We start from the raw sequence: 57,671 nt of genomic DNA on the forward strand, positions 1-57,671 counted from the left end.
AAACCCATGAAGGGGATTCACAAATGGACTGGATGGAAGAAGAAAAAGAACGTGGAATTACTATTACTTCAGCTGCTACCACTGCTGAATGGAAGGGTTACCGTGTTAACATCATTGATACCCCAGGACACGTTGATTTTACTGCCGAAGTTGAACGTTCATTACGTGTGCTAGATGGTGGTATTGTTGTTTTGGATGGTCAAGCCGGTGTTGAACCACAGACTGAAACCGTATGGCGTCAGTCATCAGACTTTGCTGTTCCACGAATTGTCTTCATTAATAAGATGGATAAAGTTGGTGCTGACTTTGATATGTCAGTTAAAAGTTTGCATGACCGTTTAGGTGCTAACGCCCAGGCCGTTCAGATGCCAATTGGTGCTGAAGCTGACTTTGCTGGTGTAATTGATTTAATTACCATGCAAGCCTATGTTTATGATGAAGATAAAGAAGGTTCAGAATGGGATGTTGATGAGATTCCAGCTGACATGCAAGAGGAAGCTCAAAAGCGTCATGATGCTTTGATTGAAGCCGTTGCAGACGTTGATGACGCCGTAATGGAGAAGTTCCTTGATGGTAAAGAAATTTCACAAGAAGATCTTAAAGCTGGAATTCGTCGTGCCACTTTAAATCTTGATTTCTACCCAGTCTTTGCTGGTTCAGCTTTCAAGAACAAGGGTGTTCAGATGTTGATGGATGGAGTGGTTGACTACTTACCATCACCACTTGATGTTCGTCCTTACACTGCTACTGACCCAGATGATGACGACAAACAAGTTGACATCCGTGCTAACGATAAGGAACCATTTGCTTCATTAGCATTTAAGATTGCTACCGATCCATACGTTGGTCGTTTAACTTATATCCGTGTCTATCGTGGTACCTTAAAGGCTGGTTCATACGTTTTGAATGCTACGAATGGCAAACGTGAACGTGTTGGTCGTTTACTACAAATGCACTCCAATAATCGTCAAGAAATCCCAGAAGTATTCTCAGGTGATATTGCAGCTGCAATTGGTTTGAAGAATACCACTACTGGTGATTCTTTAACCGATCCAGACCATCCATTACGTCTTGAATCAATGGAATTCCCAGAACCAGTTATCCAAGTTGCCGTTGAACCTAAGACTAAGGCTGATCAGGATAAGATGAATGATGCTTTGCAAAAGTTATCTGAAGAAGATCCAACTTTTAGAGCTGAAACTAATCCAGAAACTGGCCAAACTTTGATTGCCGGAATGGGTGAACTTCAGTTAAACATTTTGATTGAACGGATGAGACGTGAATTTAATGTTGAAGCTAACATTGGTGCTCCCCAAGTTGCCTACCGTGAAGCATTTACTAAACCAGTTAAGGCCGAAGGTAAGTTTATTCGTCAGTCTGGTGGTAAAGGTCAATATGGTGATGTTTGGATTGAATTTACACCAAATGACGAAGGAAAAGGATTCGAATTTGAAGACGCCATCGTTGGTGGAGTTGTTCCAAGAGAATTCATTCCTTCAGTTGAACAAGGTCTAAAAGAAGCCATGGAAAATGGTGTATTAGCCGGATATCCATTGATTGATTTGAAAGCTAAATTATATGATGGTAGTTATCATGAAGTCGATTCAAGTGAAGCTGCCTTTAAGATCGCTGCTTCCATTGCTTTGAGGGAAGCTGCTAAGAAGGCTGATCCAGTTATTCTTGAACCAATCATGAAAGTTGATATTCGTGTTCCAGAAGAATACATGGGTGACGTCATGGGACAAGTTACCGCACGACGTGGAAACGTTGAAGGTATGGAAGCTCAAGACAAGGCACAAAACATTCATGCAATGGTTCCACTATCAGAAATGTTTGGTTATGCTACCGATTTACGTTCTGCTTCTCAGGGACGTGGAACATTTGTTATGAGTTTTGATCATTACAGTGCTGTTCCTAAGAGCATCCAAGAAGACATCATTAAGAAAAATGGTGGAAATAGTAAAGAAGAAAAGTAATTTTTTGTAAAAGTTCTAGAAATTGAAAAAGTTTCTGGAACTTTTTTTATACTTAATGTGATGAGAAGCCTTGAAAAATAAGAGAATATCGGGTATGATAGTTAAGTACTCGGTTTTGGGGGATAGACTGTCCAAAATTTGTACAACATTTAGCTTTGATGTGGGAGGTTGCGACACACCCGGCCGCTTTGCCATGCGAGGATGTGCCGGTAATTTCCACGGAGCTAGTCTTATTTTGAAAATAGACGAAGGAGGGAAAAACATGGCAAAAGAGAAGATTCGTATTCGTTTGAAAGCTTATGAACACCGTATTTTAGATCAAGCTGCTGACAAGATTGTGGCAACCGCACAACGTACTGGTGCTACTATTTCTGGTCCAATTCCATTACCAACAGACAGAACTCTATATACCGTATTGGCATCACCATTTAAGTACAGTAAAGCTCAAGAACAATTTGAAATGTTAACTCACAAGCGTTTGATTGATATTTTGAATCCAACACCTAAAACTGTTGATTCATTAATGAAATTAGACTTGCCAAGCGGTGTTGACATCGAGATCAAACTATAATAATTACAGAATATCGGAGGTGTACTCATGGCTAAAAAAGGAATCTTAGGTAAAAAGGTCGGAATGACCCAAGTTTTTACTGATAACGGGGAACTCGTTCCAGTTACGGTTGTTGATGTAACTCCTAATGTTGTCTTACAGGTTAAGAACAGCAAGTCGGATGGTTACGATGCAATTCAACTTGGATTCGATGACAAACGTCCAGTATTAAGCAATAAACCTGAACAAGGTCATGTTAAAAAAGCAAAAACTACTCCTAAGCGCTTCATTCGTGAAATCAGAGATGTTGACTTGGGAGATTACAAAGTTGGAGACGAAGTTAAAGCTGACGTATTTAAACCAGGTGACGTCGTTGATGTAACGGGTACTACTAAAGGTCATGGTTACCAAGGTAACATCCACAAAAATGGACAACGTCGTGGTCCTGAAACCCACGGATCAAGATATCACCGTCGTCCCGGTTCATTAGGTGTCATCATTAACCGAGTTGTTAAAGGGATGAAATTACCAGGACGAATGGGTAACAACCGTGTTACCATTCAAGATCTTGAAATCGTTAATGCTGATGTTGATAACAACGTATTATTGATCAAAGGTAACGTTCCTGGTGCAAATAAATCATTAGTAACAGTTAAGACTTCTGTTATCGAATCAAGAAAATAAGAAAGGAGGAACCGTAGATGGCAAGCGTAACATTATACAAACAAGATGGTAGTAAACAAGGAACAGTTGATTTAAACGATGCTGTTTTTGCCGTTGAACCAAATGAAAACGTTGTTTACGATACTGTCGTAATGCAAAGAGCATCACAACGCCAAGGTACTAATGGTGTTAAATCTAGAGGTAAAGTGCGTGGTGGTGGTAAGAAACCATGGCGTCAAAAAGGTACTGGTCGTGCTCGTCAAGGTTCTATCCGTGCCCCACAATGGGTTGGCGGTGGAGTTGTCTTCGGCCCAACTACTCGTTCATATGCATATCACCTTCCAAAGAAGGTTACTAGATTAGCTGTTAAGTCAGTTCTTTCTGAAAAAGTTGCAAATGATGATTTAGTAGTAATAGATTCATTAGACTACAAGGCTCCAAAAACTAAAGATTTATCAGATCTTTTGAAGAAACTTGACGCATCAACTAAAACATTAGTAGTTTTGGAAGATAACAATGAAAATGCTGCACGTTCTGCAAGAAATATCGAAAATGTGCAAGTTATTAATGCTAAAGGTGTTAACACACTTGATGTATTAAACAACAACAAGGTTGTTATTACAAAGGCTGCTCTTTCTCAAGTAGAGGAGGTGCTCGCATAATGGAAGCACGAGATATCATTTTACGTCCGGTAGTTACTGAAGCTTCAACTGATGTAATGGACGACAAAAAATATACTTTTGATGTTGATGTACGAGCAACTAAGACTCAAGTTAAAAATGCTGTTGAAGAGATTTTTAACGTTAAAGTTGTTAAAGTTAATATTATGAATGTAAAAGGTAAGAAAAAGCGACAAGGTCAATATGTTGGACGTACTAAGAAACGTCGTAAGGCTATTGTTACTTTGTCCAACGATTCTGACGAAATTAAAATTTTCTCAGAAGAATAATCTTTGAATAGGAGGGAAATAACGTGGCTCTAAAAAAGTACAAACCAACTACTAATGGCCGTCGTAATATGACTAGTATTGACTATAGTGAAATTACTACTAACGTGCCAGAAAAAAGTTTAGTTGAGTCAAATGCTCACAGCGGTGGTCGTAATAGTCAAGGTAAGATGACTGTTAGACATCGTGGTGGCGGAAACAAGCATCGATACCGTCTTATCGATTTCAAACGTGATCATGATGGTGTTCCTGCAACCGTTAAAACCATCGAATATGATCCAAATAGAACTGCAAATATTGCTTTAATCGTTTATGAAGACGGAATTAAATCATACATCATTGCACCTAAAGGATTAAAAGTCGGAGACGTTGTTGAATCTGGTAAGGATGCTGATATTAAGGCTGGTAACACCCTTCAATTAGCTGATATTCCTGTCGGTTCAACCATCTTTAACATTGAATTGAAACCTGGCAAAGGTGGACAACTTGTTCGTTCTGCTGGAGCTTCAGCACAGTTACTTGGGAACGAAGGAAAGTATGCATTAGTTAAATTACCATCTGGTGAAGTTAGAATGGTACTTTCAGTTTGCCGAGCTACTATTGGTAGTGTTGGTAATGATGAACATGGATTAGTTGTATGGGGTAAAGCTGGTAGAACTCGTTACCGTGGTCAAAGACCTCACGTACGTGGATCTGTTATGAACCCTAACGATCACCCACATGGTGGTGGTGAAGGGAAAGCTCCAGTTGGTTACCCAAGTCCATTGTCTCCATGGCATAAGAAGACAACTGGTAAGAAGACTAGATCAAAGAAAGCACGTTCAAACAAGTTTATTGTTAGACACCGTAAAGGTTCAAAGATGTAGTCTGAATTATTTATTTATTGAGTAATCGCAGAGGAGGTTTCATAATGAGTCGAAGTTTAAAAAAGGGACCTTTTGCCGATCAATCATTATTAAAAAAGATCGATGCACAAAAAGATCAAGATAAAAAATCGGTAATTAAAACATGGTCACGTCGTTCAACCATTTTCCCAAGTTTCATTGGATACACCATTGCTGTTTACAATGGTAGAAAACATGTCCCAGTTTACATTCAAGAAGACATGGTGGGCCACAAGCTCGGAGAATTCGTACCTACTCGTACTTTCCATGGACATGGAAATGGCGACGCAGATAAAAAGACAGTTTAAGCAAGGAGGATAACCAATGGCTGAACAACAAGTTACATCAGCAAAAGCTACTGCAAAGACTGTTCGTATCGCCGCTCGTAAGGTTCGCCTTGTTGTAGATCTTATTAGAGGTAAAAGCGTATCAGAAGCTACTGCAATTTTGAAATTCACCCCTAGAGGTGCTTCACCAGTTGTAGAAAAGGTTTTGATGTCAGCTGTAGCAAATGCAGAAAATAATTTTGATTTAGATCGTCAAGATCTAGTTGTTAGTGAAGCATACGTTAACGAAGGACCAACTTTAAAACGTTTCCGTCCCCGTGCTAAGGGTTCTGCTTCACCAATCAACAAAAGAACTAGTCACATTACAATTGTAGTGTCAGAAAAGTAGGAGGGATAAACGTGGGTCAAAAAATTAATCCAAATGGTTTACGAATTGGCGTTAACCGTGGTTGGCAAGCTAAATGGTATGCTAACGACGATAAATTCGCTTCATACTTAAACGAAGATTTAAAAATTCGTAACTATCTAGCAAAGAGACTCGCTGATGCTTCTGTATCAAGCGTTGACATTGAGCGTGCTGCAAAACGTGTCAATGTTTCTATCCATACTGCCAAACCAGGAATGGTTATCGGTAAAGGTGGAGCAGAAGTTGAAAGTCTTCGTAAAGAATTAAACAAATTGACGGGACGTCGGGTTCATGTCAATATTGTTGAAGTTAAAAAACCTGATTTAGAAGCTGATCTTGTTGGTGAAAACGTTGCAAGTCAGCTTGAAGGTCGGGTAGCATTCCGTCGTGCAATGCGTCAGGCAATGCAAAGAGTGATGCGTTCTGGAGCTAAGGGTGTTAAAGTTCAATCTTCAGGTCGTTTAAATGGTGCTGATATGACACGAATTGAAAGATATTCAGACGGAAGTGTTCCACTTCATACACTTAGAGCTGATATTGACTATTCATGGAATGAAGCAGATACTACTTACGGTAAAATCGGTGTTAAGACTTGGATCAACCGTGGTGAAGTTTTACCCGATAAACCGGAGGAAAAAACTGAAAAAGGAGGGAAATAAGCATGCTAGTACCTAAACGTGTTAAGTTCAGAAGACAGCACAGAGGTAAGTTGCGTGGTCACTCAAAGGGTGGAAACACTGTTACTTTTGGTGATTATGGTTTGCAAGCACTTGATTCACATTGGATCAGTAATCGACAAATCGAAGCTTGCCGTGTTGCCATGACTCGTTATATGAAACGTGGTGGAAAAGTTTGGATCAAAATTTTCCCTCAAAAATCATATACTGAAAAAGGTATCGGTGTTCGAATGGGTAAAGGTAAAGGTACCCCAGCTGGTTGGGTTTCAACTGTCAAGCGCGGAAAGGTTCTTTTCGAAGTTGGTGGTGTTTCCAAAGAAACTGCTGAAGAAGCTTTACGTTTAGCTTCAATGAAGTTGCCTGTTAGAACCCGAGTTATTAAACGTGAGGAAGTAGGTGGCGAATCAAATGAAGGCTAAAGAAATTAATGAATTAACCACTGATGAAATGCGGGCTAAGGAACAAGATTACAAGAAAGAATTGTTTAATCTTCGTTTTCAATTAGCCACTGGTCAATTGGAAAATACTGCTAGATTGAAGACTGTCAGAAAGACAATCGCTAGAATCAAGACAGCACTTAGACAACAAGAACTGAAGAAATAGAATATGATAGAAAGGAAGGTTAATACTTTATGAGCGAAGAACGTAACGAACGTAAAAGTTACAGAGGTCGTGTGGTTTCAGATAAGATGGACAAAACCATTACTGTTGTCGTTGAAACTTACAAGACTCATCCAACTTACGGGAAACGTATTAAATATTCTAAGAAATATAAAGTTCAAGATGAAAATAACGAAGCAAAAGTTAACGATATTGTTGACATCATGGAAACTCGTCCATTGTCTAAGACTAAGCGCTTCCGTCTAGTAGACGTTGTTGAAAAGGCAGTTATTATCTAGCTTTTTTATCTATCGTATTCTGATTTTAAGTTGAAGGGAGGACACTAACCATGATCCAACAAGAGAGTCGTTTAAAGGTTGCTGACAACTCTGGAGCACGTGAACTTTTGACTATCAAAGTTTTAGGTGGTTCAAGAGTTAGATATGCAGGTATCGGTGATGTGATTGTTGCTACTGTTAAACAAGCAACACCAGGTGGCGTTGTCAAAAAAGGAGACGTCGTTAAAGCCGTTGTAGTCAGAACTAAGTCTGCTGCACATAGAACTGACGGTTCATATATTCGTTTCGACGAAAATGCCGCTGTTTTGATTAACGATGATAAGAGTCCTAAAGGTACCCGTATTTTCGGTCCGGTAGCTCGTGAATTACGTAGTAATAATTTTATGAAGATCGTTTCATTAGCGCCTGAAGTACTTTAATACTATTGGAAAACAAGGAGGTGCCAGGATTATGTTCTTGAAAACTGGTGACAAAGTTCGTGTTATTAGTGGTAAAGACAAGGGTAAAGACGGCAAAGTCGTTAAAACCATTGCTGCTAAGAACCGTGTAGTTGTTGAAGGAATCAACAAGATCAAGAAACATCAAAAAGCTTCACAAGACAATCCCCAAGGTGGAATTGCTGACGTTGATGCTCCAATTGATGCTTCAAATGTAATGTTAATTGATCCATCTACTAACGAACCTACAAAAGTAAGCTTCGTGGTTAAAGATGGTAAAAAAGTTCGTATTTCAAAAAAATCACAAAAACCAATCGATTAGATTGGAACTGAAAGGAGGAAATTAATCGCATGGCAGCTCGCTTAGAAGAAAGATACAAAGAAGATATTCTCCCAACGCTCGTTAAGAAATTTGATTACTCATCAGTTATGGAAGCCCCAAAACTTGACAAGATCGTTTTAAACATGGGTGTTGGTGATGCTGTAACAAATTCTAAAAACCTTGATGAGGCGGTTCATGAATTAAGTTTAATTTCTGGACAAAAGCCTATCGTAACTAAGGCTAAAAAATCAATTGCCGGTTTCCGTCTTAGAGAAGGAATGCCAATTGGTGCCAAAGTTACATTAAGAGGAGAAAGAATGTATGACTTCTTGGATAAGTTAGTTAATGTTTCATTGCCACGTGTTCGAGATTTCCACGGTGTAAGCAACAAATCATTTGATGGTCGTGGAAATTACACATTGGGTATCAAAGAACAACTAATTTTCCCAGAAATTAATTACGATGATGTTAACCGTGTTAGAGGTTTAGATATCGTACTTGTAACAACCGCTAATACGGATGAAGAATCACATGAATTGTTAGCTCAATTCGGAATGCCATTCGCTAAATAGGAGGTTTAATATTGGCTAAAAAATCATTAATTAAAAAAAGTGAACGTCCAGCTAAGTTCTCAACACAGAATTACACTCGTTGTGAACGTTGTGGTCGACCTCGTGCGGTTTACCAAAAGTTTCACTTATGCCGAATTTGTTTAAGACAACTTGCCCATAAGGGTCAAATTCCTGGCATGAAAAAAGCTAGTTGGTAAAATAATAAAACTGAAAAGGAGGTTTCACGTTTATGTCCATGACAGATCCAATTGCAGACTTTTTAACTCGAATTCGTAATGCCAATATGGCAAGACACGATTCAGTTGACGTTCCTGCATCAAAAATCAAAAGAAACATTGCCGAAATTTTGAAGCGTGAAGGCTTTGTACGCGATGTGGAATACATCGATGACGATAAACAAGGTGTTATCCGTGTATACCTTAAGTATGGAAAAGATAATCAACGTGTAATCACTGGTTTGAAGCGAATTTCAAAGCCAGGATTACGTTCATATGTTAAATCAGATGATGTTCCTAAAGTTTTAAACGGTTTAGGAATTGCTATCATTTCAACTTCAGATGGTGTTATTACTGATAAAGAAGCTAGAGACAAAAAAGTCGGTGGCGAAGTATTAGCATACGTTTGGTAAAAATTAAAAAAGAATTGGAGGTGTTAATATGAGTAGAATTGGTTATAAAACTGTTGATCTTCCAGACGGTGTTGAAGTAAATCATAGAGGTACTAACGTAACTGTTAAAGGACCAAAGGGTACTTTAAATGCTACAATTTCACCAGAAATTAAAATGCAAGTTAAAGGTAACGAAGTGAACTTCACTCCAACTGGTAAGTATGACAACAAAGAACGTGCCCTACACGGTACAACACGTGCGAACTTCAATAACATGGTTGAAGGTGTTACAAATGGATTCCACAAGACACTTAAGCTAGTTGGAGTTGGATATCGTGCTCAATTAAAAGGTAGTACTTTGACTCTAAACGTTGGTTACTCAAACCCCGTTGAAGTTCAAGTTCCAGAAGATCTTACCGTAGCTGTTCCAGATAACACTACTATTAACATTAGTGGGATCAACAAGCAACATGTTGGTGATTTTGCTGCCGAAGTTCGTTCATACCGTTCACCAGAACCTTACAAGGGTAAAGGAATTAGATATGAAAATGAACATATTACCCTCAAGGAAGGTAAGACTGGTAAGTAATTTAACAATATAAAAAATAAGAGGTGACTATTTTGATTTCCAAACCAGACAAGAATAAAACACGTAAAGTTCGTCATAATCGTGTTAGAAGTAAAATTTCTGGTACTGCTGAGTGCCCACGTTTGAACGTTTTCCGTTCTAATAAAAACATTTACGCTCAAGTTATTGATGACGTAAAGGGTGTAACGCTAGCTAGTGCCTCAACTGTTGACAAGGAAGTTTCCGGAGACAACAAATCAGAACAAGCCGCAAGCGTTGGTGCTTTAGTTGCTAAGCGTGCAGTTGAAAAGAATGTTAAGAATGTTGTTTTTGATCGTGGTGGATACTTATATCACGGACGTGTACAAGCCCTTGCAGATGCAGCACGTGAAAATGGACTTGAATTTTAAAAAAGGAGGAATATAACGCACATGGCAAAGTTTATTAATCCAGACAAACTGGACTTAGAAGATAACGTTGTTGCTATCAACCGAATTACTAAGGTTGTTAAGGGTGGTCGTCGACTACGTTTTGCTGCATTAGTTGTTGTTGGTGACAAGAATGGCCACGTTGGCTTTGGTACTGGTAAAGCTCAAGAAGTTCCTGAAGCGATCAGAAAAGCCGTTGATAGTGCCCAAAAGAACTTAATTGAAGTTCCAATCGTTGGAACTACTATCCCTCACGAAGTTATCGGTCGTTTCGGCGGTGGAAAGATTATGTTGAAGCCTGCTGAAGAAGGTTCCGGAGTTGCTGCCGGTGGTGCCGTTCGCTCGGTTATGGAATTAGCTGGTGTAAACGATGTTACTAGTAAGCGTTTAGGCTCTGATACACCTGTAAACGTAATTCGTGCAACTTTTGAAGGTCTTAAGGAACTTAAGAATGCTGAAGAAATTTCATCATTACGTGGTGTCTCATCAGATCACTTAACCGAATAATAAGGAGGGGTTAGAAGATGGCTCAATTAAAGATTACTTTAGTTCATAGTGCTGCTCACCGTCTCCCTAAACAACGTAAGATTGTTAAGGCCCTTGGATTGGGACGAGTAAATAGTAGTGTTATTAAACCTGATAATGAAGCAACTCGTGGAGCTCTATTCAAGATTGCTCATTTAATTAAGGTTGAACAAGTTGATTAATATTCTTTAAAAGATAGGGAGGTGCAATTTAATGAAGTTAAATGAATTAAAAGCTGCTGACGGTTCACGTTCATCAAGAACTCGTTTAGGTCGTGGTCTTGGTAGTAAAGGTAAGACTTCAGGTCGTGGCCAAAAAGGTCAAAAGGCTCGTGGCAAAACTCGTGTTGGTTTTGAAGGTGGCCAAATGCCTTTATACCGTCAAATTCCAAAACGTGGATTTACCAACTTCAACAGAAAAGTTTTAGCGATCGTTAACTTAGCTGATTTAGATAATTTTGATGATGGCTCAGAAGTAACTCCAGATGTATTGATTCAAGCTGGAATGATTAAGGGCTCAAATGATGGCGTTAAAGTTCTTGCAGATGGCAAGTTAACTAAGAAGCTCACTGTTAAAGCTAACAAATTCTCAAAGAGTGCTGAAAAAGCAATTGAAGATGCCGGCGGTAAAGCTGAGGTGATTTAATGTTCACTACCTTAAAGAATGCCTTTGAAGAAAAAGATATTAGAAAAAGGATTTTATTTACCCTTTTTATATTGGCAGTTTTCCGTTTAGGTGCTTACATTACTGTGCCTGGAATCAATGCGGAAGCTTTGCAAAGTGTTGCATCCTCAGGTTTAGTTAATGTATTGAATATGTTTAGTGGTGGTGGATTAACTAATTACTCATTATTTGCAATGGGAGTTTCACCATACATTACTGCACAAATTGTTGTTCAGTTACTTCAGATGGATATCGTTCCTCGATTCGTTGAATGGGGAAAACAAGGTGAAGTCGGAAGGCAAAAACTGGATCAGGTAACAAGATGGTTAACGATTGTTTTGGCATTTGTCCAATCAATTGGTATTACTGCTGGATTTAATGCTTTGAGTAGTCTTCATTTAGTTAAGAACCCTGGAATGGGAACGTACATTAGTATTGGTTTAATTTTGACTGCTGGTACAATGCTCACTACGTGGATGGGCGACATGATTACTGACAAAGGAATTGGTCAGGGAGTTTCAATGATCATCTTTGCTGGAATTGTTGCTGAAATGCCAAGTGGAATTATGAGTGTTTATCGTCAATACGTTGAAGGTACACCAATGAATGAAATTTGGAAGCCAGCTCTTTTCATTATTGCCTTGATTATTGTAATTTTGATTATTGTTACCTTTGTTACTTGGGTACAACAAGCTGAACGTAGAATTCCAATTCAATATACTAGAAGAACATCAGGTTCACCAGACAGCAGTTACCTTCCCTTGAAGGTTAACGTCGCTGGAGTTATTCCAGTTATTTTCGCAAGTGCATTTATTTCCACTCCTCAAACGATTTTGATGTTTTTCACCAAAAACTTTCAAGGATCCGGATGGTATGAATTTTTAAGTAAGTTGTTTAACATGCAGACCCCACTTGGAGCTGCGTTTTACACCTTCTTAATTGTTGTATTTACTTTCTTCTATGCGTTTGTTCAAGTTAATCCACAGAAATTGTCGGAAAATTTACAAAAACAAGGTAGCTACATTCCGGGAGTATGGCCTGGTCGTGAAACTCAGTTATATATTTCTCGATTGTTGATGAGACTTAGTACCGTTGGTGCTTTGTTCTTGGGTGTTGTTTCTCTAATCCCGTTGATTGCACAAAATGTTTGGAACTTAAACGAATCAATTGGACTAGGTGGTACTAACCTCTTGATTATTGTTGGAGTTGCTATTGAAACCATTCAACAAATTAGAGGATTAATGATGAGAAAAGAGTACGTTGGATTTATTCAAAGTACTCCGGATGATAACAAGTAGTGGAGGAATTTAAATGTCAATGAATTTATTACTAATGGGTCTTCCAGGAGCTGGAAAAGGTACTCAAGCTGAATTCATTGTTGAAAAATATGGGATTCCACATATTTCAACTGGAGACATATTTAGGGCAGCAATGAAAAACAAAACTCCCATGGGAATTAAGGCTCAACAATACATCGATAAGGGTGAATTAGTTCCTAATGATGTTACCTGTGGGATTGTTGAGGATCGTCTTAAACAACCTGATACTGACAAAGGTTATTTGTTAGATGGTTTTCCTAGAAACATTGATCAGGCTAAAAGTCTTGAGGAAATGACTAGGAAAATGAGCAAAGAGTTGAATGCAGTTATTAATATTGAAGTCGATCCAAGTGTTTTAATCAAACGTTTGTCTGGTCGTTTCATCTGCAAAAACTGTGGCGCAACTTATCATAAATTATATAAAAAACCTATAGTTGATGGTACTTGTGATGTTTGCGGTGCTCACGTCTTCTATCAAAGAAGTGATGATAAACCTGAAACTGTCAAGAATCGTCTGAAAATCAATGAAAAGAGTAATGCTCCTTTAATTGACTTTTACAAGGATCGCGGCATTTTGCATTCAGTTAAGGGTGATCGAGATATTGCAGACGTTAGTAACGACATTGAGAAAATTCTAAGCAATTTAAATTAGTAAATTGTCGTTTGATTGCTGGAATGTCAGTGATGTGGTATATTATAGTTTGTATGTCTATTTGTAAGTGATACTTACGAGTTTAGTAATTTTGGAGGATTATTCGTGTCTAAAAATAATGTAATTGAAGTTGAGGGTAAGGTTTCAGAGACTTTACCTAATGCAATGTTTAAGGTCGAGCTTGAAAATGGTCATGAAATTTTGGCACACGTTTCTGGCAAGATCAGAATGCATTACATTCGGATCCTACCAGGAGATCGTGTAACCGTTGAAATGTCACCGTATGATTTAACAAAGGGTCGAATTACTTATCGATTTAAGTAAACCCTTCATATAGGAGGTTATAAAAAATGAAAGTACGTCCATCAGTAAAAAAAATGTGTGAACATTGTAAGATTATTAAGAGAAAAGGCCGTGTGATGGTGGTTTGCCCTGTAAACCCTAAGCACAAGCAAAGACAAGGAAAATAAATAAATTAAAATTATAGGAGGTGGACTTTAATGGCTCGTATTGCCGGAGTTGATTTACCACGTGATAAGCGAATTGTTATTGCGTTAACATACATTTATGGTGTTGGAAACACAACTGCTCAGCAAGTTTTGAAAAAAGCTGGGGTATCAGAAGACGTTCGTGTACGTGATTTAACACCTGATCAAGAAGATAAGATCAGAGAAGCTCTTGATGGTTACACAATCGAAGGTGACTTACGTAGAGAAGTTACTATGAGTATCAAGACTCTTCAAGAAATCGGTTCATATCGTGGGATGCGTCATCGTCGCGGTTTACCTGTTAGAGGTCAACACACGAAAAATAACGCACGTACAAGAAAAGGTAAGAAAACCACAATCGCTGGTAAAAAATAATAAAGAAGGAGGCTATCAGTTTCTATGGCTAAAACTAAAAATACTCGTAAGCGTAAAGCAAGAAAAAACGTTGAGTCTGGTGTAGCACACATTCACTCAACCTTTAATAACACTTTGGTTATGATTACCGATGTTCAAGGGAATGCTATTGCTTGGTCATCAGCTGGTGCATTGGGATTCCGTGGAAGTCGTAAGTCTACCCCATTTGCTGCTCAAATGGCTGCTGAAGCAGCTGCTAAGACTGCAATGGAACATGGAATGAAATCAGTAGAAGTTGCTGTTAAGGGTCCTGGATCTGGTCGTGAGTCAGCTATTCGTGCTTTACAAAGTACTGGTTTGGAAGTTGCTGCAATTCGTGATGTAACTCCAGTTCCACACAATGGTTCTCGTCCTCCAAAACGTCGTAGAGTTTAATATTTAATGAACGTTAAAGTTTTAAATTACTCAATGCGTTTTTGAAAGGGGTAGAGACTACAATGATTGAATTTGAAAAGCCAAACATTCACAAAATTGAAGAAACAGACAACTATGGTGAAATAGTTGTAGAACCACTCGAAAGAGGATATGGTACCACTTTAGGCAATTCACTTAGACGTGTCTTGTTGGCTTCATTACCAGGAGCTGCGGTTACTAGCATCCAAATTGATGGTGTTCTACACGAATTTTCAACTGTAAAGGGTGTAGTTGAAGATGTTACTCAAATTATCTTAAACGTTAAAAAGATTAATTTGAAAATTAACTCAGATGACAATGAAACAAAGTCAATGAGTATTAATGTAACTGGACCAGCCGATGTAACCGCAGGTGATATCGTAACTGATAGTGATGTTGAAATTTTAAATCCGGATTTGCACATTGCAACGGTTGCTGACGGAACTACATTCCACATGAACATGACTGCCAACAAAGGTCGCGGCTACGTTTCTGCTGAAGAAAACAAAGCCAAAAACGATGGTATGCCAATTGGTGTTCTACCAGTTGATTCTATTTATACCCCAATCGAACGTGTTAATTATCAAGTAGAAGATGCACGTGTTGGTCAACGTGATGATTACGACAAATTGACGTTAGACGTTTGGACTAATGGTTCAATTACACCTTCTGATGCAATTAGTTTGGCAGCTAAGATCTTAAATCAACATTTCCAATTATTTATTGATTTAACTGACAGAGCAAAGAATGCCAATGTTATGGTTGAGAAGGAAGAAAGCCATAAAGAAAAAATGCTTGAAATGTCAATTGAAGAATTGGATCTTTCAGTTCGTTCTTACAATTGTTTGAAACGTGCTGGAATTAATACTGTTCAAGAATTAACTGATAAGTCTGAAGCTGACATGATGAAGGTTAGAAATCTTGGCCGTAAGTCACTCGATGAAGTTAAAGAAAAATTAGCAGCATTAGGACTATCTTTACGTAAAGAAGACTAAAAAGGAGGATATCCGGTTATGAGTTATCGCAAATTACAACGTACGAGTGCTCAACGTCGTGCTTTGCTTCGTAATTTGACTACTGACTTAATTGTTAACGGTCAAATCAAAACAACAGAAGCTCGCGCTAAGGATGTTAGATCATTAGCCGACAAGATGGTTACCTTGGGCAAGAAGGGTGACTTGAATGCTCGTCGTCAAGCTGCAGCTTACTTGCAAAACACCATTGCTGATGTAAAAGAAGACGGAGATAGTATCAAAGTAACTAGTGCATTACAAAAGTTATTTGACGAAGTAGCACCAAAGTATACGGACCGAAACGGTGGTTACACACGTATTCTTAAAACAATGCCTCGTCGTGGTGACGGTGCACCAATGGTAATCTTGCAATTTGTCGAATAATTTCGATATTTGTTAAGAATAATAAATATTTCACTATAGGAATCACTAAGGTTAAAGGTATAAAGTGTTACGATGATGGATTTTCCAAGTCTAGCTTGAATGTGGTTAACTCCATGCGCCTTAATCTTTTAGTGATTTTTTTATACATAATTTTAATAATAGGAGAGCTGATTCCATGAATCCAATCATTAATGTTTCCAATCTTTCTTTTAGGTATAATAATGAAGATGATCATAAGGTATTAGATGATGTCTCTTTTCAGTGCGAAAGGGGTGAATATATTTCATTAATCGGTCGGAACGGGAGTGGTAAAAGTACCATTGCCAAAATGGTTGATGGTCTTCTAACTCCTAGTGAGGGAGAAATTGTGGTAGATGGGATCAGGTTGGACTCTCATGGTAATGACCGCGAAACAAGAAAAGCAATTGGCTTAGTTTTTCAAAATCCAGATGATCAATTTGTTGGTGCCACGGTAGCAAGTGACGTTGCGTTTGGACTTGAAAATCGGGCGGTTCCAAGAGAAGCGATGAAGCCAAAAGTTAAATCGGCGTTAGAAAAGGTAGGAATGTGGGAATATCGAGACGAGATTCCTAGTAGTCTTTCTGGTGGACAGAAGCAACGGGTCGCAATTGCAGGAGCAATTGTGCTTGATCCTAAAATTTTAATTCTAGATGAAGCGACAAGTATGCTAGATCCTTTAGCTACTAGACAAATTCATCAAGTTGTCAACAAATTAAATCAAAAACAAAATATGACAATTCTCTCCATTACGCATGATATCAATGTGACGGCTAAATCCGATCGGATATTAGCACTTAATAATAATAAAATTGTATTTGACGGAAAACCAAGTGCTTTCTTTCAGAAGCATCAATTAATTGCTGATATGGATCTAGATCTTCCTTTTAGTGAGAAGTTAAGGCAGAAATTCCTTGATGCAGGATATGACATTACTGACAAGTACATGGATGATGAGGGGATGAGCCAATGGATAAGCACATTATTTTAAGTAACGTTGATTTTGTCTATCAACCCGGTCTGCCATCAGAAAGACAGGCTTTAAGTAATGTCAGTTTAAAGATTAATAAGGGTGAATTTTTGGGTGTTGTTGGAAAAACTGGTAGCGGAAAGTCAACGTTAGTTCAGATGATTAACGGATTATTGAAACCGACTTCAGGGAGTGTTACCGTTGGCAAAATCAAAATTAACAGTGAAACTAACAACCATAACCTAAGTGAGCTCAGAAAAAAAGTCGGAATGATTTTCCAGTTTCCGGAAAAACAACTGTTTGAAGATAATGTTCTAAAAGATGTATCTTTTGGTCCACTTAATTTTGGCGAAAATGAAGCAGTTGCAAAAAAGAGAGCCATTCAGGCGCTTTCAATTGTTGGCATTAGTAAAGAACTATATTCTCGTTCACCCTTTGAGTTGTCTGGCGGTCAAATGCGTCGGGTCGCAATTGCTGGAACGATTGCATGTGATCCAACCGTTCTCATTTTAGATGAGCCAACGGTTGGATTGGATCCTAGTGGCAAGACTGAGATATTAAAGATCATCAAGCAACTAAACAAAAATGGAGTAACCATCATCATGGTTACTCACGATATGGATGTGGTGGCACAAAATGCTACCCGTGTTGTGGTTATGAATGGTGGAAAAGTGTGTTCTGATTCAACTCCCAGGGAATTATTCAGCAATTACAAGTTAATCGATCAAAATTCATTAGCGCTTCCTGATTCTGTCCAGATATACTATGATTTAATTAATCGAGGCATCAGATTAAAAAAGATTCCGTTAACAGCGGATGAAGTTGTTGACGAAATTACGCAAAAACGAAGTGGAGTGAAGTAGAATCGATCAATTTGTGTTTGGAAAATACTTTCCTGGAAATTCATTCATTCATCGTTTAAATCCAGCGTTTAAGATTTTAGGCTCCGTTATCATTATTACGCTTATTTTGATGTGCAATAATTGGGTCAGTTACGGATGTATGACGTTTTTTACGTTGGTACTGATATATTTATCCCATTCTCGAATTAAGATGCTTCTAAAGGGGATCAAACCCATTCTGTGGCTAATTATTTTTACGGTCTTGATTCAAGTGTTTTTTGGCCATGGCGGAACGGTTTATTTTCATTTATGGTTTATCTCCATCACTTCATCGGGAATTATTAATGCGGTCATGATATTTGTTCGATTGGTCCTTATTATCACGATTGCTACTATTTTGACCATCACGACCAGTCCATCGATGATTGCACTTGGTGTTGAGACGATTCTGAGACCGCTTAAGTGGGTTAAAGTTCCCACTGAAACGATTGGGATGATGGTTTCAATTGCACTGCAATTTATTCCGACTCTAATCGATGAGTTAAATGACATTATGAATGCTCAAAGGGCACGGGGTGTTGATTTTGGTAAAGGCAAATTAATGAAACGAGCTAAAAGCCTAGTGTCGCTGATTATTCCCTTGTTTGTTTCTTCTTTTCGTCATGCTGAACACCTTGCAGATGCCATGGAAGCTCGTGGATATTCTGATGAGGTCAAGCGAACTCATTATCAGCTCGTCTCTTGGACGGTCCTTGATTGGGTTGCTTTAGGGGTCATGATGGTTTTAACGGTTGTAATTATTTTAGTGAGGAATTAGATGAAAACTCGGTATAAAATTACATTTGCATATGATGGGACTAAATTTGCTGGCTTTCAAATGCAGCCAAAGCAGCGAACGGTGGAAGGAACTTTAACTAATATTATTAACAAAATGGCCCAAAAAAGTGGCAAGCATGTTTTACTTTATGGATCTGGCAGAACTGACGCAGGTGTTCATGCCCTAGGTCAGGTTGCCCATTTTGATTTTCCCTATGATTTAGGTGAGGAAAGTATGTTAAAGGGGTTAAACAGTATGTGTCCCCTGGATATTGAAATAATAAGTGTGCAAAAGGTTAATGCTGACTTTCATGCTCGTTATGATGTAACGGGGAAAAAGTACTTGTATCGGTTGGATTTGGGGCGCTTTACCAATCCATTTAAAAGAAATTATACTGCTCATTGGCGTTTTCCCGTTAATTTCAATTGGATCGAAGAGGCTATTCATGATTACGTTGGCAAACACGACTTTTCGTCTTTTGTTGCTTCTGGTGCAAAGGAAGGAAGTCGGGTTCGTACAATTTTCTCGGTTGATGCTAACTTAGATAAAGTTACTAATGAGATGCAGTTCGAGTTTTATGGTGATGGTTTTATGTATAATCAAATTCGGATTATGGTTGGGGTGCTGATGGAGATTGGACGGGGAAAGCGGCCAGTGCATGATATCCAACGATTGTTCAAAGTGAAGGATCGAAACGAAGCACGTTTAACAATGCCAGCTAATGGATTGTACTTAAAAAAGGTTTATTATCCAGGAGATGATCCAAAACATTCAAAACGAAAACATCATCCAGATGATTAAAATGAATTTGACTTTCAGAAGAAATGTTAGTACTATTGTAATTGGTATTGTTTGCCCCACGATAAGCCCCGGAAACTTATTAGGTGTCGAACAAACACGGAAACATGGAGGAATTAAAAGTGCATACAACATATATGGCTAAACCCGGCGAAGTAGATCGCAAGTGGTACGTTATTGACGCAGATGGCGTTGAATTAGGTCGTCTCTCAAGTGTCGTTGCTTCTATTTTACGCGGAAAAAACAAACCTACATTTACGCCAAACGTAGATACAGGTGACAATGTTATTGTAATCAATGCATCTAAAGTTGCATTGTCTGGTAAGAAAGCTAGTGGCAAGATTTATTATCACCACACATCTTACATTGGTGGACTTAAGTCAATTACTGCTGGTCAAATGAGAGCAGAGAAGCCTGATCGACTTATCGAAACTTCAGTTAAAGGTATGCTTCCTCACGGTACATTAGGTCGTCAAATCGCTAAGAAACTTCACGTTTATGCAGGTGAAGATCACACTCATGAAGCTCAAAAACCAGAAGTTCTTGATATTAAGAACCTAATTTAAGGAGGAAACACAATTGGCTAAAGTACAATATACCGGCACAGGTCGCCGTAAAGATTCAGTTGCTCGTGTACGCTTAGTACCAGGTACTGGAAAAGTTGTAATCAATGACAAAGATGTTGAAGATTACATTCCATTTCCTAATTTAAGAGAAATCATTTTACAACCATACAATGTTACTGAGACACTTGGTAACTATGACACATTAGCTAACGTTAATGGTGGTGGATATTCAGGACAAGCTGGTGCTGTTCGTTTAGGAATTGCACGTGCTTTACTTGAAGTTGATCCAGACTTTAGAGAAGCCCTCAAGAAGGCTGGTTTATTAACACGTGACCCTCGTATGAAGGAACGTAAGAAACCCGGCCTTAAGAAAGCTCGTAAGGCTGGTCAATTCTCAAAACGTTAATCAGAAGATTATATTTTGTCGCTCATGTCCGCATGAGCGCTTTTTTATTAAATGGGTGAATTTAAAATGAAAAAGACACGAAATTATCATATTGCAATTTTGTCAGTTTTTATTGCCATTATTTTGATTCAAAACTTTGTTCCTATTTTAGGATATATTCCGGTTGGTCCACTAAGCATTACGTTAATTCCCATTACCGTGATTGTGGCAACCTTAGTGCTTGGTTTAAAGGATGGCTTTATTCTTGGAACGCTCTGGGGTGTAATTGTGTTTGTCAGGGCCTTTACGTGGCCTACTAGTCCAATTGCTCCACTTGTCTTTGAGAATCCGATTACGGCCATTTTACCGCGGGCCCTAATCCCGGTAGTTGCTTACTTTTCCTACAAATGGTTAAAAAAATTACTTAATAATAAGCTTTCACTTGTGATTGCATGCGCTTTGGGTTCCATGACCAATACAATTTTAGTGCTGTTATTTATTTATATTTTTAATCGAAAGCAAGCCCCAATCCTATACCATGTGAGTGTTGACAAAATTATCTATGCCTTATTAGGGGTAGTTGGAACCAATGGTCTGATAGAAATGATTATTACAGCAATTGTTTGTCCAATTATCATTATTTCGTTAGATAAAGTAATCCAAAAATAAAAAGCAGATCATTACGATCTGCTTTTTGTTACTTTGATGCGTCCGATGATTTTTTGTCACCATCTTGTTTTGAATCGTCATCTGGTCCCTCATCAGGGTCTTTTTGAATTCGTGGAGCTTGCTTAATCATTTTAAGATCTTTATGATTAATAACGGTCTTGTTATGATACTTATCAATTATTTCTGGATCATCAGATTCAAATGTAATCAAAAAGGCATTATTGTAAGCTTTATCGATATAACCGGTAAAATCATTCTTTTCAAGTTTAAACGATACTTCATCGCCAACTTCAAAGGGTGATTTTTCGGTCTCCGTTTGTTCATCGTGTTTCTTTGCCAAACTGACCACCTCCAATTGTATTCAACTAATGAAATATAAACGAATAATTAACATTTGTCAATTTTTAACATTTTTGTAGTACAATTTAAACAGTAAATTTATTTGTAAGGAGGGCTAGTGTGGCTAGGAAAAAGAAGCAAAAGCAAAATAAGTTAGTTGCTTATGTCCTGACCGTGCTAATCCTGTTAGTCATGTTCGTTGGTGCTGTGATGATTTTAGGCAATTCTCATTTTAATCCGCGGTATGAACAAAATAATGTTAGTGTTCAACATAAGGAATTTATCAACAAGATTTTACCGAAGTCAGTTGAGATGCAACGGAAGTATAAAATTTTGACTAGCATTACCCTTGCTCAGGCTATTTTAGAATCAGATTGGGGCCAAAGTACTCTGGCCTCAAAATATAATAATCTTTTTGGTGTCAAAGCCGGTGCTGGACAAAAGAGTGTCACTTTGGACACCACTGAATATACGAGTGGATCACCCGCAATGGTTCACGGAAGTTTTCGCGTTTACAGTAATTGGGATGAGTCAATTGAAGATCATGCTGTATTACTAGCTCATGGCACAGACTGGAACCCCATGCAATATAAAGAAGTTGTGTCGGCGGACAATTACGTCGATTCTGCCAAGGCGCTCAGTACCGATGGATATGCAACAGACCCGGCTTATGCAGACAAAATAATTAAAATCATTAAAAAGTATCATCTTAATCAATACGATAAACAATGATGTAGCAAAAGATTTATTGGAGGTTAAACTATGGATTCAGTATTACTCTACCCAGGAAGCACAATTGGAATTATTGGTGACTATTTTAGTAGTACGCAACTAGTTAACGTGGCCCGCGACGCGGGATTGAAAATTGCCACCTATAGTTCTAATTCAGATAGCGAGATCGCTAGACAATCTGATTACGCATTTACAGGTGACGTTAATGATGTTGATACTTTAAGGGAATTTTCTGAGAAGTGTGATTTAGTTACATACGTTTCAAATGACATTGATCCTCAGGTTATTAATGAAATCGAAAAGTATACTTATGTTCCTCAAGGCGAATCCCTTTTAGAGATTAGTCAGGACCGTGTGATGGAAAGGGCCTTTTTTGATCAAATTAACGTCAATACGTCACCATACGTCACTATTATTAACTTGGAAGATATCTATCAAGCAATTGATTCAATTGGATATCCTGCAATTTTAAAGCCAATTCAGCGACACATGACTAATAACCAACAACTGGTTATTAACGAATCAAATGATATTGCACTTGCTTCTGATATGTTAAAAAGGGGTCCATATATACTGGAATCTTACGTTCCTTACCGTTTCGAATACGCAATTATTGCTACTAAATCAGTAAAAGAAGATTTACAACAATTTCCCGCCGTTAAAACCAGTTATTTAGGGAACATGCTCCAAACGGTAAGTACTGATACTTCCAAAACAGATTCTAACGTTATTAACGAAATGATTAGAATTGTTAATCAAATCGGCAAAAATGTTAAATACGTTGGTTCATTTGAGGTATCGTTCGGTGTAACGGCTGATCAAAACATTTACGTTACAAACATTGATCCAACCGTTAATAATGCCGGTTTTTTGTTTAATTTAGCTACTGATATCAGCGAGTATGATCAACATCTTCGGGCCATTTCAGGGTTGCCATTAGCTAAGATTAATAAGATTAGTGATGTGGTTGCTCGTTTGTTTACGAAAAAGCAATATGAACAGGTTCTTAGACAACGAATCCTTCAACCAAACTGGCAATTTTATTTTAATTATCACAGTAATGCACGTGATGATGATGTGGTTGGAGTGATTTTAATTCCAACCAATTCGGTCGAAGAGACGTTTAATCGAATTGTGAATACAGGAATTTGGACCAAAAATTAAATGTTATTAAAATTGAAGAGTCGGCAATTTGTCGGCTCTATTTTGCTATAATTAATGATGGATTTACAAAGCGAGAGGATTGGTTAACGTGTCAAAGACAGACCTACTAAAGACAATGAACGATAAGCAACAAGAGGCGGTAGAACAAACTGAGGGTCCACTTTTGATTATGGCTGGTGCTGGAAGTGGTAAGACCAGGGTGCTCACTCATCGAATTGCTTATCTAATTGAGAAAAAAGGTGTGATGCCATGGAATATTTTGGCGATTACATTTACCAACAAAGCTGCTCGCGAAATGAAGGAACGTGTTAGTAAATTACTTGGCGTCGGTGGTGACGATGTTTGGGTATCAACTTTTCACGCACTTGGCGTGAGAATCTTGAGACGTGACATTGATAAATTAGGTTATAATCGTGCTTTTTCTATCACTGATTCAGGAGAACAAAAGACCCTTGTAAAACGAATTTTAAAAGACTTAGATCTAGACCCGAAAAAGAATGATCCAAGGGCTATTTTAAGTGCCATTTCAAACGCTAAGAATAATTTACAGACTCCACGAGATTATCAAAAGTCACATTCAGCTAACAGTCCATTTGAAGAAGTGGTTTCACAGGTATATTTCGAATATCAAAAGCGACTTCAAGAAAATCAAGCTGTCGATTTTGATGATTTGATTATGCTTACGATTAGATTGTTTAAACAATATCCAGAGGTTTTGAATTATTATCAAGATAAGTTTCATTACATCCATGTCGATGAATATCAGGATACCAATGAAGCACAGTATAAATTAGTATCAATGCTTGCCAAAAAGTATCAAAATTTGTGTGTAGTGGGTGACGCTGATCAGAGCATTTATGGTTGGCGTGGTGCTAACATGAATAATATCTTGGATTTTGAAAATGACTATAAAAATGCACACGTTGTGAAACTGGAACAGAATTATCGTTCAACTAAGAATATTTTAAGTGCCGCAAACGACGTTATTCAAAACAATGCCGAGAGAAAAGATAAGAATTTGTGGACGGAAAATGATACTGGCGAAAAAATAACGTACTATCGTGCTCAAAGTGAGGCTAGTGAGGCCCATTACGTGGTGTCTAAGATTAAAGATGAGGTCAGTAAACATCATTATTCTTATAATGATTTTGCGGTCTTGTACCGGACGAATGCCCAGTCTCGTGTAATCGAAGAGACCTTCTTGAAATCAAATATTCCGTACACGATGGTTGGTGGGCATAAATTCTACGACCGTAAGGAAATCCGGGACATTCTTTCGTATTTGACTCTCATTGCTAATCCTAGTGATTCATTAAGTTTTGAACGGGTTGTTAACGTTCCTAAGCGCGGAATTGGTAGTTCAAGTGTGGAAAAGTTGAGAATGTTTGCAGCAGATAATGGATGGAATCTACTAGAAGCAGCTCAAAATGTTGACTTGGCCAATAATATCTCCAGTCGTGCTCGAAATGCCATTGCTAATTTTGCTAATGTCATATCAAACGTTCAAAAAAAGCAAAAGGATATGACCGTTACGGAAATTACCGAAGCACTTTTGGATCAATCTGGATATATGGCTGATCTAAAGAAAACCAATTCACTGGAGTCACAGACACGGATTGAGAATATTGAAGAATTTCTTTCTGTCACAAAAGATTCTGATTTAAAGTATGATGAACAGACTGGTAGTAGTGATAGTCGTTTGACAGATTTTTTGGCGGATCTGGCCCTTGTATCGGCTCAAGACGATGTTGATGAATCGGCTAAACAGGTGACTTTAATGACTTTGCATGCTGCTAAGGGACTTGAATTTCCAGTCGTCTTTATGGTTGGGATGGAAGAAGGAATTTTTCCTCTTAGTCGAGCTACTGAAAAGGAAAGTGAGTTAGAAGAAGAACGACGGTTAGCCTATGTGGGAATTACGCGGGCTCAGACCAAACTCTATATGACAAATGCATATTCACGAATGTTATATGGTAGAATGCAAAATAATCCCGAGTCACGATTTATGGATGAAATTAATTCGGATGTATTGGATAATGAGAGTTCAATTCCAACGGGACCTAAGACTCCATTTGACACCAGTAGTGAGTATAATAAACGAACCAATCGAGCCTTTAGTGAACCATATCATCGACCTAACAAACGAGTCGAAAAACCCCAAGGAACTGGTGCTGACAAGAAGTCATGGAATATTGGTGATAAAGTCAAACACAAGGCGTGGGGAACTGGAACTGTTGTTAAAATTAATGGAACCGGTGAAGATATGGAACTTGACATTGCCTTTCCAGAAAAAGGAATTAAACGTCTATTAGCTGCATTTGCACCCATAACAAAAATTCAATCGATTAAGTAAGGGAGTGGTAAGATTGTTTAAGATTCCAATGGATCAGGTTAATGAAAGTGAAGCAAAAAAAGAGGCCTCAGAACTAAGACCAAAGTTAATTAAGTGGGGAAAACAGTACTATGAACAGGATCAGCCAACCGTAGAAGATGCGGAATATGATCGAAACTATGCTCGCTTGCAGGATCTGGAAGCTAAGTTTCCAGCAATTATCACTCCTGATTCACCGACTCAGCACGTTGGTGGGGCAACTTCGAATGAATTTACAAAGGTCAATCACGAGATTCCAATGCTTTCACTAGGTGACGTATTTTCACCCCAAGAGCTTAAGGATTTTGTGGTTCGACTCAAGCACAACTATCCTCAAGATACTGAGTATAATTGTGAGTTGAAGATCGATGGACTAGCTATTTCACTTCGTTATGAGCATGGGGTGTTCGTGCAGGGATCGACTAGGGGAAATGGACAAATTGGTGAGGATATCACTGAAAATTTAAAAACCATCCCATCAATCCCTAAAAGATTAAGTCGACCCATTGATATTGAAGTACGTGGCGAATGTTATATAGGAAAAGAAGCCTTTTTAAAGTTAAATGAACGACGACAAAATGACGGAAAACCAACGTTTGCTAATCCGAGAAATGCTGCTGCCGGGAGTCTTCGACAATTGGATCCAAAAGTTACTAAGGATCGCCACTTAAGTACTTTTATGTATAACGTTGCTAATTATGACGATTTAAAAGCTACCACTCAAAGTGGACTTTTAGAGGAACTAAAAGAATTAGGCTTTACCATCAATGAGCATTATCAAGTGGCTGACAATATGGATCAGATTGATGCTTACATTAAAAAGTATTCAGCAGCAAGAGATAATCTCACCTTTGGTATCGATGGCATTGTGATTAAGACCAATTCGCTTCCTTTACAAATGGAAATTGGGCATACGGTTAAAGTCCCGAAGTGGGCGATCGCTTACAAGTTTCCGCCAGAAGAAGTTCATACTAAAATTAAAAAGATTGAGTGGACCGTTGGAAGAACGGGAGTGGTAACTCCTACCGCAATCATGGATCCAGTGCAATTGGCCGGTACTACCGTTTCAAGAGCGTCACTTCATAATCCTGATTATATTGAGAAAAAAGATATCCGTGTCGATGATACAGTGGTTTTGTATAAAGCTGGCGACATTATTCCGGAGGTTGAAAGGTATCTTCCTGATTTAAGGCCAAAAGATTCTAAGCCATATGTTATCCCAGATCGATGTCCTTCATGTGGTGCTAAATTAGTCCACTTAGATGGTGAAGTTGCCTTACGTTGTATTAATCCGAAGTGTCCAGCACAGCTGGTGGAACAAATTAATCATTTTGCTTCTAGAAATGCAATGGATATTGATGGTTTGGGTCCTAAGATTGTGAAGCAGTTGTTTGATAAAAAAATGGTCTCGGATGTGGCCAGCTTGTATCACCTTAGTTATGATGAACTACTAACTCTTGATAAGTTTGGTGACAAGTCTGCTAACAATTTACTTTCTGCCATTGATAGTAGTCGGAGCAATTCACTTGAAAGATTGCTTTTTGGATTGGGCATCAGACACGTCGGTGCTAAAGCAGCGCGATTAATTGCTGCCCACTTTAAAACCATGGATGCTCTCATGAAATCAAGTGTCGAAGAAATCGCCTCAATTGACACCATTGGTCAAGTTATTGCTGATAGTGTTCATACTTATTTTGAAAACGCTGATAGTAGAGAATTAATTGGCGAACTCGTTGATGTTGGTGTTAATATGGACTATGTAGATAATGAAGAGATGGTACAACCAGATAACTTTTTCAATGGTAAACGAGTTGTATTGACCGGAAAGTTGGTTGATTTAACTAGGGGTCAAGCCAGTGAATGGCTTGAAAACCATGGAGCGGATGTCACAAGTAGTGTTTCTAAAAATACCGACCTAGTAATTGCGGGAGAGGATGCAGGTAGTAAGCTAACCAAAGCTCAATCTCTTTCGGTTCCGGTTTGGGATGAAGATCATTTTAAAAATGAAATGCAAAAAGAATGATAAGAAGTCGGAGGAATTTAAGTTGAGACGCTTAAAAGTAATTTTAATGGTGGCGGCTAGCGCATTAATGTTAGTAGCTTGTGGGAGTACTAACAAGAGTACCACTAATACAAATAATAAGAATACACAATTAACCGGGGAAACTGGTGGTAAGAATTATCAGAGTGTTATTAAGGATGGACATTATCAAACTAGTAAATCGCGTGGAGTTGACATTCAACAAAATGATAATCAGTTTAACTTGAAAGGATTTCAGAACGGTTTGCTTGGAATTTCCAAGCAGAATTTTTCGACTGATAAGTATGTTTTTCAGGAGGGACAATACATCTCTACTGACACTGTCGAGAAGTGGCTTGATCGTAAGTCAAAGCAAAACCCGGAGGGACTAAATCCATCGCAACAAAAGGGAAAAGTAACCCCAATGTACTTGCAACAAATGGATGAACAAGACTTCTTAGTTCCAAATGGTAATAAAATGACCATGAAGGGTATGACCATTGGCCTTGGGATCAATTCAGTGTACTACTACACTAAACAGAAGTATGGGAGCCAGTATCAACAGAAGATCCCCGATGATGTGGTTGAGAAACAAGGTAAGGAGATGGCTAACACAATCCTTAAACGATTGAGACAGAATAAAGAATTAAAGAATATTCCAATCGTGATTGCATTGTACAAGCAAGCTCCAAACGATAGTTTGACTGGTGGTAATTTCTTTGCCTCATCGGTTAACAATCCGGGCACGACGTCTGTAAACTCATGGAAACCAATTAATGAAAAATCATATGTGTTCCCGATTGCCAATGGTTCTAAGGGACCTAATACGAATGATTTATCTGCGTTTAATCAATTTAAGTCACAGGTTCAAAATTTCTTCCCTAACTTGAGTGGGATTACTGCACAGGCTCAATACAAGGGTAAGCAACTTCAAGGAATGCACATTAACATTACAACTCAATTTTATAGTCAAACTGAAATCATCAGTTTTACTCAATACCTACAGAATGCTGCTCAAAAATATCTTCCTGGCAGTGTACCAATTGATATTACCGTAAAATCAACTGATGGAATTCAAAGTTATTTGAACCGAAATGCGGGAGGAAAGTCCTTCAGTTCGCATGTGTTTAATAGCTATTAAGATTTAGTGATTTAGTAAAAGAGGGGATAAAATGGCTGATAAGATTACGGAAGAACAAACCCAACATATTGCTGGGTTAGCTAAGCTTGAATTAAAAAAAGATGAATTACCTGAATTCACCCAACAATTAAATGATTTGTTGAAAATGTTGGATACACTTGAAAAAGTTGATACATCGGGTGTTGAGCCCACTTATACGGTAACGGATCGAATTGACGTTACTAGAAAAGACGTGGCAGAAGATTGGCACGAACAAGATGCTTTGTTAAAGAATGCTCCTGATATTCAAGATGACTTAATTAAAGTTCCAGTAATTATTGACGAAAGTGAGGATGAATAATAATGAACTATTTAGATAAGGATTTGCGTTCACTTCACCAGATGTTAGTAAATAAGGAAATTTCGGCCGTTGACTTAGTAAAAGAGACCATGGACAACATCAAAACTACTGACCAAAACATTGATGCTTTTAATAATCTAAATGATAAAGCGCTTGAAAATGCTAAAGCCATTGATGAACGTGGGATTGATCCTAATAATATTTTAGATGGGATTCCGTTGGCTTTGAAAGATAACATCGTTACTAAAGAATTACCAACTACTGCATCTTCAAAAATGCTAGAAAATTTCACTTCAATTTATGATGCAACGGTGGCCAAGAAACTTTCTAATGCTGGTACCATTAACGTTGGTAAAACCAACATGGATGAATTTGCAATGGGAAGTTCAACTGAAAATTCAGCCCTTAAAACCACTCACAATCCATGGGATTATAGCAAAGTTCCTGGCGGTTCGTCCGGTGGTTCGGCTGCCGCAGTTGCTTCCGGTGAAGTTCCAGTTGCACTTGGATCAGATACCGGAGGTTCAATTAGACAACCAGCTTCATTCACGGGAATTGTTGGAATGAAGCCAACCTATGGTCGAGTATCACGTTTTGGACTTATTGCGATGGCTTCAAGTTTTGATCAAATTGGACCTCTTACTAGAAGTGTCTTTGACAATGCTCTGGTTTTAAACGCAATTTCAGGTCATGACGAACACGATTCAACTAGTTCAAAACAGGAAGTTCCTGATTTCACCGAACACATTAAAGATGGGGTCGAGGGGATGAGAATTGGCATTCCCAAGGAATACGTTAATAAGTTATCTCCTGATGTTTCAAAAGCAATCAAAAATGCCGCAGAAACGTTTAAAAAATTAGGTGCAAAGGTTGACTGGGTTTCGATGCCTAATTCTAAATATGGTGTTATTGCTTATAATGCGCTTCAAACCGCTGAAGCATCTTCTAACCTAGAAAGATTCGATGGAATTCGTTATGGATATCGAGCATCAGATGCTCAAACACTTGATGAATTGTACGTTAAATCACGATCAGAAGGGTTTGGGGATGAGGTTAAGCGACGGATTATGCTAGGGACATTATCGCTTTCTTACGATAATGTTGATAAATATTACAAACGGGCTGCTAAAATTCGGACTTTAATCATCAATGATTTTAAAAAGGTTTTTGCTGACCATGATTTAATTTTGAGTCCAACATCTCGAGTTACTGCCTTTACAATTGGAGTAGAAGATCAAGATCCCATTGAAATGTATATGAATGATATTTTGACGATCCCAGCCAATATGGCTGGAGTTCCTGCTATGTCTCAAATTGCTGGATCCAGTAATGGTTTGCCAATCGGAATGCAATTAATGGGGAAACCGTTTGATGAGAGTACCATTTATAAAGCAGGATACGCTTTTGAACAGAATACTGATTTTCACAAGCAAACACCAAAGATGGGAGGTAAATAGTCATGAATTTTGAAACGACCATTGGTCTAGAAGTCCACGTTGAGCTTAAAACTAATTCAAAAATTTATAGTCCATCTGCTGCACAGTTTGGAGACAAGCCCAATAGTAATACTAACGTGATTGACTGGGGCTATCCTGGAACGCTCCCAGTTGTTAACAAACAGGTCGTTGCGGATGGTATCACCGCGGCTCTAGCTTTACATGCTCATATTGAAAAGCACCCTCATTTTGATCGTAAAAATTATTTCTACCCGGATAATCCGAAGGGGTATCAGATTACTCAAAACGAGAGACCCACTGCTAGAAACGGATGGATTGAAGTCGAGACCGAAAATGGTAAGAAAAAAATTGGAATCGAAGAGATGCATATTGAAGAAGACGCTGGTAAGAATACCCATGAACAAAAATATTCTTACGTTGACTTAAACCGTCAGGGGACTCCGCTTATTGAAATTGTCTCTAAGCCCGAGATGACAACTCCGCAACAAGCATATGATTATCTGGAAGGATTAAGACAACGGATTCAATTTACCGGAATTTCTGATGTCAAGATGGAAGAAGGGTCAATGCGGGTTGATGTTAATATCTCAGTTCGACCCATTGGTAGTAAAGAATTAGGTCAAAAGATTGAATTAAAGAACTTGAATTCATTTAATCATGTTAGAAAATCACTTGAGTACGAAGAACAACGTCAACAACAGGTGTTGATGTCCGGCGGTCAGATTAATTCTGAGAGTCGTCGTTTTGATGAATCTACTGGTAAAACTGAGTTAATGCGTGTCAAAGAGGGAAAAGATGATTATCGTTACTTCCCAGAACCAGATCTTCCAACTTTGAGTATTTCTGATGAATGGATTAATGAATTAAAAGAATCCATGCCTGAGATGCCTATCAAACGTCGTAATCGTTACGTTAATGAATTAGGGATCACTGATTATGATGCAATGGTTATCACTCAGACCAAAGAAATGTCTGATTTTTATGATAAAATGGTTAAATTAGGTGCTGATCCTAAATTAGCCGCTAACTACCTTCAAGATAACGTCAATGCGTACTTGAACGATAATCAAGCTAACTTGGAAGACACCAAAATCACTCCTGAAGCGATGGCTACCATGATTAAAATGATTATGGACGATACCATCTCAAGTAAAATGGCTAAAAAAGTATTTAAGGCAGTTACTAAGGGGCAAGATCCAAAGAAATTCGTTGAAGAAAAAGGACTGGTCCAATTATCTGATCCTAAAAAACTGCAACCAATTATTGATGGGGTCTTAAAAGATAATCAACAGTCAGTTGATGATTATCATAATGGTAAAGATCGAGCTGTTGGGTATTTGGTTGGACAAATTATGAAACAAACTCATGGACAAGCTAATCCGCAAGTTGTAAACAAATTATTGAAAGGTTCTTTAGATAAATAGGGTGATGTAAGAATGGTCAAAAAAGCACGAGTAATTTACAATCCAACGTCTGGACGTGAAATGTTAAAACCGCAGTTGGTTAATATTTTGGATGTTTTGGAGAATGGTGGATATGAAGCCAGTGCTTTTGCGACCACCCCCAAACCACATTCAGCACGTGATGAAGCCGCCCGTGCATCTGAAGAGGGATTTGATCTCATCATTGCGGCAGGTGGAGATGGGACCATCAATGAAGTAATTAATGGCATTGCTCCACGTGATTATCGACCACAATTAGGAATCATTCCCGCTGGAACTACCAATGATTTTGCGCGTGCATTGCACATTCCTCGAGATGATTACGTTGAAGCTGCTAAAGTGATCACTAAGGGCAATGTTTCAAAGATGGACGTTGGTAAAGCATACAATGATGAAGTGACTAATTATTTCATTAATATTGCGGCTGGTGGGTTTATGACAGAATTAACTTACAATGTTCCTTCTGATTTAAAGACTATTTTTGGGTATCTTGCATACCTGGTAAAGGGAGCAGAAATGTTGCCAAATGTGAAGCCAGTTCCGATGTTATTAAAGTATGATGGTGGAGAATATCGTGGGAAGGCTTCAATGTTTTTTTTAGCCATGACTAATTCAGTGGGTGGTTTTGAACAAATTGTTCCAAACGCAACCATGGATGATGGTAAATTTACCATGATTATTGTTAAAACCGGTAATTTAGTTGAAATGTTGCAATTAATTGCTAAAGCGTTTAATGGCGGTCGGCACATTGATGATCCTAGGATTATATACAAAAAGACCAATACATTTGAGGCTTTTCCTGGGGATGATAGTCGCTTACAGATTAATCTTGATGGCGAATACGGTGGTGATGCTCCGATGAAGTTTGTCGATCTAAAGCAGCGAATTAGTATTTATTCCAACCTTAAGACTGATGATATCAGTGAGTCGGCTAGTGTCGCTCCTCAGGTCAAAAATGTTGAAAAGAAGTTTGTCAGAAAAGTCGATGAACTTCCATCTGATAGTAAAAAATAAGTTTTGCCGTGTAACGGCAAAACTTTTTAGTAAGGAGAACAAATGAGCGCTAAAAAAGAAGCTCCAGTACAGAAAAACCAAGACCTCACGGTAAACGTGATTGATTTGACTTACCAGGGAATGGGGGTTGGTAAGGTTTCCGATTTTCCGATTTTCATTGAGGATGCTCTTCCAGGTGAGAAAGTCCAGATCAGGGTGATTAAAGTTAAAAAGAACTTCGCCTTTGGAAAATTAGAAAAGATTATCGAACCAAGTCCCAATCGAGTTCAAGCAATTGATCGACGGTATACGCAGTCTGGGATTGCTCCATTACAACACCTTGCATATCCAAAACAATTAGAGTTTAAACAACATCAGATTGAGGAATTGTTTAAGAAGGCTCATTTAAACGTTGCTGTTGCTCAAACAATTGGAATGGATAATCCATCAAAATACCGAAATAAGGCTCAGATTCCGGTTAGGAAGATGAATGGTCAATTGGAAACGGGTTTTTATCGGCGCCACAGTCATGATTTAATTCCAATTGAAGACTTTTACATTCAAGATCCTCACATCGATGAAGCTATTATTAAGGTTCGGGATGTTTTACGAGCTTATCATGTTAGTGCTTACAATGAGGCAACTCACAAGGGTTGTATCAGGAATATTATGGTCCGTTATGGAAAAGCAACCGGCGAGATGATGGTAGTTTTGGTTACCAATGGTAAAAACTTGCCACATAAAGATGAAATTATTAAATCCATTAATGATCAGTTGCCTGATTTAGATAGTTTAATTCAAAATGTTAATGATTCTCACGGGAATCGACTGATGGGGGACACGAACATCCTGTTATCAGGTAAAGCTTACATCAAGGATGAACTCTTAAACACCAAGTTTTTGATTTCACCAATGTCGTTTTACCAGGTTAATCCAGTTCAGACTGAAAAACTTTATTCTTTGGCGATCGATAAGGCGCAATTATCGAAAAATGATGTGGTGGTTGATGCGTATTGCGGGATTGGGACAATTTCACTGGCAATGGCACCAAAAGTTAAGCATGTGTACGGAGTTGATGTGGTTGCTGAGGCAATTGAAGATGCCCGAAAGAACGCTAAATTAAATCATATTGATAATGTTAGCTTTGTGGTTGCAAAGGCTGAGGACCAGATGAAGAAGTGGGCAGAGCAGGACATTCGACCAGATGTCGTGGTAGTTGATCCGCCAAGAAAGGGCCTTGATCCAACCTTTATTGCTAGTGTCTTAGAGATGAAGCCAGAACGATTAGTATATGTTTCATGTAATCCTGCTACTCTTGTACGGGATTGTCAGGCTTTAATTGATGGTGGCTATGAAATTAAACAACCAATTCAACCAGTGGATCAATTTCCGCAAACACCGCATGTTGAAAGTGTAACGGTGTTGGAAAAGAGTAAATAAAAAGAATCTAGCGAGCTAGATTCTTTTTATTTTTCAGTTGAAGTTTTGTTTTTCATCATTTTATGCCAGTAATAAATTGGAATTCCGATTAAAGTGGCTATGATACCAATGATAGCCAAAACGGTTTGGGTCAGGATCGTTGAAACTAAGATAAAGATTCCCCCGGCTAGTGCGAGAATTGGGACAATTGGATACCAAGGTACTTTGTATGGGCGAACCAACTCCGGTTCACGCTTTCTTAAGATGAATAAAGCAACGAATAAAAGGCAATTAAATATCCACATCACGAAAACTAACATGTCAGTTAGCATATCAAAACTACCCATGAAAATCATAACGACAGCGATCATAAACATAAATAATCCCGAAATGTAGGGGGTAGCAGTGTGTTTAGAAAGTTTTGCAAAGTATTTACTAAATGGTAATTGATCGTCTTTACCCATTGCATACGGAACTCTGATCCCGGTTAAGATGTAACCATTCATAGCGCCATAAACGGAAATTAAGATGCCAATGGTCACTAGTTTTCCGCCAATGCCACCAAATAGTTTCATGGCAACTTCATAGGCGGTGTTTTGATTTCCTGCAATTTGGTCAAGTGGCATATTTTTTAAGAAAACCCAGTTTACCAAAACGTAGATGATCATAATAAAAGTTAAACCCAAAATAATGGCCTTAGGAAGGTCCTTTTGGGGATTTTTCATTTCGCCGGCGATGCTTCCGATGTTGATCCATCCATCGTAGGCAAACATTGTGGCCAGTAATCCGCCACCAAAAGCAGTTAATAGGTTAGTGGAGCCATGGTTTTGGATTGGAGGCCAAAAAGATACGTCAACGTGACCCGGGAGTAATAGTCCAGCAATTACAATGATAAAGATAGGAATTAATTTGACAATTAGTGTCAAAGATTGGACTCTTCCGGCCACTTTTGATCCTAAAAGGTTAATTAACGTAACACTTAATGCACAAATAATTGCAATGGTAATTGAGAGTGATGTTGATAAGTGAAACAAATTAATTAGTTGAGTGGAGAAAACAATTGAGAGAGCCGCTAAGTTGGCCGGAAAATACACAAGGATTTCGGCCCATCCCAGTAGGAATCCAGTTAGCGGTCCATAAGTATACTTTAAGTATTGAATGGTTCCTCCAGTTTTAGGAATGGCCGCAGCCAATTCTGAAACCGTTAGTCCACCACAAATTGTTAAAAGGCCACCAATGATCCATGCTAGGATGGTGAGAGTGACAGAATGAGTATTAGATACGACACTGGCAGTTTTGAAAAAGACTCCAGCACCGATCACGGTTCCCATGACAGTTGACAGGGCAGCACCGATTCCAATGTTTTTCTTTAAGTTGCTTTGAGGCATTTGATCCACTCCTTTTGCGTAATGGTTAATTATAGCATGGGGCCAAATCGAAGTCAGTACATAAAATAAAAAAGCATCCAATTGGATGCTTTTTAGTGATATTGATTTAGTCTTCGTCTTTTGGACCGGTTTTCCAATCATTTTCATGTTCACGTTGGTAATTAGCAATGTTCTTGTATTCTGGTTGAAGATGACGGCTTAGACGAATGTAAATTGGGATCAATTCACGATAAGCTTGGTAATTCTTTGGATTTGGCTTATGAGTGTTGGTAACCCCAACAAACTTACTGACGTCGTAAAGGCTGTCAATCATGCCTAAACTGTACATTCCAAGGGTAGCAGCTCCAAGAGCCGTACCTTCGAAGCTTTCTGGGATGTTGACGTCTTGTTCAAAGATGTCGGCTAACATTTGGCGCCAAAGTTCTGAACGAGCAAAACCACCAGTTGCTTGAATACTCTTTGGTTCGCCAACAACTTCTTCAAGGGCTAACATAACGGTGTAGAGGTTATACACGATTCCCTCAAGAGCAGATCGAATCATGTGGGCACGAGTGTGTTTTCTGGTCAAACCGAAGTATGTTCCACGAGCGTCAGCATCCCAGATTGGAGCTCTTTCACCACCCAAGAACGGTAAGAAGATTAACCCTTCGGATCCTGCTGGAATCTTAGAAGCAATTTCAGTTAGAAGATCGTAAGCATCAATATTCATCTGTTCGGCAGTGACTTTTTCTGGCAAGCAAAGTTGATCACGAACCCAACGGAAGACAATTCCACCGTTATTAACGGGTCCCCCGACAACCCACATATTCTTAGCTAGGTAGTAACAGAATACACGACCCTTAGGATCAATCGTTGGCTTGTCGTTAACGACACGAACGGCACCAGAAGTTCCAATTGTGACAGCTACTACACCTGGTTTAATGGCGTCTACCCCTAAGTTAGCCAGAGGACCGTCAGAAGCACCAATGATAAATGGTGTATCTTTATCAATTCCAATTTTATTGGCGTATTCTTCGTTTAAGCCCTTTAATTGATAAGTGGTGTCTACTAATTCAGGCAGTTGATCACGCTTGATGCCAGCAACTTTTAATGCTTCATCGTCCCAGTCCATGTCAAAAATATTGAATAGGCCAGTTGCATTAGCGATCGAATAGTCTTCTTTTAGAACCCCAAATAATTTATAGTTGATGTATTCTTTAACACCAACAAAATAACGGGCTTTTTTAAACAATTCAGGCTTTTCATTTCTGAGCCACATGGCCTTTACAAGTGGTGTCATTGGATGAGTTGGAACACCAGTCTTTTTGTAAAGTTCCATTCCAATGCCGTTTTCTTTTAATTTATCTGCGTATTCAACGGCACGATTATCTGCCCAAGTGATTGCGCGGGTGAGTGGCTTGTGGTTCTCATCCAAGAGGATCAAACTGTGCATCGCACACGAATATGAAACTCCCTTGATGGTGTCTTTTTTAGGGTCTACTTTTTTAAGAACATTTTGTAGACCTTGAATCATCGCTGAGAAAATCTCCTCTGGATCTTCTTCTGCCATGTCGGCAGTGTCTTGATACAAAGTATATCCATCGTTTGAATAACCTTTAACTTCACCTTTGTCATCGTATAAAACGGTTTTGACACTTGTAGTTCCGATGTCGACCCCAATTACGTTTTCCATTATAATCTTTCCCTTCCATGCTAGTTGATGCACTCTATGACAGATTTCATGCCAACTTTATTAAGTGATCGAGTAAAAAAATTATACTACTTATAACGCTTTCATTATATTGAAATCAACGTTTGAATTCAAGCGAATATCAATAAATAGTGATAATATTGATTTATAATTATACTAATTATAAGAAATGATTGAGGAGGTCCAAATGACTGAGATTAACCGGTCCAACCTTCGAAAAAAAGCAAGAAAAGAAAAATTAACTAGGTGGGCATTAATTGGACTGGTTAGTGTACTGCTACTAGTTATCGTTATTTCCATTTGGATGTACTTTGCTCATAAAAATCGTGATCGCGAATTACTTTTGAAAAAGTATCCAGTTCAGGGTGTGACGGTAAATCAAGACGATGGGTACATCGATTTTACGGCACTTAAACAGAAAGGCCAAAAGTTCGTGTACATTCGTTCTACTCAAGGAGCAAGCTTTGCTGACGATAATTTTGACAATAATTACAATCGCAGTCAGGGATCTGGTTTAAAGATTGGGGTTTATCATACCTATGGATTTAAGAGTAGTATTGAAGACCAAGAGAGTAATTTTATAACTCAAGTCAAAGATAATACCGGGACACTTCCAATCGTCATTCAAGTTCAATATTACTATCCGTATGATGAAAACAACGTGAATTTAAAGCAACAAAAGAAACGGATTAATGAATTTGTTCAGTTTTTGTACCAGAGATACGATCGACCTGTTATTATTAATACTAACGAGAAGATGTACCGAGAATTTAGATCAATTCCACACGCCGCTTTTTGGTTAAATAATGAAAGCGATGCAAAGAAACCGCACGTGCGCTTTATCAACATGAATTCTTCCGATCATTTAAACATTGATGGGCAGAAGGGAAGCTTTGATTCCGTAGCTTTTAATGGGAACCAGAAGCAGTGGAATCAGTATCTAGGTCAGGTAAATATTGTGAATAATGAAGAAGTACAATGGGAGAATTACAATGATTAAATTAGGAATAATTGGAACTAACTGGATCACACAAAAGTTTGTTGATGCTGCTGTTAGTACTGGCAAGTATAAGTTGAACGCTGTTTATTCAAGAAAATTAGATACGGCGCGGAAATTTGCTCAGCCAAATGATTGTGACAACATTTTTGATGATTTACAGGTTTTCTTTGAATCTGACAAATTCGACACCGTTTATATTGCTTCACCAAATGCCATTCACTATCAACAAGTCATTGAAGCACTTAAGCATGACAAGAATGTCATTGTTGAAAAGCCTGCTTTTATTGGACCATATCAATTCCAGTCTGCCATCGACACGTTAAAGCAACATCCCAAAGCTCGCTTAATGGAAGCAGCACGGAACATTCACATGCCCGCTTTTAAAGCGGTTCAAGATCAAATTGATGATATTAAAATTGATGGGGCAGAATTTACTTTTAGCAAATATTCTTCTCGCTACGATAAGGTTCTTAAGGGTGAAGTTCCGAATGTCTTTAACCTTCAATTTGGTGGCGGAGCTCTGGAAGACTTAGGAGTTTATCCTGTGTATGATGCCGTTGCTCTATTTGGATTACCAAGAACACAGATGTACTATCCTAAATTCATTGAAACCGGAGCTGATGGTGGTGGAGTCGCTGTTTTAAACTATGGTACTTTTGATGTTACTTTAAACTTTAGTAAGGTGATTACTTCGTATCAACAATCAGAGATCTACTGTGGAAAGCAAACAGTCTTAATTGATAATGCTGGTGAGTTTACGGCAGCTAAATTAATGAATGAGGGTAAAGAAAGTGAGATTTATCCTCTTTATACCGACAATCCGATGATTCCAGAAGCAAATGATTTTGCTGAAGTCATAAATCATCCAGGGAATCCTGTTTACGAAAATCGATACGTTGGAGGACTGAATTTAATGCAGAAAGTTAATGCTTTAATGGGACGTCTTGCTGATAGTGCTGGAATTCATTATTTACAAATAGGAGAATAGTGTGCTCGAACAATTTGTTAAGCGTTTTGAAAAATTAGGATATGAAAAACAGACCCCAATCCAAAAAGCAGTCTATGCACCGATGATTGAGGGTGAAAATGACATTGTCGCACTATCACCAACTGGTTCTGGCAAGACCGTGGCGTTTACAATGCCGATTTTGGCTAATTCGATGCCAGGGGTTGGCACACAGGTCATTGTGATCGAACCTACTCAAGAACTTGCGATGCAAGTGGCAGGTGTGATTAGAGATTGGGCGGTTCCTTTTAAAGTGAAAATTTTGCCATTGATTGGTGGAGCAAACGTTAAACGGCAACAAGAACAGTTAAAAAAACATCCAGAGATTGTTGTGGGAACTCCCGGAAGAATTCTTAGCTTGATTAATGAACGAAAATTAAAGGTTAATGACGTTGAAACAGTGGTCATTGACGAAGCTGATGATTTGCTCAACGATACTTCTTTAGATCAGGTTAAAAATATTATTGCTGCAGTTCCAAGAGATGCTCAGGCTGCCTACTTTTCTGCTACAGACACTGATGTTTTGTATCATCTAAAGGAAAAAATGGGTAAAAGTGCCGACATAATTGACGTTAGGGATATTGATCAAACCAGGGGTAAGGTAACCCATGGCCTCTTTCAAATCTCACGAGCCAAGCGAAATGAAATGTTAAACCGGTTATCTAAAATGCAAAGTTTTAAAGCATTAGTATTTTTTAATCAGACTGATACGCTTAATCGGGCTTTTAATTTCTTCAAACACGAGGGAAATGGCAAGGTACAAAAATTAGCCGCAGGTGAAAGTAAACAGAGCCGCAAAAAGGCGCTGGATGATTTTCGTTTGGGAAGAATTAAATTATTATTAACGACTGACGTGGCTGCAAGGGGACTTGACATTGCAAAATTACTAGCTGTGATTAATTATGATTTGCCAAATGAATCGAATACCTACATTCATCGTGTTGGTCGAACGGGCCGAATGGGTGAGCCAGGGTTAGTAATTAATTTTGGAGATGACCATGATCTTCGCGATTTAAAGCACGTTTTAGATAATAGTGAATATGAATTAAAACCAATTTATTATTTCAATGGGGAGATCGTTGATCACATTGATGATTCACAGTTAGAACATCAAAAAGAAATCAAACAACAGGCACTGACTAAAAAAAGACAGGTGCACGAAGCTATCCAGGCTAAACCAAAAAAGAATAAACACCGAAAACGAAAACAAAAAGATAAGGGTAAACCAAGTAGTCATAAAAATCACCATTAGTTTGGTTCTTTACTAAATTTTTTATTCGTGAGAGAATAGAAAATGTTTTTGGCCCCATAGCACAACTGGATAGGGCAACCGCCTCCTAAGCGGTCGATCTCAGTTCGAGTCTGAGTGGGGTCATCTATAAGCGTTAAAACACTTCATTTAAATGAGGTGTTTTTTATTTGGGCAAATGTTGGTGATGACAATTAATTAATTGATTTTTGGGCTTATGGGCGATTATAATGGGTTCTACACGGATTTATATTTTAGGAGGAAATTATATTGAATATCTTAATTGCTTTACTCCCAGCGTTAGGTTGGGGTCTTCTTCCTATTGCAACTGGGTTAATCGGTGGTAAGCCAGTTAATCAGTTGATGGGAACTACATATGGAGCGTTAATCATTGCCATCCTTGTGTTTATTTTTAAACAACCAGTGATCACCATGCAGGACTTTTGGTGGTGTTTACTTTCAGGGATGGCTTGGGCAGTTGGTCAAATGACTCAGTACATGGCCTTTACTCAAATTGGTGTATCACGAACGATGCCAATTTCAACTGGTTTGCAGTTAGTTGGTACTTCAGTTACCGGAGTGATTTTCTTTGGTGAATGGGCTGGCTTAATTCCCAAGCTAGCTGGTTTTGGATCAATTATTTTGATTATCATTGGGGTCTTACTAACAACTTTGAAAGACAATGGCAGTAATGAACCCAAGACGGCTGAAGAGAATGCCGCTCAGCATACTCGGAATGGTTTAATTCTGTTAGTAATTGGCATGTTTGGATATATCGGTTACTCTGATTTTCCAAGGATTGCTAATACCAATGGTTGGTCAGCATTTCTGCCCCAGACGATCGGAATGGTCATCATGGGAACGATCTTTGTTATTATTAGTGCTTATAAAACCAAGGTTAATCCGTTTAAACAAGCTGTTTCATATAAAAACATTATTACCGGATTTTTGTTCGGATTTGGTGCCTTCTTCTATCTAATCTCGACTGAATTAAACGGAGTGGCCACTGGATTTACGATTTCACAGATGTGTGTTGTCATTTCAACCTTTGGTGGAATTATAATTCTTCACGAACACAAGACAAAGAAAGAACTAGTATTTGTCACACTTGGAATGATTTGTGTCATTCTTGGTGGTGTCATTACAAGTTTTATTTAAAATTTTATCTTTTCAAAAAAGGACACATTTGGTGTCCTTTTTTTGTGACTTTGAATATCGGTTTGATTTAAAAGGTAGTATATTGAACTTGAAGAGAATTATTAGAAATTATTTTAATTCGGGGGATTAAGTTTGAATATTTTAATTGCATTATTACCAGCTATTGCTTGGGGTATCTTACCAATTTCAATCGGTTTGCTAGGTGGAAAGCCAATTAATCAACTAATGGGTTCTACATATGGAGCCATTTTAATTGCTGTTATTGTCTATTTCATTAAGCAACCAGTGATTTCAAAAGAAGTTTTTTGGCTTTGTCTTCTGTCTGGGATGGCATGGGCAATTGGACAATATACTCAGTACACTGCATTTTCACTGATGGGAGTTTCGTTGTCCATGCCAGTGTCAACTGGTCTTCAGTTGATTGGCAATTCATTAACTGGAGTAATTGTTTTTGGTGAATGGGCGGGTTTGATTCCAAAGTTAGCTGGATTCGGATCGATTATTTTAATTATTTTGGGTGTTTTACTAACTACCAAAAAAGACAGAACGTTAGCACCAAAAACTGAGGAAGAAAAGCAACAGGTTAATATTAGAAAGGGTATTTTAGTTTTAATCGTCGGAACTTTTGGGTATGTTGGCTATTCGGCATTCCCAAAAGTTGCTAATACTAATGGATGGGCAGCGTTTCTCCCTCAAACCATTGGAATGGTCGTGATGGGAACTATCTTTGCCTGCTTTATAATATTTAAAACCAAGGTTAATCCGTTTAAAGAAGTGGCTACCTATAAAAATATTATCAGTGGTTTCTTGTTTGGATTTGGTGCTTTAACCTATTTGATTTCAACCGAATTAAATGGAGTAGCAACTGGATTTACGATTTCGCAAATGTGTGTTGTCATATCAACCTTTGGTGGAATCATCTTTTTACACGAACACAAAACTAAAAGAGAACTTTTATATATTACCATTGGAATGATTTTCGTCATTATCGGAGGAGTCATTACTAGTTTTATTAAGTAAAAGAAGAGGTGGCTAGTGCTATTTTAAAGCTTAATTTTAAAAGATGGTGTTGAAAACTGGCATGAAACCGTATACAATTAATTTATAGCGTTGTTTTAATTTAATAATTGGAAAGAGGAAAAGAAATGTCATACATGCCCTTCATAGTGTTGATTTTAGGAATCGCACTTCTCCTTTTCATGATCATCAAACTTAAGCTAAATACTTTTGTTTCCTTGATCATCACAGCTATTTTAGTTGCGCTTGGATTAGGAATGAACCCAGCATCAATTGCCGATGCCATTAAGACTGGTATTGGTAGTACATTAGGTGAATTGGCCATCGTCTTCGGATTCGGTGCCATGATCGGTCGTTTGGTTTCTGATTCTGGTGGTTCGTATCGAATCGCCAAGACGCTGATCGACAAATTTGGAAAGAAGCGATTACAGATTGCAATCGTAATTGCTTCGTTCATTATCGGAATGTCATTGTTCTTCGAAGTTGGATTGGTATTACTTACTCCAATCGTCTTCGCGGTTGCCCTTGAAGCCGATGTACCATTTGTTTATCTAGGAATTCCAATGGCGGCTGCATTGTCAGCAACCCAGGGATTCTTACCACCACAACCTGCTCCAACTGCTGTTGCCACAGCCTTGGGCGCTAATATTGGTGAGGTATTGCTCTTTGGTATCATTGTTGCAATTCCAGCTGTTTTAATTGCGGGTCCTGTCTTTACGAAGTTTGCTGAGAAGTTTGTTCCGAGCGCGTTCGTAGTCAAGAAGAGCCTGCCAGCTTTTGGTGAAGTTAAAGAATACAAGTTAGATGAAACTCCTAGTTTTGGTCTTTCGGTTTTAACTTCATTATTACCAGCTATTTTCATGGCGGTTAATACCATTTACCAGTTAGTTTTCCATGGCGGGAAAGCAGTTGCTAAGCCATCAGGATTTGATGCTATTATCTCGATGTTAGGTAACCCAATGATTGCCATGGTAATCGCTTTAGTATTTGCCATCTGGTCAATGGGCTTCCATCGTGGTAAGAAAATGAGTGACGTTTCTAAGAGTATTGAAGCCTCCGTTAAATCAATTGCCATGCTTCTATTGGTTATTGGTGGTGGTGGTGCCTTCAAGCAAGTCTTGATTGATGGTGGTGTTGGTGATGCCGTTAAGAACATCATGATGCATTCATCACTATCTCCAATCATCCTTGGCTGGTTAGTTGCCGTTATTCTTCGTGTATCGCTAGGTTCAGCTACGGTGGCTGGAATGACTGCTGCCGGACTTGTTATGCCACTGATGTCTTCATTGAACGTTAACCCAGTAATGATGGCCTTAGCCATTGGTGCTGGATCACTTGCCGCATCACACGTTAATGATGCCGGATTCTGGATGTTCAAAGAATACTTTGACTTAACTATGAAACAAACTTTCTCAATTTGGACGGTGTTAGAAACCGTGATTTCAGTTGTGGGGCTAATAATGGTCTTGATTCTGAATGGAATTCTGGGAATGTTCTAAGTTAGTTAATAAATTCAAAAAGACTTCACTTTATGTGAAGTCTTTTTTGTATAAAAAAGCCACCTATAATTTATAGGTGGCTACCAGTTAAACTATGCTTCGTCCTTAATGATGTACTGAGGACGGTGTTTCGTTTCTAAATAAATTTTTCCAATGTATTTTCCTAGAATGCCCAAACAGAAGAGTTGGATTCCACCGATTAGGAGAATAATTGATACTAAAGAAGGCCAACCAGATACGGCTCCTCCAAAGAATAATGCCCTGATAACGACAAAAGCAATCCCAACGAGTGAGAGTAAAAATGAGATTATCCCAACGTAAGTGGCAAAGGTTAGTGGGGCATCAGAGAAATCAATAATTCCTTCCATCGAGTATTCTACCAATTGTGAGAAAGACCAATGAGTTTCTCCAGCAGCCCGAGGGACCCCCTGATACTCTAAATATTTGGTGTTAAAACCAACCCAAGCAAAGATTCCTTTTGAGAATCGATTGTATTCTGTTAGTTCATTTACTGCATCGACGTAACGTCGAGACATTAAACGATAATCTCGAACGTTAGGTTTAATTTTAACGTCTGACATTTTATCGATGATCTTATAAAACATCGAAGAACAGAAAGCTCGAACTGGATTCTGCTTTCTACTTGTTTGGACACACCCAACGCAATCATAGTCCTGGGTCTGAATAATTTTGAGCATTTTAGGAAGGAGTTCCGGCGGATCTTGGAGATCAACGTCCATTAGTGCAATGTAATCGCCTTTGGCATTTCTTAGCCCAGCAGCCATTCCGGCTTCCTTCCCGAAGTTTCTTGAAAATGAGATGAAGTGAACGGTGTCAGGATGTTTTTCGTGAAGATTTTTAATGATCTTAAAGGTATTGTCACTTGATCCATCATTTATAAAAAGGTAATCAGGCTCATACTTTTCACCGTCTTTATTCATTTGTGCAAAAACCTTTTCCACAGTTTTGTAGAAAAGTTCAATTGATTCCTGTTCATTATAACAGGGAACAATCAGACTAATTTTTTCCAAAATTAATTACTCCTTAGTACTTGGCAATTAAACTTTTAAATTCAAAAATACATTACCAATTATTTACAGATTGTTTAATATCATTTTATCATTATTTAAAGTGGTTTGGCATCGGAATTGGGTAAATCTTTTGATATACTTAAGGTACTAGGCAAATGGGAGGGATTAAATGTGACCAGACCAATTAAAGTTATGACTGTTTTTGGAACTCGACCGGAGGCCATTAAGATGGCTCCAATTATTTTAGAGATGAAGCGAAATCGAAACAAGTTTAAACCAATCACAGTGGTCACGGGTCAACATCGTGAAATGCTGCAGCAGGTTCTCGATATTTTCAAAATCACCCCCGATTATAATTTAAACATTATGAAGAATGATCAAACACTTGGAGATATTACTGTTTCTGTGATCACTAAGTTAGGTCCAATTATTTCTAAAACTAATCCAGATATTATTCTAGTTCATGGTGATACTACGAGTACGTTTGCCGCTTCAGTGGTTGCTTTTTATCATAAAAAAATGTTAGGTCACGTTGAAGCAGGACTGCGTACTCATAATAAATATTCCCCATATCCAGAGGAAATGAATCGTCAATTAACGGATGTTTTAGCTGACTTGTACTTTGCACCCACGGAGTTAAGTAAGCAAAATTTAATAAAAGAGAATCATCCGGGGTCAAACATCTTTGTTACAGGAAATACTGCCATTGATGCTCTTCATCAAACGGTGAGTGATGATTATCATCATTCGATCTTAGATAACATTGATGATGGACAGCGGATCATCTTACTTACAATGCATCGGCGCGAAAATCTAGGTGAACCAATGAAACGAACGTTTCAGGCAATTAAACAAGTGGTTGATTCACATCCTGATGTGGACGTGGTTTACCCGGTTCATCTTAATCCAGTGGTTCAAAAGATGGCCCAACAGATTTTTAAGGGCGATTCTCGTATCCATTTGATTGCACCTTTAGATGTGGTTGATTTTCATAATATGGCTGCTCGGAGTTATTTTATTATGTCTGACTCTGGTGGGGTTCAAGAAGAAGCTCCTTCACTTGGAAAGCCCGTTTTGGTTCTTAGAGAATCGACTGAACGCCCCGAAGGAGTTAAAGCGGGCACTTTGAGATTAGTTGGGACTGATCCTAAGGCCATTAAAGATGCGATGGAGGACTTACTTGATAATCCAGATGAATACCGAAAGATGGCTGATGCTCATAATCCTTATGGGGATGGAACGGCAGCTAAGCAAATTTTATCTGCAATTGAGGCAACTTTTAAAGGAGAGTCCTAGCTTGTGGAACTAAAAACAAATCAAAAAGTAATTTCATTTGTTAAGTTAGTTATGAAACATTTTAAGATGGGAAACGTTTCTGATTCTGCCATCGTCTTGGCGTATTATTCCCTCTTATCACTGTTTCCAATTTTAATTATGATTGGTAGCATCATTAAACTTTTACATGGAGATCCTAATGATATCTTAATGTATATCAGAACCGCGGTTCCGTCATCGATTTATACGATGCTTTTGCCCATGATTAAGTCAGCTTTTGATAATAATAATAGTGGTGGTAGCTTATCGATTGGGTTGTTGCTGGTAATTTGGTCAGCTAGTCAGGCGATGGCAGCATTTCAACGAACGGTTAACCGAACTTACGGAGTAGCTGACACTCAGAATGCCATCACGAATCGTTTAATTTCATTTGTGTGGATGCTTTTACTGGTACTCTTATTGATTGTTTTAATGATTTTGCAAGGGTTTGGTCAAGAAATTATCACGTACTTGAGACCAATTCTGCATCTTTCAACCATTGCAACGCAAGTGGTGGCATCCATTCGAATTCCATTTATTATTTCTGGGTCTTTCATAGTTGTGATGCTTTTGTACTATTTTGTGCCAAGTGTTAAGACCAAGATTCGTTATACAATTCTAGGATCAGCGATATCTGTGCTTGGTTTAATGATTTTGTCACAAGCTTTTTCGCTAATCATTGAGTACTTTTTTAGAAATATTACCGCTTATAAGACGTTAGGAACTTTTATAGTAGTGATGTTGTGGTTATATTTTATTGGACTCGTGCTGATGTTTGGTGCCGTTATTAATGCCAGTATACAAGAGTACTTTACTGGTAACATTGAATCAACAAACGGATCCGTTCGGTCTATTATTTCTAGTGCACGTAAATTTCGTTCCAAAAAGAAAAACACCACCCAGGATTAGGTGGTGATGTTTTTTGCTAAATTATTTTTCGGTGGATTTCACCAGTTCACGAGAAAACTGGTCAAGAACTTTGATGTCATCTTCATCAGGTTCAAGATTGATTTTGACGCTTTTAGCTCCTTGAGTAGCGTTAGTTTTCCTTAAAGCTTTGGTAAATGCGTCGACGGCAACGTTATAATATTCTTGATAAAAAACGTCTCCAGAACCAGCCACTCCAAAAACTTTTCCTTTTAGGCTCAGTGAATCTAAATCTTCAAAAAAGTCCATCCCTTCTTCAGGGAGAGCTCCTTCGTCGTAGGTGTATGGACATATAACAATAATATCGGTATCTTTAAGTTCGTCCGCGTCGGTTTGAGAAATTTCAGATTCTTCGACATCTACGCCAAGGTCTTCAAGTCCCTCGGTGACGATATCAGCAACGTCTTCGTTATTACCAGTAATGGTGGCGTAAATCACGTGTGCTTTTGGCATGAGTGAAACCACTTCCTTTGTAGTGTTTTCAAATAAGTATATCAGAATAGTTTCAAATTGTTAATTTGATGGGAGTTAGCGCTGATGGATAAGCAAAATGCAAATAAATTAAGGGTCACTAAGATTGTTTCGCAAAAAAGACCGGGGAGATATAACGTATACGTCAATGATCATTATGCTTTTCCTGTGAGTGAAGAAGTAATGATTCAGTTTGGGATCTTTAAGGGATCTGAGTTAAGCCAAGGTAAGATTGACAAAATTAAGGCGGCGGACGATGTTTCAAAGTTATATAATAAGGCTATTGATTTTATTTCGTATCAGACTCGTTCAAAAAAAGAGGTTAGAGATAAGTTAAAATCATATTCAGACAACCTTGAAGCAGTCGATGAAGCGGTTGAAAAACTAGAACAGATTAATCTACTTAATGATGAACATTATGCTGACACCTATGTCAAAGGAATTGTTGAACAACAGAATAAGGGTCCCATGGCTGTTTCAAGGTATTTAAAACAAAAGGGAATTGCAGATGAATACATAAATGAGGCAATTTCAGTTAATTATTCGAGCGAAATGACGCTTAAAAATGGTAAAAAGCAGGCCCAAAAAATCTTTGCTCATAATCAGCGATATCCCTTTAACAAACGGATGCAAAAAACAAAAACGGCTTTATACCGAAAGGGATACTCATTTGATGATATTGATACAATCATTAGTGAATTAGACTTTCAAGGTGATGTCGATCATCAAAATGAGTTACTTGCTAAAGAGGGTAACAAGGCTTGGAATAAGTATAAGAAGTATAATGATATGAGTCGACGTCAGAAAGCCAAGCAGTCGTTATATCGTAAGGGCTTTGATCTTGATGATATTGATCAATTCTTGGACACAAAAGAAAATTAATTGGAGTGAATCAAATGAATAGATTTAAAAATTCGGCTTTGTTTTTTTGGACGGTTGAGATTCTGATTGCAGTTGGAATCGTTTATTTATGTTCCAAAATTAGTTTTGTTTTTTCGCCGATTGTAATTTTTGTGTCAACGATCTTCGTTCCACTCTTGTTAGCGGGATTCTTGTATTACATGTTAAATCCGATCGTTAACCTTCTAATGAAAATAAAAATCACAAAAACAAAACACATTAATCGTACCTGGGCAACCGCCATCGTATTTTTGATTGTGATTGGGGTTATTGTTTACATGGCGTTTTCATTTGTACCACGGTTGATTACTCAGGTGGCTAACATGGTAGGGGCAGCGCCTGAATTTGCTAAACAAGGGCAGGAATTACTAACTAAAATTACACGTTATGGATTTTTAAAAAAAGTGGACTGGCGTCCCATTGTTGACAAGATTCAGTCCTCATATTCATCGTATTTGAAAACAGTTCTGGCTAATTTGACGAATAGTGCGGGAACGATTATTTCGATGGCAACGAACGTGGTTATCACGGCAATTACTGTCCCCGTCATTCTGTTTTACATGTTAAAGGATGGAAACAAACTACTTCCAAGCATTGAAAAGTTAACTCCCGGACTTTCCAAACACCACAGGAAACAAACGGTAACGCTACTTAAAAAAATGAATCATACCCTCTCACGTTACATCGGTGGCCAGGTTATTGAGTGTCTGTTTGTTGGAACGTTTACAACTTTAGGATACTTTCTGATCGGCCAAAAGTATGCTCTTTTGCTCGGAGTCTTCGCCGGATTGTGTAATATCATCCCGTACGTTGGTCCCTACATTGGAATTATTCCATCACTTTTTGTTGCTTTTTCAGATAATATTATGCAAGTTATCTGGGTAATTGTGGTAGTCATTATTGTTCAACAAATTGATGGAAACTTGGTGTACCCGAATGTGATTGGGAAATCGTTAAAGATTCATCCACTAACTATTATTATCATTTTACTTGCAGCTGGCCACATTGCTGGGTTGTTTGGGATGATTCTAGCCATTCCAGTTTATGCCATTGCGAAGGTTGTGATTGAATATTGTTACAATATTTGGTTAGTTCAACATGACGATTCGAACTCCACTAATTCAGCAAAAACTAATTCATCTGAAAATGAGCCAAATTAAACTTTAGTTATGGATCGTGAATTTTATTGACGATAATGGAAGATATGCTAACATTTAATTGTTGATAAGTAGGAGTATTAATTATGGTCTTCTGACAGGAGATATTATGACGAAAGTAATTACGTATGGCACATTTGATCTGCTTCACAAGGGTCATGTGCGTTTATTAAAACGTGCTCGTGAATTAGGTGATTCATTGACGGTAGGTCTTTCGACGGATGAGTTTAATGCCGTAAAGGGGAAACGTGCTTATAATTCTTATGAGGATCGTAAGTACATTTTAGACGCTATCCGCTACGTTGACGAAGTAATTCCTGAAAAGGGATGGAACCAGAAGATTCAAGATATTAAAGATCATAAGATTGATATCTTTGTGATGGGTGACGATTGGAAGGGTAAGTTTGACTTTCTTAAAGAGTATTGTAAAGTGATTTATTTGCCGCGAACCCAAGGAATTTCAACGTCTAAGATCAAGTCTGATTTAGGCGTCACGAGCCAAAAGGATTGGAAAGATTAGTTTAAGTCCCAGGATTCTTCGTTTTATTTCTTAGAATGTTTTAGTTTAAGGGGAGCAAAATGAAACAAGCACTTTTTTTGGTAACTTCAGTTCATGGAGCTGAAAAGCCCCGATTTAAAGAACGATTGGAAAGAATGATCGATGACGGGAATTCAATTAAAGTTGTAATTTCCATTTTAAACTACGATCAATCACAGTATGTGGCCACTTTGATTAGGAAGTTATCTGATTCTTTTCATCAGCAAGTGCAATTAGAAATCATCCAATTGTTTGACGTTTTTAGTAAACAACGTGGAATTTTTGATCAAAATCATGATTTAAATAACGATTTAACCCAATTTGACGTTCACGACAGAGTGGTTAAGGGTCAGTCCGTTCAAGTCTACAGTGACCATAATGGGGTGGTTCAAGCTGAACGAAAGGAAATTTTGGCTGGGTCAGGTTTATTCAAAGTGATCTTTTATGATGGGCCCTACGTTAGTAAAACGATTTATTATGACAATCATGATAACGCTACTGCTGTTTTCAAACGGATTAATGATGAACATCAAGTAATTAAATTTTTAAATCAACGTGGTGACGTGGCATGTCGGGTGGATCAAAGTAACGGTGGAGCAGCTCAGATTTTTTATCTTAGTAAAACCTCGGTTGTTTCACCTCCAGAAACAAGTTTAAAGATTGCTAGACCAACTAGTGATTTAATCGATTATGATGTTAATCTTGGTAATTTGAAGTATTTGTCTAAAGGTTCAGATGCTCGATCATATGTCATTTCAGACTATGGCAATGCAATCCGTTATAGTGATATTTCAGCATTTAACGTTGCTTTAGTTAATAAGTATGCTGAAGGTAAGGAGACTACCATTTTTATCGATTTGGATGATATGGTTAACTTTTCTAAATATCTTGGTCAAAACGTGATTTTCAACTATTAAGGAGAAATAATGCGAGCAATACTTTCTAACGTTATACCAAAACAAACAAAGTTGAAAATTGAATTTGAGTTAATTAATCCTAGTTATGCTGATGAAGATGCAACTGTTACTTTGATTGAAAAAGGAAGCTTAGCCTCAATCACCGTCCCTGTTCTTAAAGGGGATGTAAGTGGCAATGAGGCAGCAATTATAATTGATCCAAATAAATTTCACTTTGACTCCGTGGGACAGGATGAATTTGAATGGCAACTCTATTATTCGTGTGGTAATAGTGACCATCGAACCCTTATTCAAGTTGAAAGTGAATACGTGAATGCCGTTCGGCGGATTGGGTTAAATGCTTATTATCAATATAAGATTGACCCGTCTGGCATGGCAGTCTTTTATGTCAGAACGAACCGATCTAAAAAGCAATTTGTGATGAACTCGGTTAATTTGCTTGGTGGCGGTAATTTACGATTAACGGGGTTTAACCACATTGACGGTAAAAAACTTGATCAAATGGCAATTGTAATTAAGCAAGCAAGTGATCAAAGCAAACGACTTTATCCGATTACCGATTCACCTTTTCAAGGGATTTTTGCGATTACCATTCCGCTTAAAGAGCTAAAGTATGAAGATACATATCGTTTGTATATCAGGTATGACTATCATGGTAAGCATTTTCAGCAAAGATTGGTGATGGATGTTTCGCTTTCATCGTTTAAAACCGTTTCTCACTTAGGTGATAATCGTGAATTAGTATTAAAAGAGGGAAAGCAAGGTCAACTTCGTGTTATTAAAAGAAGACGGCCGTCTCCTACAAAAAGACTTACTAAGTTTTACGGAAAAGCTAAGCATTTGTGGAAATCGTTTAAAATCTTATTAAGTAAAGTTAATCGTTTGCGCTTACGAAAGTTGTTTAAACGGGGGCATACACCATTTGCTACTACGACGATCGTGTTTGAGAGCTTTGGTGGACGTCAGGTGAGTGATAGTCCTTATGCTATCTATCAGGTGTTTAAAAAATTACATCCTAAGATTAACTTTGTGTGGTCCATTCAAAAGTCACAAAAGCAATTTTGTAAGGATCATAACATTAATTATGTAATTAAAAATACGGGACGTTGGGTTCGTACCATGGGAAAGGCTAAGGTATGGATTAGCAATGCTAGATTTCCTGCCTGGGTCGTTAAACCAGACTATGTAACGTATGTTCAAACTTGGCATGGCACACCATTAAAGAAATTAGGGTTAGATATTGAACGAGTTTCAATGCCTGGTACGACAACCAATAAGTACCATGATAACTTTGTTAAAGAAGCTAATCGTTGGGATGCATTGATTTCACCAAATGATTTTTCAACCAAGGTCTTTAGAAGTGCCTTCGGGTATGAAAACAAGATTTTAAAGGTGGGATATCCAAGAAATGATGAATTGATTAACGGGAATAATCCTACTGAGATTAATAAGATTAAGGATCGATTGGGAATCCCACGGGACAAGAAAGTTGTCCTATATGCTCCTACTTACCGAGATAATCAGTTTGAGAGCAAGGGGAAATATACTTTTAAGCTACCGTTTAGTTTGGAAGAGTTCAAACAACACTTTGGAAGTGATACTGTCCTAATTCTACGGATGCACTACTTGATTTCGAATGCATTAGACGTTTCTGATTACAAAGGGTTCGTCTATGACCTATCGAACTATTCCAACATTTCTGATTTATATTTAATTTCAGATTTGCTGGTAACCGACTATTCCTCAGTCTTTTTTGACTACGCTTACCTTAAACGGCCAATTTTGTTCTATCCTTATGACTATCACGTGTATAAGAATGAGTTGCGTGGCTTTTACTTGAATTATGAACGAGATTTGCCTGGAAGGATCGTCTATGATTCTGATGAGTTAATGAAAGGAATCTCAACTGATTTAAAAGACGAAAACGTTGAAAACGATCCTAAATTTATGCAATTTTACAATCGCTTCTGTCGGATTAACGATGGACTTAGTTCGATTAAGACGATTGATTATGTGATGCAACAAATTCGTTAAAAATAATCCGGAGTTTTCCGGATTTTTTGTTTGTTTGATGGTATACAATTAATCTATAACAGAAAGGAAGTAAAGATGAAAAAAGCAGACCTAGAAAAAGAAGTCGATAAACGAAGAACGTTTGCCATTATTTCCCATCCTGATGCTGGGAAAACCACTATCACCGAACAGCTACTCCTCTTTGGTGGGATTGTTCGGGAAGCTGGAACCGTTAAGGCTAAAAAAAGTGGAAATTTTGCTAAGTCAGATTGGATGGAAATTGAACAGAAGCGTGGAATTTCAGTTACTAGTTCGGTTATGCAGTTCGATTATCAGGGAAAAAGGATTAACATTCTTGATACACCGGGACATGAAGATTTTTCAGAAGACACTTACCGGACTCTTATGGCAGTGGATTCTGCCGTGATGGTGATTGACGCCGCTAAGGGGATTGAACCGCAAACTAAAAAGTTATTTAAAATTTGTAAAATGCGTGGAATTCCAATTTTTACTTTCATGAATAAGCTTGATCGTGATAGCAAGGATCCCATGGAATTAATCGATCAATTGGAAGATGTACTGGGAATTGAGGCTTATCCGATGAACTGGCCCATTGGCTCTGGTCGAATTTTAAAGGGGCTGTACGACCGTTATGATCATCGAGTTGAACTTTATAAACCAGAAGCGGATGGTCAGAACTTTATTAAACTAGATGATGATGGCAATCTTATTGGAGATAACTCACTAGCAGACGATAGCATTTATCAAGATGCTAGAAGTGAAATGGATTTAATCTCTGAAGCTGGGAATCAATTTAGCAGAGAAAAAATTGCCAAGGGTGATCAAACACCAGTCTTCTTTGGCTCAGCGTTGGTTAACTTTGGGGTTAAAACTTTTTTAGACGCTTATTTGAAGCTCTCACCAGCTCCAGGTCCTCACAAAACTCTTCAAGGAAATGAAATTGAACCAACGGCACCAGAATTTTCTGGATTCGTGTTTAAGATTCAGGCTAATATGAATCCACGTCATCGTGATCGAATTGCCTTTGTACGAATTTGCTCTGGTGAATTTCAAAAGGGCATGGATGTTACCCTTGATCGTACCCAGAAGCCGATCCGTTTATCAAACGTTACTGAATTTATGGCTAATACGCGTGAAAACGTTCAAACAGCGGTTGCTGGAGATATTATTGGTCTTTATGATACTGGTAATTTTCAGATTGGCGACACCATTTATACTGGCAAAAAACCGATTGCGTTTGAAAAGCTGCCACAGTTCACTCCAGAACTATTTATGAGAGTTTCAGCCAAAAACGTTATGAAGCAGAAGTCGTTTCATAAGGGCATTCAACAATTAGTACAAGAGGGAGCCATTCAGCTCTACACTAATTACAGCACGGGACAGTATATCTTGGGAGCAGTTGGTCAGCTTCAGTTTGAAGTATTTCAGTTTCGAATGAAAAATGAATATAACTCAGATGTTGTGATGGAACCAATGGGGCATAAAATTGCCCGGTGGATTGACCCTGACCAGCTGGACGAAAAGATGTCTTCGTCTAGAAATATTTTAGTACGGGATCAAAAGGGGGATCCGTTATTCCTTTTTGAAAATGAGTTTGCAGAACGCTGGTTTAAAGATAAATATCCTGATGTCAAGTTAACTGCCAAGCTTTAGGATTGAATTGACGTAATATTCGATATAAACTAGTTTTTGTGAAAGGTGGATATGAATTATGAAAAAGTTAAGTGCTTGTACCAGTGTGATGGTTGGTAAAGACGCTAGTGTTGATGGGTCAACGATGATTTCTAGAAATGATGATACCTTTTTACCATTAACTCCTCAACGTTTTTATGTTCAACCTGCATATCATAACGAGGACAAAGTTTGGAAATCCAACCAAAACGGCTTTACTGCTCCAATGCCAAAGTCGGGTTACCGAATTTTGATGACACCGAACGCTGACGTTAAAAAAGAAGGCGTTTATGCTGAAAGTGGATTTAATGAAAAGAATGTTGCAATGAGTGCCACTGAAAGTGTTTATGGAAACGAGCATGCTTTAGCTCATGATCCGCTTGTTCAGCATGGATTAGCTGAAGATTCTTTACAATCGATGGTTCTCCCTTACATTAATTCCGCGAGGGATGGAGTTGCCTATCTTGGAAATTTAATCAAAAAGTATGGTTCACCAGAGGGAAATGGGGTCCTTTTTAGTGACAAGAACGAAGTCTGGTATATGGAGATCGTTACTGGTCACCACTGGGTTGCACAACGAATTCCTGACGATTGTTATGCGGTCGTAGCAAACGAAGTTGCAATTCAACAGGTTGACTTTGATGATCCAGAAAATTTTATGTATTCCGATGGGTTACAAGAGTTTGTTGAAAAGTACCAGTTAAATCCTGATAAAGAGGGATTTAATTTTAGACACATCTTTGGAACTCATAATGAATTTGATCACCATTACAACACACCTCGAGTTTGGTATGGTCAAAAGGTGCTGAATCCCGAGATTGAGCAGGAGCCAACCTCAAATGACCTCCCGTTTATTAGAAAAGCAAGCCGTAAAATTGAAGTTAGTGATGTTGAGTTTATTTTGAGTTCTCATTATAACGAAACCAAATATGATCCATTAGCTAAGGATCCAAAAGAATCGAATACTCAGTTTAGGCCAATTTCAATGAATCGAACCCAAAATTCACATGTTCTGCAAATTAGAAATGATGTAAGTGATAAATGTTCGGCAATTATGTGGCTAAATTTTGGAATTCCCGCCTTTAGTCCATATGTTCCTTTTTTTGCTAACGTTGACGAGACTGATCCAAGTTATGAGGTTACCCCTCTAACGATGGATGATAAGAGCGCATACTGGATGTATCGTAAACTATCGATGATCGTTGAATCTCATTACAGTAATTTTATTCAACAGGATCGTGATTTTAAGAAACATGCTAACGAGTTATTTTTAGGGCATATATCAGATACGATGGGTCAAGCTGCTAATATGAATGATCAGGACGCATCTGAATTTTTGAAAGATCAGAATCAGCAATTGGTCAAAGAAATGAGGAGTCGAACCTATCAATTTATGCATGAATTGATGGAAAAGGGTCTTACACTCTCTAAATTGACGTATAACATGGATAAAAATTTGTAAAAAATCCCACTCTTATTGAGTGGGATTTTTTTAGGTTAGACGTTTGTCATTGTTATGGGTACGAATCGTGGATCGCTTTTTGATCCATTGTGATCCGCCAAGATTTAACCAATCATCTTGATTAGTTCGAATTTCTGTAAAGACACGCCAAGTTGATCCAGCTGGTAAAATTTGATCGTATCTTTGCTTTCGCACCGGTGAATCATAAACGGAAGTGGGGATTTTCATTTTGACTAAATAATTGACTGACTGAACCACTTTCCAGTTAGAACGTCGGTAATATAAGATGATATTTTTGGTTTTATTTGTGAATTGACCGGTTAAGTCACCAACCGATAGGTGAAGCTGGTAGTTAGGAATCACAGGAGCCTTTAGTGTAAACTGCTGGTTTAATGGACCATTCACGATTTTGGGAGGGAGAAGCAAGCGAAATGAATCAAAATCAAAGCAGTAAACGCTAACTGGTTGGCCTAACTTAGGGATGTAATGAAACTTGATTAGTTGTTTTTTTGCTTGCATTTTTTTAGTCATTCCATCAACACTAACTAATATGTAGTTTTTTATTTTGGGAACGATGAAATTAATTGGATCGCCAACTGAACCACTAATGATTTCAGTTGATTTTAATTGATTCCCGTTTTGATCGACAAATTCCATAAAAACTGTACTTGGGGTTCTGATAACCT

General features: G+C 38.2%; 68 protein-coding genes and 1 tRNA gene (2 of these 69 running past the window's edge). 63 read left to right on the top strand and 6 right to left on the bottom strand.

What is annotated here, in order from left to right; translation table 11 throughout:
* The 37 genes from fusA to AC6UDG_RS02675 all read left to right on the top strand — a co-directional run.
* Window positions 1–1,976, top strand: the 3' portion of a protein-coding gene (fusA, locus tag AC6UDG_RS02495) for an elongation factor G (RefSeq protein ID WP_500693542.1). Its footprint begins 130 nt before the window's first position; only the last 1,976 of its 2,106 coding nucleotides appear in the window; its start codon lies beyond the left edge, outside the window; it ends in the stop codon at window positions 1,974–1,976.
* A gap of 262 nt (window positions 1,977–2,238) precedes the next feature.
* Entirely contained in the window at window positions 2,239–2,547 is a 309-nt protein-coding gene (gene rpsJ, locus AC6UDG_RS02500; RefSeq protein ID WP_500693543.1) for a 30S ribosomal protein S10, read from the top strand.
* A 27-nt stretch (window positions 2,548–2,574) separates the two neighbouring features.
* Window positions 2,575–3,210, top strand: coding sequence for a 50S ribosomal protein L3 (gene rplC, locus AC6UDG_RS02505; RefSeq protein ID WP_500696532.1), 636 nt, complete (start codon window positions 2,575–2,577; stop codon window positions 3,208–3,210).
* Between the two features lie 17 nt (window positions 3,211–3,227).
* Window positions 3,228–3,851, top strand: a complete 624-nt coding sequence (rplD, locus tag AC6UDG_RS02510; RefSeq protein WP_500706316.1) for a 50S ribosomal protein L4 — start codon at window positions 3,228–3,230, stop codon at window positions 3,849–3,851.
* Window positions 3,851–4,138, top strand: coding sequence for a 50S ribosomal protein L23 (gene rplW / locus AC6UDG_RS02515; protein WP_500693546.1), 288 nt, complete (start codon window positions 3,851–3,853; stop codon window positions 4,136–4,138). The genes rplD and rplW overlap by 1 nt, the downstream gene beginning before the upstream one ends.
* A 23-nt stretch (window positions 4,139–4,161) precedes the next feature.
* Window positions 4,162–5,001 (top strand): 50S ribosomal protein L2, encoded by an 840-nt coding sequence (gene rplB / locus AC6UDG_RS02520; protein WP_500693547.1) that lies wholly within the window; start codon window positions 4,162–4,164, stop codon window positions 4,999–5,001.
* Window positions 5,002–5,045: 44 nt separating this feature from the next.
* Window positions 5,046–5,327 carry a 30S ribosomal protein S19 gene (gene rpsS, locus AC6UDG_RS02525; RefSeq protein WP_010022714.1) on the top strand — a complete coding sequence of 94 codons (282 nt, stop codon included), beginning with the start codon at window positions 5,046–5,048 and terminating at the stop codon, window positions 5,325–5,327.
* 16 nt (window positions 5,328–5,343) lie between these two features.
* On the top strand, window positions 5,344–5,694 hold the full coding sequence (gene rplV / locus AC6UDG_RS02530; RefSeq protein WP_010022715.1) for a 50S ribosomal protein L22: 351 nt from the start codon (window positions 5,344–5,346) through the stop codon (window positions 5,692–5,694).
* A gap of 11 nt (window positions 5,695–5,705) precedes the next feature.
* A complete protein-coding gene (gene rpsC / locus AC6UDG_RS02535) occupies window positions 5,706–6,371 on the top strand; it encodes a 30S ribosomal protein S3 (RefSeq protein ID WP_500693548.1) in 666 nt (221 codons plus the stop codon).
* Window positions 6,372–6,373: 2 nt separating this feature from the next.
* Complete coding sequence (gene rplP / locus AC6UDG_RS02540; RefSeq protein ID WP_500693549.1) at window positions 6,374–6,808, top strand: 50S ribosomal protein L16; 435 nt, start codon at window positions 6,374–6,376, stop codon at window positions 6,806–6,808.
* Window positions 6,798–6,992 carry a 50S ribosomal protein L29 gene (rpmC, locus tag AC6UDG_RS02545; protein ID WP_010022719.1) on the top strand — a complete coding sequence of 65 codons (195 nt, stop codon included), beginning with the start codon at window positions 6,798–6,800 and terminating at the stop codon, window positions 6,990–6,992. The genes rplP and rpmC overlap by 11 nt, the downstream gene beginning before the upstream one ends.
* 29 nt (window positions 6,993–7,021) lie before the next feature.
* Window positions 7,022–7,288 carry a 30S ribosomal protein S17 gene (gene rpsQ, locus AC6UDG_RS02550; protein WP_039144781.1) on the top strand — a complete coding sequence of 89 codons (267 nt, stop codon included), beginning with the start codon at window positions 7,022–7,024 and terminating at the stop codon, window positions 7,286–7,288.
* A 50-nt stretch (window positions 7,289–7,338) separates the two neighbouring features.
* Window positions 7,339–7,707: a 50S ribosomal protein L14 gene (gene rplN / locus AC6UDG_RS02555; RefSeq protein ID WP_039144780.1), complete on the top strand. Its 369-nt coding sequence runs from the start codon at window positions 7,339–7,341 to the stop codon at window positions 7,705–7,707.
* Between the two features lie 31 nt (window positions 7,708–7,738).
* Entirely contained in the window at window positions 7,739–8,047 is a 309-nt protein-coding gene (gene rplX, locus AC6UDG_RS02560) for a 50S ribosomal protein L24 (protein ID WP_500693550.1), read from the top strand.
* A gap of 29 nt (window positions 8,048–8,076) precedes the next feature.
* Window positions 8,077–8,619 carry a 50S ribosomal protein L5 gene (rplE, locus tag AC6UDG_RS02565; protein ID WP_500693551.1) on the top strand — a complete coding sequence of 181 codons (543 nt, stop codon included), beginning with the start codon at window positions 8,077–8,079 and terminating at the stop codon, window positions 8,617–8,619.
* A gap of 11 nt (window positions 8,620–8,630) precedes the next feature.
* A complete protein-coding gene (locus tag AC6UDG_RS02570) occupies window positions 8,631–8,816 on the top strand; it encodes a type Z 30S ribosomal protein S14 (RefSeq protein WP_010022727.1) in 186 nt (61 codons plus the stop codon).
* A gap of 32 nt (window positions 8,817–8,848) precedes the next feature.
* Window positions 8,849–9,247, top strand: coding sequence for a 30S ribosomal protein S8 (rpsH, locus tag AC6UDG_RS02575; protein WP_010022729.1), 399 nt, complete (start codon window positions 8,849–8,851; stop codon window positions 9,245–9,247).
* Between the two features lie 28 nt (window positions 9,248–9,275).
* A complete protein-coding gene (gene rplF / locus AC6UDG_RS02580) occupies window positions 9,276–9,815 on the top strand; it encodes a 50S ribosomal protein L6 (RefSeq protein ID WP_500693552.1) in 540 nt (179 codons plus the stop codon).
* Window positions 9,816–9,847: 32 nt separating this feature from the next.
* On the top strand, window positions 9,848–10,204 hold the full coding sequence (rplR, locus tag AC6UDG_RS02585; protein WP_500693553.1) for a 50S ribosomal protein L18: 357 nt from the start codon (window positions 9,848–9,850) through the stop codon (window positions 10,202–10,204).
* Between the two features lie 21 nt (window positions 10,205–10,225).
* Window positions 10,226–10,729: a 30S ribosomal protein S5 gene (rpsE, locus tag AC6UDG_RS02590; RefSeq protein ID WP_500693554.1), complete on the top strand. Its 504-nt coding sequence runs from the start codon at window positions 10,226–10,228 to the stop codon at window positions 10,727–10,729.
* Between the two features lie 17 nt (window positions 10,730–10,746).
* Entirely contained in the window at window positions 10,747–10,929 is a 183-nt protein-coding gene (rpmD, locus tag AC6UDG_RS02595; RefSeq protein WP_500693555.1) for a 50S ribosomal protein L30, read from the top strand.
* 31 nt (window positions 10,930–10,960) lie between these two features.
* Window positions 10,961–11,392 (top strand): 50S ribosomal protein L15, encoded by a 432-nt coding sequence (gene rplO, locus AC6UDG_RS02600; protein ID WP_500699278.1) that lies wholly within the window; start codon window positions 10,961–10,963, stop codon window positions 11,390–11,392.
* Window positions 11,392–12,708, top strand: coding sequence for a preprotein translocase subunit SecY (gene secY, locus AC6UDG_RS02605; RefSeq protein WP_500700796.1), 1,317 nt, complete (start codon window positions 11,392–11,394; stop codon window positions 12,706–12,708). The genes rplO and secY overlap by 1 nt, the downstream gene beginning before the upstream one ends.
* A 13-nt stretch (window positions 12,709–12,721) precedes the next feature.
* Window positions 12,722–13,381 (top strand): adenylate kinase, encoded by a 660-nt coding sequence (locus AC6UDG_RS02610; protein ID WP_500693558.1) that lies wholly within the window; start codon window positions 12,722–12,724, stop codon window positions 13,379–13,381.
* Window positions 13,382–13,486: 105 nt separating this feature from the next.
* Entirely contained in the window at window positions 13,487–13,705 is a 219-nt protein-coding gene (gene infA, locus AC6UDG_RS02615) for a translation initiation factor IF-1 (RefSeq protein WP_010022742.1), read from the top strand.
* Window positions 13,706–13,731: 26 nt separating this feature from the next.
* Window positions 13,732–13,851, top strand: a complete 120-nt coding sequence (gene rpmJ / locus AC6UDG_RS02620; protein WP_010022743.1) for a 50S ribosomal protein L36 — start codon at window positions 13,732–13,734, stop codon at window positions 13,849–13,851.
* A gap of 30 nt (window positions 13,852–13,881) precedes the next feature.
* Window positions 13,882–14,244, top strand: coding sequence for a 30S ribosomal protein S13 (rpsM, locus tag AC6UDG_RS02625; RefSeq protein ID WP_500693559.1), 363 nt, complete (start codon window positions 13,882–13,884; stop codon window positions 14,242–14,244).
* Between the two features lie 24 nt (window positions 14,245–14,268).
* Window positions 14,269–14,658, top strand: coding sequence for a 30S ribosomal protein S11 (rpsK, locus tag AC6UDG_RS02630; RefSeq protein WP_010022745.1), 390 nt, complete (start codon window positions 14,269–14,271; stop codon window positions 14,656–14,658).
* Window positions 14,659–14,720: 62 nt separating this feature from the next.
* Window positions 14,721–15,671 carry a DNA-directed RNA polymerase subunit alpha gene (locus tag AC6UDG_RS02635; protein ID WP_500693560.1) on the top strand — a complete coding sequence of 317 codons (951 nt, stop codon included), beginning with the start codon at window positions 14,721–14,723 and terminating at the stop codon, window positions 15,669–15,671.
* Between the two features lie 18 nt (window positions 15,672–15,689).
* Window positions 15,690–16,073, top strand: a complete 384-nt coding sequence (gene rplQ / locus AC6UDG_RS02640; protein WP_500693561.1) for a 50S ribosomal protein L17 — start codon at window positions 15,690–15,692, stop codon at window positions 16,071–16,073.
* Between the two features lie 175 nt (window positions 16,074–16,248).
* Window positions 16,249–17,082, top strand: a complete 834-nt coding sequence (locus AC6UDG_RS02645) for an energy-coupling factor transporter ATPase (protein WP_500706317.1) — start codon at window positions 16,249–16,251, stop codon at window positions 17,080–17,082.
* A complete protein-coding gene (locus AC6UDG_RS02650; protein ID WP_500706318.1) occupies window positions 17,061–17,924 on the top strand; it encodes an energy-coupling factor transporter ATPase in 864 nt (287 codons plus the stop codon). The genes AC6UDG_RS02645 and AC6UDG_RS02650 overlap by 22 nt, the downstream gene beginning before the upstream one ends.
* A 13-nt stretch (window positions 17,925–17,937) precedes the next feature.
* On the top strand, window positions 17,938–18,720 hold the full coding sequence (locus tag AC6UDG_RS02655; protein ID WP_500699284.1) for an energy-coupling factor transporter transmembrane component T family protein: 783 nt from the start codon (window positions 17,938–17,940) through the stop codon (window positions 18,718–18,720).
* Complete coding sequence (gene truA / locus AC6UDG_RS02660) at window positions 18,721–19,521, top strand: tRNA pseudouridine(38-40) synthase TruA (RefSeq protein ID WP_500706319.1); 801 nt, start codon at window positions 18,721–18,723, stop codon at window positions 19,519–19,521.
* A 119-nt stretch (window positions 19,522–19,640) separates the two neighbouring features.
* Complete coding sequence (gene rplM / locus AC6UDG_RS02665; protein ID WP_500693566.1) at window positions 19,641–20,084, top strand: 50S ribosomal protein L13; 444 nt, start codon at window positions 19,641–19,643, stop codon at window positions 20,082–20,084.
* Window positions 20,085–20,097: 13 nt separating this feature from the next.
* Window positions 20,098–20,490, top strand: coding sequence for a 30S ribosomal protein S9 (gene rpsI, locus AC6UDG_RS02670; RefSeq protein WP_500696539.1), 393 nt, complete (start codon window positions 20,098–20,100; stop codon window positions 20,488–20,490).
* A 66-nt stretch (window positions 20,491–20,556) separates the two neighbouring features.
* Complete coding sequence (locus AC6UDG_RS02675) at window positions 20,557–21,138, top strand: ECF transporter S component (protein WP_500696540.1); 582 nt, start codon at window positions 20,557–20,559, stop codon at window positions 21,136–21,138.
* 28 nt (window positions 21,139–21,166) lie between these two features.
* Here AC6UDG_RS02675 and AC6UDG_RS02680 read toward each other — a convergent pair whose 3' ends face one another.
* Window positions 21,167–21,478, bottom strand: a complete 312-nt coding sequence (locus AC6UDG_RS02680) for a DUF2187 family protein (protein ID WP_500693568.1) — start codon at window positions 21,476–21,478, stop codon at window positions 21,167–21,169.
* 119 nt (window positions 21,479–21,597) lie between these two features.
* Here AC6UDG_RS02680 and AC6UDG_RS02685 point away from each other — a divergent pair, with 119 nt between their 5' ends.
* From AC6UDG_RS02685 to rlmD, 10 genes are all read left to right on the top strand, one after another.
* The gene (locus AC6UDG_RS02685; RefSeq protein ID WP_500706320.1) at window positions 21,598–22,209 is read left to right on the top strand and encodes a glycoside hydrolase family 73 protein; all 612 of its coding nucleotides are present in this window, start codon (window positions 21,598–21,600) and stop codon (window positions 22,207–22,209) included.
* 30 nt (window positions 22,210–22,239) lie between these two features.
* On the top strand, window positions 22,240–23,373 hold the full coding sequence (locus tag AC6UDG_RS02690; protein WP_500699292.1) for an ATP-grasp domain-containing protein: 1,134 nt from the start codon (window positions 22,240–22,242) through the stop codon (window positions 23,371–23,373).
* 88 nt (window positions 23,374–23,461) lie between these two features.
* Entirely contained in the window at window positions 23,462–25,726 is a 2,265-nt protein-coding gene (gene pcrA / locus AC6UDG_RS02695) for a DNA helicase PcrA (RefSeq protein WP_500696542.1), read from the top strand.
* Window positions 25,727–25,748: 22 nt separating this feature from the next.
* The gene (ligA, locus tag AC6UDG_RS02700) at window positions 25,749–27,767 is read left to right on the top strand and encodes an NAD-dependent DNA ligase LigA (RefSeq protein ID WP_500706349.1); all 2,019 of its coding nucleotides are present in this window, start codon (window positions 25,749–25,751) and stop codon (window positions 27,765–27,767) included.
* Complete coding sequence (locus tag AC6UDG_RS02705; RefSeq protein ID WP_500695222.1) at window positions 27,748–28,905, top strand: CamS family sex pheromone protein; 1,158 nt, start codon at window positions 27,748–27,750, stop codon at window positions 28,903–28,905. Before ligA ends, AC6UDG_RS02705 begins: the two co-directional genes overlap by 20 nt.
* Window positions 28,906–28,936: 31 nt before the next feature.
* Window positions 28,937–29,245, top strand: a complete 309-nt coding sequence (gatC, locus tag AC6UDG_RS02710) for an Asp-tRNA(Asn)/Glu-tRNA(Gln) amidotransferase subunit GatC (protein WP_500693573.1) — start codon at window positions 28,937–28,939, stop codon at window positions 29,243–29,245.
* 2 nt (window positions 29,246–29,247) lie between these two features.
* Window positions 29,248–30,702 carry an Asp-tRNA(Asn)/Glu-tRNA(Gln) amidotransferase subunit GatA gene (gene gatA / locus AC6UDG_RS02715; RefSeq protein ID WP_500706321.1) on the top strand — a complete coding sequence of 485 codons (1,455 nt, stop codon included), beginning with the start codon at window positions 29,248–29,250 and terminating at the stop codon, window positions 30,700–30,702.
* Window positions 30,703–30,704: 2 nt separating this feature from the next.
* On the top strand, window positions 30,705–32,126 hold the full coding sequence (gene gatB / locus AC6UDG_RS02720) for an Asp-tRNA(Asn)/Glu-tRNA(Gln) amidotransferase subunit GatB (RefSeq protein WP_500693575.1): 1,422 nt from the start codon (window positions 30,705–30,707) through the stop codon (window positions 32,124–32,126).
* Between the two features lie 12 nt (window positions 32,127–32,138).
* Window positions 32,139–33,158, top strand: a complete 1,020-nt coding sequence (locus AC6UDG_RS02725; RefSeq protein ID WP_500693576.1) for a diacylglycerol kinase — start codon at window positions 32,139–32,141, stop codon at window positions 33,156–33,158.
* A 42-nt stretch (window positions 33,159–33,200) separates the two neighbouring features.
* The gene (gene rlmD / locus AC6UDG_RS02730; protein WP_500700788.1) at window positions 33,201–34,577 is read left to right on the top strand and encodes a 23S rRNA (uracil(1939)-C(5))-methyltransferase RlmD; all 1,377 of its coding nucleotides are present in this window, start codon (window positions 33,201–33,203) and stop codon (window positions 34,575–34,577) included.
* 26 nt (window positions 34,578–34,603) lie between these two features.
* Here rlmD and AC6UDG_RS02735 read toward each other — a convergent pair whose 3' ends face one another.
* Window positions 34,604–35,944 carry an APC family permease gene (locus AC6UDG_RS02735; RefSeq protein ID WP_500706322.1) on the bottom strand — a complete coding sequence of 447 codons (1,341 nt, stop codon included), beginning with the start codon at window positions 35,942–35,944 and terminating at the stop codon, window positions 34,604–34,606.
* Window positions 35,945–36,050: 106 nt separating this feature from the next.
* Window positions 36,051–37,616, bottom strand: a complete 1,566-nt coding sequence (gntK, locus tag AC6UDG_RS02740; protein WP_500696546.1) for a gluconokinase — start codon at window positions 37,614–37,616, stop codon at window positions 36,051–36,053.
* A 205-nt stretch (window positions 37,617–37,821) separates the two neighbouring features.
* On the opposite strand from gntK, the gene AC6UDG_RS02745 reads away from it, so the two are divergent.
* The 7 genes from AC6UDG_RS02745 (at window position 37,822) to AC6UDG_RS02775 (ending at window position 44,563) form a co-directional block, all read left to right on the top strand.
* The gene (locus AC6UDG_RS02745; RefSeq protein WP_500706323.1) at window positions 37,822–38,634 is read left to right on the top strand and encodes a GH25 family lysozyme; all 813 of its coding nucleotides are present in this window, start codon (window positions 37,822–37,824) and stop codon (window positions 38,632–38,634) included.
* Window positions 38,627–39,622 carry a Gfo/Idh/MocA family protein gene (locus AC6UDG_RS02750; protein WP_500706324.1) on the top strand — a complete coding sequence of 332 codons (996 nt, stop codon included), beginning with the start codon at window positions 38,627–38,629 and terminating at the stop codon, window positions 39,620–39,622. The genes AC6UDG_RS02745 and AC6UDG_RS02750 overlap by 8 nt, the downstream gene beginning before the upstream one ends.
* 1 nt (window position 39,623) lies before the next feature.
* On the top strand, window positions 39,624–40,892 hold the full coding sequence (locus AC6UDG_RS02755) for a DEAD/DEAH box helicase (RefSeq protein WP_500706325.1): 1,269 nt from the start codon (window positions 39,624–39,626) through the stop codon (window positions 40,890–40,892).
* 50 nt (window positions 40,893–40,942) lie between these two features.
* Window positions 40,943–41,015: transfer RNA gene (locus AC6UDG_RS02760), tRNA-Arg, on the top strand.
* Window positions 41,016–41,159: 144 nt separating this feature from the next.
* The gene (locus AC6UDG_RS02765; protein ID WP_500693583.1) at window positions 41,160–42,047 is read left to right on the top strand and encodes a GRP family sugar transporter; all 888 of its coding nucleotides are present in this window, start codon (window positions 41,160–41,162) and stop codon (window positions 42,045–42,047) included.
* Window positions 42,048–42,179: 132 nt separating this feature from the next.
* Window positions 42,180–43,067 (top strand): GRP family sugar transporter, encoded by an 888-nt coding sequence (locus AC6UDG_RS02770; protein ID WP_500693584.1) that lies wholly within the window; start codon window positions 42,180–42,182, stop codon window positions 43,065–43,067.
* Between the two features lie 134 nt (window positions 43,068–43,201).
* Entirely contained in the window at window positions 43,202–44,563 is a 1,362-nt protein-coding gene (locus AC6UDG_RS02775) for a gluconate:H+ symporter (protein ID WP_500693612.1), read from the top strand.
* Window positions 44,564–44,655: 92 nt separating this feature from the next.
* Here the strand turns inward: AC6UDG_RS02775 and AC6UDG_RS02780 are convergent, their stop codons facing one another.
* Window positions 44,656–45,594 carry a glycosyltransferase family 2 protein gene (locus AC6UDG_RS02780; protein WP_500706326.1) on the bottom strand — a complete coding sequence of 313 codons (939 nt, stop codon included), beginning with the start codon at window positions 45,592–45,594 and terminating at the stop codon, window positions 44,656–44,658.
* Window positions 45,595–45,786: 192 nt separating this feature from the next.
* Here AC6UDG_RS02780 and wecB point away from each other — a divergent pair, with 192 nt between their 5' ends.
* Window positions 45,787–46,890, top strand: a complete 1,104-nt coding sequence (gene wecB / locus AC6UDG_RS02785; protein ID WP_500706350.1) for a non-hydrolyzing UDP-N-acetylglucosamine 2-epimerase — start codon at window positions 45,787–45,789, stop codon at window positions 46,888–46,890.
* A gap of 3 nt (window positions 46,891–46,893) precedes the next feature.
* Window positions 46,894–47,817, top strand: coding sequence for a YihY/virulence factor BrkB family protein (locus AC6UDG_RS02790; RefSeq protein ID WP_500696552.1), 924 nt, complete (start codon window positions 46,894–46,896; stop codon window positions 47,815–47,817).
* 21 nt (window positions 47,818–47,838) lie between these two features.
* Here AC6UDG_RS02790 and AC6UDG_RS02795 read toward each other — a convergent pair whose 3' ends face one another.
* Window positions 47,839–48,288 (bottom strand): flavodoxin, encoded by a 450-nt coding sequence (locus AC6UDG_RS02795; RefSeq protein ID WP_500706327.1) that lies wholly within the window; start codon window positions 48,286–48,288, stop codon window positions 47,839–47,841.
* Window positions 48,289–48,372: 84 nt separating this feature from the next.
* On the opposite strand from AC6UDG_RS02795, the gene recX reads away from it, so the two are divergent.
* The 7 genes from recX (at window position 48,373) to AC6UDG_RS02830 (ending at window position 56,985) form a co-directional block, all read left to right on the top strand.
* The gene (recX, locus tag AC6UDG_RS02800) at window positions 48,373–49,188 is read left to right on the top strand and encodes a recombination regulator RecX (protein ID WP_500706328.1); all 816 of its coding nucleotides are present in this window, start codon (window positions 48,373–48,375) and stop codon (window positions 49,186–49,188) included.
* 14 nt (window positions 49,189–49,202) lie between these two features.
* The gene (locus AC6UDG_RS02805; protein ID WP_500696554.1) at window positions 49,203–50,366 is read left to right on the top strand and encodes an AI-2E family transporter; all 1,164 of its coding nucleotides are present in this window, start codon (window positions 49,203–49,205) and stop codon (window positions 50,364–50,366) included.
* 106 nt (window positions 50,367–50,472) lie between these two features.
* Entirely contained in the window at window positions 50,473–50,883 is a 411-nt protein-coding gene (tagD, locus tag AC6UDG_RS02810) for a glycerol-3-phosphate cytidylyltransferase (RefSeq protein ID WP_500693590.1), read from the top strand.
* Window positions 50,884–50,942: 59 nt separating this feature from the next.
* A complete protein-coding gene (locus AC6UDG_RS02815) occupies window positions 50,943–51,818 on the top strand; it encodes a hypothetical protein (RefSeq protein ID WP_500706329.1) in 876 nt (291 codons plus the stop codon).
* A 9-nt stretch (window positions 51,819–51,827) separates the two neighbouring features.
* The gene (locus AC6UDG_RS02820; protein WP_500706330.1) at window positions 51,828–53,852 is read left to right on the top strand and encodes a CDP-glycerol glycerophosphotransferase family protein; all 2,025 of its coding nucleotides are present in this window, start codon (window positions 51,828–51,830) and stop codon (window positions 53,850–53,852) included.
* Window positions 53,853–53,927: 75 nt separating this feature from the next.
* Window positions 53,928–55,505, top strand: coding sequence for a peptide chain release factor 3 (locus AC6UDG_RS02825; RefSeq protein ID WP_500706331.1), 1,578 nt, complete (start codon window positions 53,928–53,930; stop codon window positions 55,503–55,505).
* 58 nt (window positions 55,506–55,563) lie between these two features.
* Window positions 55,564–56,985, top strand: coding sequence for a C69 family dipeptidase (locus AC6UDG_RS02830; protein ID WP_500706332.1), 1,422 nt, complete (start codon window positions 55,564–55,566; stop codon window positions 56,983–56,985).
* 30 nt (window positions 56,986–57,015) lie between these two features.
* Here AC6UDG_RS02830 and AC6UDG_RS02835 read toward each other — a convergent pair whose 3' ends face one another.
* Window positions 57,016–57,671, bottom strand: the 3' portion of a protein-coding gene (locus AC6UDG_RS02835) for a MucBP domain-containing protein (protein WP_500706333.1). It continues 208 nt past the right edge of the window; the window shows 656 of its 864 coding nt (coding positions 209–864); the start codon falls outside the window, past its right edge; its stop codon occupies window positions 57,016–57,018.

The sequence above is a fragment of the Fructilactobacillus sp. X2R1C1 genome (assembly GCF_059901435.1).

Coding starts and splice junctions, on each gene's coding strand:
- rpsJ (WP_500693543.1), top strand. CDS start 2,239: ATGGCAAAAGAGAAGATTCGTATTCGTTTGAAAGCTTATGAACACCGT.
- rplC (WP_500696532.1), top strand. CDS start 2,575: ATGGCTAAAAAAGGAATCTTAGGTAAAAAGGTCGGAATGACCCAAGTT.
- rplD (WP_500706316.1), top strand. CDS start 3,228: ATGGCAAGCGTAACATTATACAAACAAGATGGTAGTAAACAAGGAACA.
- rplW (WP_500693546.1), top strand. CDS start 3,851: ATGGAAGCACGAGATATCATTTTACGTCCGGTAGTTACTGAAGCTTCA.
- rpsS (WP_010022714.1), top strand. CDS start 5,046: ATGAGTCGAAGTTTAAAAAAGGGACCTTTTGCCGATCAATCATTATTA.
- rplV (WP_010022715.1), top strand. CDS start 5,344: ATGGCTGAACAACAAGTTACATCAGCAAAAGCTACTGCAAAGACTGTT.
- rplP (WP_500693549.1), top strand. CDS start 6,374: ATGCTAGTACCTAAACGTGTTAAGTTCAGAAGACAGCACAGAGGTAAG.
- rpmC (WP_010022719.1), top strand. CDS start 6,798: ATGAAGGCTAAAGAAATTAATGAATTAACCACTGATGAAATGCGGGCT.
- rpsQ (WP_039144781.1), top strand. CDS start 7,022: ATGAGCGAAGAACGTAACGAACGTAAAAGTTACAGAGGTCGTGTGGTT.
- rplN (WP_039144780.1), top strand. CDS start 7,339: ATGATCCAACAAGAGAGTCGTTTAAAGGTTGCTGACAACTCTGGAGCA.
- rplX (WP_500693550.1), top strand. CDS start 7,739: ATGTTCTTGAAAACTGGTGACAAAGTTCGTGTTATTAGTGGTAAAGAC.
- rplE (WP_500693551.1), top strand. CDS start 8,077: ATGGCAGCTCGCTTAGAAGAAAGATACAAAGAAGATATTCTCCCAACG.
- rpsH (WP_010022729.1), top strand. CDS start 8,849: ATGTCCATGACAGATCCAATTGCAGACTTTTTAACTCGAATTCGTAAT.
- rplF (WP_500693552.1), top strand. CDS start 9,276: ATGAGTAGAATTGGTTATAAAACTGTTGATCTTCCAGACGGTGTTGAA.
- rpsE (WP_500693554.1), top strand. CDS start 10,226: ATGGCAAAGTTTATTAATCCAGACAAACTGGACTTAGAAGATAACGTT.
- rpmD (WP_500693555.1), top strand. CDS start 10,747: ATGGCTCAATTAAAGATTACTTTAGTTCATAGTGCTGCTCACCGTCTC.
- rplO (WP_500699278.1), top strand. CDS start 10,961: ATGAAGTTAAATGAATTAAAAGCTGCTGACGGTTCACGTTCATCAAGA.
- secY (WP_500700796.1), top strand. CDS start 11,392: ATGTTCACTACCTTAAAGAATGCCTTTGAAGAAAAAGATATTAGAAAA.
- AC6UDG_RS02610 (WP_500693558.1), top strand. CDS start 12,722: ATGTCAATGAATTTATTACTAATGGGTCTTCCAGGAGCTGGAAAAGGT.
- rpmJ (WP_010022743.1), top strand. CDS start 13,732: ATGAAAGTACGTCCATCAGTAAAAAAAATGTGTGAACATTGTAAGATT.
- rpsM (WP_500693559.1), top strand. CDS start 13,882: ATGGCTCGTATTGCCGGAGTTGATTTACCACGTGATAAGCGAATTGTT.
- rpsK (WP_010022745.1), top strand. CDS start 14,269: ATGGCTAAAACTAAAAATACTCGTAAGCGTAAAGCAAGAAAAAACGTT.
- AC6UDG_RS02635 (WP_500693560.1), top strand. CDS start 14,721: ATGATTGAATTTGAAAAGCCAAACATTCACAAAATTGAAGAAACAGAC.
- rplQ (WP_500693561.1), top strand. CDS start 15,690: ATGAGTTATCGCAAATTACAACGTACGAGTGCTCAACGTCGTGCTTTG.
- AC6UDG_RS02645 (WP_500706317.1), top strand. CDS start 16,249: ATGAATCCAATCATTAATGTTTCCAATCTTTCTTTTAGGTATAATAAT.
- AC6UDG_RS02650 (WP_500706318.1), top strand. CDS start 17,061: ATGGATAAGCACATTATTTTAAGTAACGTTGATTTTGTCTATCAACCC.
- truA (WP_500706319.1), top strand. CDS start 18,721: ATGAAAACTCGGTATAAAATTACATTTGCATATGATGGGACTAAATTT.
- AC6UDG_RS02675 (WP_500696540.1), top strand. CDS start 20,557: ATGAAAAAGACACGAAATTATCATATTGCAATTTTGTCAGTTTTTATT.
- AC6UDG_RS02690 (WP_500699292.1), top strand. CDS start 22,240: ATGGATTCAGTATTACTCTACCCAGGAAGCACAATTGGAATTATTGGT.
- AC6UDG_RS02705 (WP_500695222.1), top strand. CDS start 27,748: ATGAAATGCAAAAAGAATGATAAGAAGTCGGAGGAATTTAAGTTGAGA.
- gatC (WP_500693573.1), top strand. CDS start 28,937: ATGGCTGATAAGATTACGGAAGAACAAACCCAACATATTGCTGGGTTA.
- gatA (WP_500706321.1), top strand. CDS start 29,248: ATGAACTATTTAGATAAGGATTTGCGTTCACTTCACCAGATGTTAGTA.
- gatB (WP_500693575.1), top strand. CDS start 30,705: ATGAATTTTGAAACGACCATTGGTCTAGAAGTCCACGTTGAGCTTAAA.
- AC6UDG_RS02725 (WP_500693576.1), top strand. CDS start 32,139: ATGGTCAAAAAAGCACGAGTAATTTACAATCCAACGTCTGGACGTGAA.
- rlmD (WP_500700788.1), top strand. CDS start 33,201: ATGAGCGCTAAAAAAGAAGCTCCAGTACAGAAAAACCAAGACCTCACG.
- AC6UDG_RS02735 (WP_500706322.1), bottom strand. CDS start 35,944: ATGCCTCAAAGCAACTTAAAGAAAAACATTGGAATCGGTGCTGCCCTG.
- gntK (WP_500696546.1), bottom strand. CDS start 37,616: ATGGAAAACGTAATTGGGGTCGACATCGGAACTACAAGTGTCAAAACC.
- AC6UDG_RS02745 (WP_500706323.1), top strand. CDS start 37,822: ATGACTGAGATTAACCGGTCCAACCTTCGAAAAAAAGCAAGAAAAGAA.
- AC6UDG_RS02750 (WP_500706324.1), top strand. CDS start 38,627: ATGATTAAATTAGGAATAATTGGAACTAACTGGATCACACAAAAGTTT.
- AC6UDG_RS02775 (WP_500693612.1), top strand. CDS start 43,202: ATGCCCTTCATAGTGTTGATTTTAGGAATCGCACTTCTCCTTTTCATG.
- wecB (WP_500706350.1), top strand. CDS start 45,787: ATGACTGTTTTTGGAACTCGACCGGAGGCCATTAAGATGGCTCCAATT.
- AC6UDG_RS02795 (WP_500706327.1), bottom strand. CDS start 48,288: ATGCCAAAAGCACACGTGATTTACGCCACCATTACTGGTAATAACGAA.
- recX (WP_500706328.1), top strand. CDS start 48,373: ATGGATAAGCAAAATGCAAATAAATTAAGGGTCACTAAGATTGTTTCG.
- AC6UDG_RS02805 (WP_500696554.1), top strand. CDS start 49,203: ATGAATAGATTTAAAAATTCGGCTTTGTTTTTTTGGACGGTTGAGATT.
- tagD (WP_500693590.1), top strand. CDS start 50,473: ATGACGAAAGTAATTACGTATGGCACATTTGATCTGCTTCACAAGGGT.
- AC6UDG_RS02815 (WP_500706329.1), top strand. CDS start 50,943: ATGAAACAAGCACTTTTTTTGGTAACTTCAGTTCATGGAGCTGAAAAG.
- AC6UDG_RS02820 (WP_500706330.1), top strand. CDS start 51,828: ATGCGAGCAATACTTTCTAACGTTATACCAAAACAAACAAAGTTGAAA.
- AC6UDG_RS02825 (WP_500706331.1), top strand. CDS start 53,928: ATGAAAAAAGCAGACCTAGAAAAAGAAGTCGATAAACGAAGAACGTTT.
- AC6UDG_RS02830 (WP_500706332.1), top strand. CDS start 55,564: ATGAAAAAGTTAAGTGCTTGTACCAGTGTGATGGTTGGTAAAGACGCT.